Here is a 57,671-nt window from a genome sequence, read left to right on the forward strand (position 1 = left end):
AGGAATCGTAAGGCAAGTAATTAGAACAAGAGCATGGGAGGCCAATGTCCGGCCTTGGGTCTTTCCTTAAATTGAGCGTAAGGAAGGAAGTCCTTTAGGCTGTTGGTCATTGCAGGTTTTATCGCCTGATCCATCCTTCCATAAAGGACTTTTGTTTCTCCAGAGCCATCAAAAGGAATTTCAGAATTAATCTGATTTTGGGCAAGATAGGCAAGTCCATCCCCTAGAGCATTGGGAGACATCTTCTTGGCAGCGCCACGCCATTCATCCACCCAGTCTCCAAATTCTTCGTCAAATAATTCCATAAAGGCGTTGAGGAAAGGATCAACAGAAGACTTTGTCTGTGTGGCAATAAACATGAGGTTCTGCTGATTCCAGTTATTTTCTTCTGAACAGAAATTCGTGAATGGGGATAGCAAAAGCCAGTTTTGTTCCTTAGGCCTTTTATCGCTATTCTTCAAAAGAGCTAGAGCTCCAAGACCCCAGCCCACTACATGGGTGGCCGAGTCCATCCCCTCCAGTTCATAAAGATTGGACAGGTGTGAAATCATGTTTTCATAGGAAACAAAAGTGTGCTCTGCATCAGAGCTCACTTCCATTAGGTCGTCTTCCCAGAGGCTCAAATCGGACGCCCAATCCGGTAACCAAATCCACTTTTCGTACATAACTGTACCTCACACCCAATTGTAAATTCTTTTTTAAATATACAGCCTTTTTTCATAAAGTATCACTCGTCCTAAAAAAAACTCATTTGGTCTCATTTTTTTTCAAATCTACTTGACCGCCCCATAGTGTTTACATATTTTTTACTTATATGAAAAGTTTAAAACTCCTTCTTTGCAGTACCCTAATGATGGCTGGTGTAGCCTGTTCTGGCACATCAAACACTCAAAAGGACACCAATAAGGAAACTCGCCAAAAGGCAAAATCCGCATATAACGAATTGGAATATGGATCGCAAAAATCCGTAACGAAAAACAAGTCCGTATCCAAGGATTCGGGTGTAAAAAGCGTCACGTCTGCAGACAATTTCATCAAACCTGTTATCATGGTAATGCCGGCTCCTAGCGATGACGCCCGCGCCACCCAGGAAGGCATTATGGACTACCTCACCAAGAAAGGTTACGAAGTCAAGTCCATGGAAGGAAGCGCAGAGCTTAACAACCTGATTCAGATGCAGAATGACATCGTAGGTACAGAAGACGACCAGAGCTATTTGGCCTGTCTTTCCCTGGATGCAGACATCTATATTAAGTTTTCTGGCTTTTTGAATAACGACGGACAAGTGCTCGTTGAACTGAGTGCCTACGAGTCTTCTACGGCAAGACAGCTGGGCTCCCATAGCAGTTCCGTCAATAGCCACGGCCGAACTTCCCCGCTTGACATGAAGGCCAACCTGAAGACAGCAGCCAACAAGGCCATGAGTGGTCTTGAATCCAGGTTGATTTCCTACTGGCAGGACGATCTGAAGAACGGCGTCCAGTACAAGGTGGTCATGAATATCAAGGGCTCCTACGGAGATTCCCAGCTGGAAGATTTGCAGGAAAACGTGGTAAACAACTTAAAAGCAGCCTTCAACAAGGTGAAGGTCAACACAATGACTGCCCAGACCATAGATCTTGTGGTCTATGCAGACCCCGAAAAGGTGGATGACGCCCAGGCTGCATACAGCGAAATTCGTAAATTATTAAAAAGCATGGCGGAAACAAAGAAGATCAGCGTTTCCAAAAAGCTTATCATTATGGATATCAAGTAACCTATGAAACTTAGACTGTTGGCATTATGCGCTTTGATGGCTGTTCCGGTTTTCGCCGGACGCGTCATTACGTATACGGCAACATCAAATGTTTCTCAGGAAGAGGCAAACAATGCCGCCATCGCAGGCGTTGCAAAGCAAATATCCGTCCAGATTGAAGCTAACCAGGTAATGCACAAGAGTGAAACCGAGGTTAATGGTAAGAGTAATTTCAAACAGTCCTACAAGGCCCAGAACAAAGTTTCTAGCGATCTGAAGATCAAGGGCATTGAAGTATCTTCCGTAAAGACGGCAGATGGTTTCAAGGCTACCGCAAATCTAGACCTGGACATTTTCACAGCGGATTTACAGCTAAAAATAAAGACTCTCCAGCAGGAAGTTACAGCACTGGAAGAAGATGCCAAGAAGGCTCTGAATGCACGCAACTACGCCAATGCCATCAAGTCACTGGAAAAGGCACAACCTAAGGTTCTCCTGCACCAGAAGGCCCTGGACCAGCTAAGCCAGGTTTATCCCGTGAACGACAGTCACCGTCTCCACCAGAACTTAGCGGGAGTGGAAACCATGGTGGTAGACCGTCTCTCCAAGATCAAGATTGAAGGTCCTGCAGAACAATTTGAATTAACCAAGCCGGAAATGCCCGCATGGGAAGTATCCGTCTCCGATGAATTCGGCCCCCTCCCCAACTTTCCTCTAGTAGCAAGGCAAGGACGTCAAACGCTTTCCGAAAGGCGTACTCAGGACAAGGGAACGGCAACCTTCAACCTTCGCAACGTCAACTTTAGCAGCGGCCCCTACACGATCAATGTAGAAGCCAACCTGCCGCAAGCAATCCTGAGAGACGCAGGCATTCAGAACAGCATTGAAATTTCCTATACGGTCTCCCAGACAAAGTGTAACGTTCAACTGCAATGCAAATCTGAAGCGAACGTTTGCAATGCCATCGAAAACGGGCTTTCAAAGGTATCCGTATTCAATAGTTCTAACGCTGACGTCCCCAAAATCTCAGCAGAAACATCCGCACAGACGAAAAACACCCTAGGATCCTTGACTTCCTATAACATGGAAATCACCCTTAAAGGAAACAACATCCTCTTTAGCCGTTCCGTCAAAGGCGCTGGCAAGAATGATGTAGACGCACTGGTAAAGGCAATCAACAAGATCGACTTTAGCGGCATCAAAAAACAGATTGGATCATCCTGCAAGTAAGGAACGAGAATGAAGAAACTACTTGCAGTCTTATTCGCCCTAGTCGCATTCGTCCATGCAGAAATTTCTGTGGATGCCATCCCTTCCAAACCTGCGACTAGCTACGTTTACGACGAGAACAGGTTTCTAACCGCACAGGAAATTCAGAAATTTGACGAGTTATCCGACACGCTCTATAGTAAAGCAGGGGTTGCACTAGCCTGCGTCATTGTCAACGACATCGGAGACGCCTCCTATCGCGAATACGCAGCCAAGCTTGCAGACAAGTGGAACATCGGCGGCAAGTCCGATGAGGGCGTCCTTATTTTCGTAGCCTTCAAGCAGCAAAAACGTAGCGTTGAAGTCGGCTATAAGGCAGAAGACTACTTACCCGTCATCAAGGTGGAAAAGCTCCAGCAGAAAACCATCGTAAAGTCTTTTAGAACGCAAAACTACAGCGAAGGCATTCTTGAATTCGCCTACGACATATCCAAACTGATTTCCAAGGAAAAAGGATTTTCACTGGATCTAGACGAAAGTAACTTCAAGAAGAACGAAGGAAATGCAGCAAGCATGATTCTTTTCTTCCTCTTTGTATTCTTCGTCGTGATAGGTCTCAAGGCCAGCGGCAGAAAGAAGGGATGGATAGAATCTCTTGTGAGCGGTCTTTTCCATCGCAAGCCTAAGGAAGTCAAAGAAACAGCACCCCTTACCACCCTGGGCGGATTCGGAGGAAACTTCGGCGGCGCCCGTGGTTCTGGACTAGGTGGCGGCTTTGGCGGTGGTTTCGGCGGAAGCAGTTTTGGTAGCGGAAGCAGCTTTGGAAGCAACAGCTTCGGCAGTAAAAAATGGTAAGGAATTTTTGCATCGGATACAATTATGAGAAAACTACTTAGCGTTCAGGAAATCAAAAACTCTGATTGGCCCGGCATTTTGCAAAAATCCCTGGGCGACAACCTGGTGTCCGCATTTGTTCATGGTGACTGCCTTATGGAAGGGCACGACGCCATTAACAACCCCTGGACCGTAAGTTTTATCCTGAAGGATAATTCCGTCAACAGCCTTAAAAAATTGCAGGAATTACTCCCAAAGGCACAAAAGGAAAACATTGAATTTCTCTACTTCTTTACCCAGGACGAAATCAATGATTCCGAAGACGTATTCCCTCTGGAATTTCTCCATCTGGCAAACAGAAATCAAGCGATTGCCGGCAACGATCCCCTTAAGGATTATGCGCCGAACATTTCCTGCCTGCGTCTGGAATGCGAAAGAGAACTCCGTGGCCTTATGATTCATTTGCGCCAGGCATATATCCATCTTAAGGAAAACCGCAGTTCCGATGGATTCTTCATGCAGGCAACCAACACCATTCTCCCTATCATGTATGGTGTATTCTATCTGAAATTCAGGAATTATCCTGCAAGCCATGACGAAATTTTTAGAAGTTTCCCTGGTATCAGCATTCCAGAACGAAGCAAAAACGTTGACCAGTTCGTACAAAAAGTGGATGACTACATCAATGCAGTCACCCGTATTATTGACGAAGTGGATAAGCTAGACGTTTAATCTAGAGAATCCGTTTTTTCTTTTCCGGAAATTTCTCAACGGCCTTAACGGCGTAAACATAAAATTCATTTTCTGCAAGAATATCTCCGTCCTGCAATTCGCAGTCCAGACGGATATCTAGCTCAACACCATCACGAGCCACTCTCATAAAGTTCTTGTCTCCAAGTTCCTTATTTTCAAAAAGGACATCAATGACTTTCTTGTATGTTCCGTGATGAGTTGTTCCTAGAATTTCCGTGCAGAGCATTATTTATCCATTTACGTTGTTAATGTTTAGCGTTTCACGCGAGTAAAGCCACCATTGCCGCCACTTGCAGGATTCTTTCTGGAAGGAGGCGTAGAGGTGTTTGTAGAAGTAAAGGGGCCGTTATCGTCCCTAGAGGACTGTCGAGTAAAGGTTGCCGGCTTTTCCTGGCGGCGACTGTTCTGATCGTCGTGACGATTTTCCCAGCGGCGATCATCAGTTCGGTTACTTTCATATCGACGGTCTTCGGTACTGCGATCTTCAAATCTACGGTCCTCAAACCTTCGATCATCATTGCGGCGGTCGACAAATCGACGGTCATCAATCCTTCGGTCATTCAAGCGGTGATCTTCCAGACGACGATCTTCTTTACGACTATCACGAATCCTGGCACTGATGCCGCCTTCATCTCGGCGAGCCGGTGCAGAGGGATGTACACTGCGAACCGGTTCCATACGGCGAGGAGGCGGATTATATCGACGAGGATGACGAGGAATAGGTCTATGGTGATACCAGCGATAATCTCTCACGAAGATATTGTGATAATCCCATTCAAACCAGCAAGAACCCCAACCCCATTCTCCAAACCAAGATCCAAGCCAAGCGTGGTGATGGTAACGGATGGAAGGATAAGCGTCCGCATACACATAGAATACCACCCTAGGATCATACACCGGCACATAGACATATTCCGTACGAACCGGCTCAATGACTATGGTTGTACCCTTTTCCACCTTGACTTGATCGTTAGTCTTTAGCTGACCATAATCATAAGCCTTTGTACGCAAGCGCTGGACGGCATCCATCACTTCGTCTTTCTGAGCGGAAACAGCATCACCCAGCTGGTCGGACCAAGTTCTGTATTTTGCCATGATTCCAAGAACTGTCGGGAACGGAATCAAAGCCTGAACGCTAGGATCATAAGGCAAATTTGCCTTTTCCATTTCCTGAGCAAGCTGTTCGCCCTTCATATCCTTATGAGCCTGAGCCCAGTTATTTGCTCCCGGGATTTGTTCTCCGTATGTAGATGCGGTAAGTACATGCACCAGAAGCGGATCCGGATACAACGCAATTGTAGATACTAGCGTATCCAATTCGCTGGAAGAAAAATTACGGGCGGCATTTGCTGACGTTGGTAAAATCACCAAGCAAACCAGCAAGACACCCATCATTTTAGGGAAAAAAGCTTTGAGAACATTTTTCATCATACGACCTCCTATTTTAGTTAATGTACTCAATAGTTGGATTCCTAGACCAGTAAAAAGGATTCAATTTTGGGCAAATAAGTTCCGGAAAACAACGTGACATACAACACGTAAACACAAATTAACGTGTCTTTTGAACATCATTGGTATAATTTTCTAGTCACGGAGTGTTTTATGAATAAAGATTTTTCCAAGCCGAAAAACCTAGTTTCGGCGATTTTATTGGGTGCTCTCGGGATTGGGGCTCAGAACCTCAACTCAAAAAGCATAGACTTACCCATCATCCTTGTGGACACAAAGCAACAGTGTCTAGACATGAATGTCAAGGAAAAAATTCCTGCCACTATGAGAGTGCTAGACGGAAAGACCAACTCCTTAGCGGATAGTGCCAAGGGAACTCTCTACGACATTGGAATTAAAGTCAGAGGTCAGTCCTCCGCCACCTTCCCCAAGCCGGGCTATAGCGTGGAAGTACGCGACGAAGCAGGAGAAGGCATGGACGTGAAGATGCTGGGCCTCCCCCCTGCAGACGACTGGGTATTCCATGGTCCGTATGTGGACAAGACCATGATGAGAAATTCCCTAGCCCATTGGCTCTTTAGGCAAGCGGGCAGATACAGTCCCCGCACCATGCACTTTGATTTATACATCAATGACGTATACCGCGGCGTATATGTGCTCATCGAAAAAATCAAGCGAGGCAAGTACCGTGTAGATGTGGCTAAGCTCAAAGAAGACGAGACTACTGGCGACGACGTTACCGGAGGCTACATCTGGGCATTTGACAAGACTGGAACAAACTCTGGCGGCGGCGGCAACGGCAATATCGCAGACGAAGGCTTCAACACCTCCGATGGTTTAAATGTCATTCTTCACTATCCTAAAAAAGACAAGATTGCCAAGGAACAGGAAGACTACCTTAAGAACTATCTGAACGAACTTGAAGCCCTGTTCAAGAACGGAAAGAACGGAACCGGTTACGAAAAATATGTGAATGTAGAATCTGCAATCGACTACGTCCTCCATCAGGAAGTAACCAACAACGCAGACTCTTACTGGTGCAGCTTCTTCCTGCACAAGGATAAAGACAGCAAGGATGGTAAGGTAACCTTAGGTCCTCCCTGGGACTTCAATCTTGCTATGAGCAACGGTTCGTCCCCCGAAGGTCAGACCAACAATAACAACGGCGGCTGGGGCGGCGGTTTCGGCTTTGGCGGCGGTGGCGGAATGGGTAGCTCAGGAACCACTGGCTGGCAAATTGAAAATTCACAAAAGAGTGGCGGTGGCATGGGAAGTTCCCTGAAGGCCCCCAACTGGCTCATCCAGATGTGGAAAGACAACAACTACCAAAGCGAGCTGAAAAAGCGCTGGGCCGAACTGCGCAGTGGCGTGTGGCATACCAAGACCATGGATGTTTATTTGGACTCCATGAAGGTATATCTGAAGAATGCGGCCGACAGAAACTTTGAACGTTGGCCCAACTTGGGCAAAGCTAGCGGAACGTACGATAGCGATCCGCAGCCGATGAAATACTGCAACAAGTCAAATAGCGGATTCGGTTTTACCATGGGCGGCTACAACGCAACCACCTGGGACGGCGAAGTGGAACATCTCCGCAAGAAGATGAAAGAACGTATGGCCTGGATGGACGAGCAGCTCGGTTTTACCGAACCCGCCAATCCTATCGTCACAGAGCCGGTCATCCATATTCCTAATGTAGAGGAAAAGAAGGATTCTTCAGTAATTGCACCCCCAACAGAATTGGTGGATTACACTAGACTTTCCCCCACAAATTACTTTGTAGAAAACGGTTCATATCTGGAAATTCAAACAGATATGGGCGGAACATTCGCCATCATTGACTTGAACGGATCCGTCCTGTACAAGACAAAGATTAAGGCAGGAAGAACTTCTATGAAGGTTCCCGCAAAGGCAATGAACAAACACTGGATTGCCACCCTTAACGGCAAAATGTTAAGTCGGTAATTTCCAGTCAAGAGTCTCCTAAAAACCATACAAAAAGACCTCGTCTTACGACGAGGTCTTTTAACATCTAGCATTCGGCCGAGAGAACGCTCTGTCATCCAGCGAATTACTTCGCGGGATTGAAGCTGTCCTTCAGGCCAACAGTGCGGTTGAACACCAGCTTACCCGGCTTGGAATCGTCGGAATCCAGGCAGAAGTAACCCAGGCGCAGGAACTGGAAGCGGTCTTCCATCTTGGCGTCGGCCAGGCTGGGTTCCAGCTTAGCCAGCTTCACCACCATGGATTCAGGATTCAGGTAGTTGTGCCAGTCTTCACCTTCGGGAACATCGGAAGGATCTTCCAGTGTGAACAAATTATCGATGAGGCGGACCTCGGCGTCTACTGCGTGTGCAGCGCTTACCCAGTGGATAGTGCCCTTGACCTTACGACCATCGGGAGATTCGCCACCCTTGGACAGCGGGTCGTATTCGCAGTGGATCACAGTCACCTTGCCGTCGGCATCCTTTTCGACGCTCTTGCAGGTCACAAAGTATGCGCCCTTCAAGCGGACTTCGCCTTCCGGCTTTAGGCGGAAATACTTCTTGGGAGGTTCTTCCATGAAGTCTTCAGCTTCGATGTACAGCTCCTTGGAGAAGGGAACCTGACGAGTACCTGCATTGGGGTCGTTAGGATTGTTTTCCACTTCAACCATTTCAACCTTGCCGTCTTCCCAGTTGTCGATGACAACCTTCACCGGGTCAATAACGGCCATAGCACGCTTGGCGCTCTGGTTCAGTTCTTCGCGGATGCAGAAGTACAAGAGGTTCACGTCCACCATGGATTCAGCCTTGGAAACACCAATACGGCTGCAGAATTCACGGATGGAGCTGGGAGTAAAGCCACGACGACGGAAACCGCATACCGTGGGCATACGGGGGTCGTTCCAGCCAAGAACTGCCTTGGTTTCCACCAGTTCAAGAAGCTTACGCTTACTCATCATGGTGTAGGTCAAGTTCAGGCGAGAGAATTCAATCTGCTGGGGGCGGTTCTCCAGGCCAAGTTCAATAAGGAACCAATCGTACAGCGGACGATGGGCTTCAAATTCCAAGGTACAGATGGAGTGAGTAATGCCTTCGATCCAGTCGCTAATGGGATGAGCAAAGTCGTACATCGGGTAGATGCACCACTTGTCTCCAGTGCGGTGGTGAGTGCAGTGCTTGGTACGGTAGATCACCGGGTCGCGCATGTTCATGTTGGGGCTAGCCAGATCAACCTTGGCGCGGAGGCACTTTTCGCCATCAGCATACTTGCCGTCACGCATTTCGCGGAACAGCTTCATATTTTCTTCAACACTACGGTCGCGGTAAGGGCTGGGCTTGGAGGGTTTACCAGCATCATTGCCGCGATATTCCTGCATTTCGTCACGGGTCAGGTCTTCAACGTAGGCCTTGCCCATTTCGATCATCTTTTCTGCGAATGCATAAATCTGGTCGTAGTAGTCAGATGCAAAGAATTCTTCCTTCCATTCAAAGCCGAGCCACTTCACGTCTTCGCGGATAGAATCCACATATTCCACGTCTTCCTTAGTAGGATTGGTGTCATCGAAACGGAGGTTGGTGAAACCGCCGAACTTCTTTGCGGTACCGAAGTTCAGGCAGATGGACTTTGCATGACCAATGTGGATGTAACCGTTGGGTTCCGGAGGGAAACGGGTCAACACCTTGTTGCGCTTGCCGGTCTGCAAATCATTGACAATGATGTCTTGAATAAAATTCGAAGATTCAGGAATATCCATTTTTTAACCTTTTGGCTTTTTGCCTTAATTTTACGTGAAAAATGTAGAAAAAATTCCATTTTCAACGATAAAACATCTGCTGTTTAGGGGAAAAACATACGTTTCGTGACATGCCGCGCCCAATTACAGACAAACTCTCTCGATTTTAAGGAAAATTACGTTTTTTTGCGTAATTTTCACACGGAATGTACAACCAAGAAATGCGATTGAATGAAAATAATCTACATTATCTTTGGATAGATATAATATGAGGCTGACCTATGGAAAGCGCAAGAAAAACAATTAACCTGTTCTTGAAAGGCAAGTATAGCGGAAACGAATTAAAGGCTGAACTGTATAAGGCCGGTGTTGCCGCTATGGAAGAAGGCTGGACCTTTATGGACGCCAGCTTCCAGCTGGGCGGAAAAGCTCGCGATGACGGTATGGACGGAGACGAAGTGGAACAAACCCTTCGTCGAGCATTCTCCGCCGAAAAGAGATCAACCGAACGTAAGGAAGAAGCTCCTGCTCCAGCAGCGGCAGCACAACCAGCACCCGCTGCGGCACAACCCGTAGAAGGCGCGCCCACCATGGCCATGCCTATCATCTCCCCGCTTTCCGCCGGAATGATTTCCATGGAACAGATGCTGGCCCTGGGTCTGGATACCCAGTCCCTGGAACTGTTGCAGAACTTCAAGATTGATCCGGAAGCTCTTTCTATTCCATGGCCCGCAGCAGACTGGCGTAAGGATTTGGCAAAACTTCTGGAAGCAACCTTCGAGCAAGATGAAACCATCGAGTTCAAGATTTCCAACACCCCCAACAGCACCGAAGAGCTGGTGGAAAACATTGTTGGCCAGGACGACTCCATCAAGAAGATCATGAAGGGTCTGGATAGTCCTGAAGGTGCATTGCTCTGCATCAACGCCATTAAGGGCGGTCAGGATGCCACAGACGAAAGCTGGCATTACCGCTATGTGGTAGTGGACAACCCCAAGATGTCCTTGGCCAAGCAGTTGGCTTACTATAAGGCATTGAACCTCCCCTGCGCAGCTCTTGTAAATACTGGCGCAAACTCCGTGCAGGCCTGGATCAAGATTCTCGCCAACGACGAAGAAGAGTATAACGAACGCGTAGACTTTTTGTTCAAGACCTTGGACTCCCAGGGTTTCAAGGTGGACCCGTCCAACCGCAACCCCCACATGATGGTCCGTATGCCGGGCGTGCTCCGTGGTGGTAAGCAACAGTACCTCATCGGTCTGGAACAGGGCGCTAAGAACTTTAAGGAATGGCAGGAATGGGTTGAATACTCCCTAGATGGCAAGCCCCTGATTGAGCTGGCCAGCGATAGCGAAGAAGCACCCAAGAAGGACCAGACCATCGTGGAGAACATGCTTCGCGCTGGTGAATTCTTCCTGTTTACAGCACCTCCCAAAAGCGGTAAGTCTCTCGCCCTCATGGACCTGGGTCTTTCCATTTGCTACGGCGAAGACTGGTTCGGTAATTCCACCACCTCTAATGACGTTCTGTTTATCAACTTCGAACTGACGAAGTCCGTATTCCTAAACCGTCTACACCTGCTGGGTGCCAAGCGCGATCTGACGGCCAATACGCCGAAATTTGGTTTCCTGAATCTTCGAGGAACGGCACTGTCCCCCATCGAAACCGCACAGCTCATTGCAAAGCGAATCCAGGGTGCCAAGAAACTGGAAAACCACGACTATAAGGTGGTGGTCATCGACCCTATTTCCGCAGTGCTTCACAACCCCAAGTCTACCCGACTGAACGGCGCTCCCCACCAGATTTTGATGCAGATGATCGATACCATTATTGCCCTTACCGGCTGTGCTGTGGTATCCTGCTGCAACCTGGATGAGTATCCCTATCTGGAAGCTCGTGCAGACTCTGTCATGACTCTCACCCCTGTGGAAGGCAGCCTGAACATGTATCAGATTAACGGAAACTTCCGTGAATTCCCCAAGATGCTGGCCCGCGAATGCTCCTGGATTTACCCCAGGTTCTACGTCTAATTTTTAAAACAAACTAAGTACTATGTATAAGCCTAAGAAGAATTTTGCTCCGAGACGCCCCGCATCTGCACCCCAAAGAGATTTTCAAAGGGGAGCTCAGCGTGATTTTTCGAGAGAAAATCCCAGAGAGAAAGCCCCTGTAGAAAAAGTTCAGAAAGTGATTCCAACTTTCGAAGACATTAAGCAACAGCTTACTGCCTGGGCTGAAACAGAAAAGATTCCGGGCAAGATTCAAGCTTGGTTTACTGCGGAAGCAAGTGAAGAAAACTCCGACTGGAGAATTCTCAAGACCTACCGCGGCGAGCACGAAGTATTTACCATCGAAGCTCCTGCAGCAGACATGAAGGCTCCTGAAATCGTCGGCCGTATTATGGAACAGCTGAAGAAGGAACATCTCCATATCTTCAAGAAGGCTCTTCGCCAGATTTGGTTCCGTGCAGCAGGTGACGGACGTTTCGCTCTGCTGATTCAGATTAACTTGAAGGGCCGTAACTCCGCTCACGGATACAAGACTTTCGTGGACTTCCTGGAAAGGAATTGCCCCGAGGTCATTAGCTGTCACCATATTCAATGTATGCCCGACGGCTTATTCGACCCCGCAAGCGCAGTCGCCATGCGTGTGGAAACAAAGGCCGCATTTGGTAGCGATTTTCTCCCCATTGGAGATACCGGCATCCAGATGCATGTGATGGACTGGTCACCCCGCATTAAAGACGCCTGGTACGATCTTCCCAAGCGCATCGAAAGTGCAATTCATCCCCATCCGGAAGATTGCTTCTTTGAATTCTACTCCGGCTCCAGCTTTGTGAGTGCGGCTCTTTCTGGACTTTTCAAGAGAGTGGATTCCCTGGATTGTAGAGAATTCGCCATGATTTCTTCCAGACTGAACGCTCGTAATGCCATTAGCGAGAACATGAAATTCCACCGCGGCCATGTGGAAGCGGAATTTTTCAACAAGTTCTTCAACAAGCCGGAAAACGAAGGTCGATGGACATTCTATCTAAACCTGCCTACCGACGAAACTCTGGCTACAGGCGTAGAACAAGCCATTGCCTCGGCAAGACCGGAACGTATCTTGCTGCAGATCGGCAATCTTGAGGTTGCAGGAAAGGAAATCAAGCGATTCCGTAGTGAAGGATACATGCTCCGCAAGAGTATCCCCCTGTACTTGGAACCTGGCTCTGGCAAGTTTGAGGTTTTATTCCTGCTGGTTCCCGACCGTGCAGGCATTTTGGGACTCAATCCGGCGAATAAGGCCCGTTCTAGAAACGTCCAGCGTCCTCAGGAACGTGTTTCTACCGCAAAAACGGCTCAGAAAACGATTTTCAGGCAGGATGTCCCGACTTTTAAGCAAAGAAAAGGTTAAATTTCTCTATATCAGTCAACAACTTAGGGTTTACTATGCATTTTTTGAAGAGTGCTTCCATTTGCCTCGGCCTAACCGCCCTGATTGCTTCCGCCTACATTATTAAGGAAGGCGATACCCTTTGGGATTTGAGCGACGAATTCCTTAACGACCCCTTTGCCTGGCCTGACCTGTGGGAAAACAACCGCCACATTCAGGACCCCCACTGGATTTATCCGGGCGATTCTCTGTATATGGGCGACAGCATCCGCGAAGAAAATGTTTTAAGAGCAGATCCTGCCAGAAAGAAGTACCCCTGCGATGCAGCTGTATCAGATTCCAACCTGCCCAAAGGTATCAAGGCCGTTGGTTGCGACCAGGGTGATGGCAGAGACTCCGAATTTGAATCCATGCTGGGCGACCTTCGTTCCAAGGACAAGAAACCCAAGGCTCAAAAGGAAAAGGACTCCTATTTCTACATGCAGCGTCCGGCTCCCAAGATTTTCAACGGTTACTACCAGGTTCTCGCACCCGAAATTTACAGCATCGACTCCCTGCGTAAGGACAAGCGATTCTTCTCCATTCGTTCTGGAGAAAAACACGAACCTCTGATCCATATGCCCGAAAGCGAAATTGTAGTTGGTGTGGGCAAGAAGACTAATAAAAATCTGAAAAAGGGCGACCTGGTGGACATCTATGAAGCAAAGTCCATAAACGTCCCCACCGAAAAAGACAATAACTTCGAAAAGAAAGCATTGCTCCGCCTCTCCGGTGTTGCAAAGATTACTTCCATCGGCGACACCCTCTCACGAGCACAGGTGGTCCAGAGTTTCCGCGAAATCAAGATCAACCAGTCCAAGGCCAAGTTGAAGGAAGAACTGAACACGATCAATGTGAGCGGTTATGAACCTGAACAGAACGCCAAGGTGGACTCCATGGCAGCCATTAACTATGCCCTGGATCCTATGCTGATTATCGGTGCGTACTCTTACGTACTGATTAACCAGGGTTCCGCCAAGGGCTATAACACAGGTGACGCAGTGGCCGTTTGGGAAATTGACGCTTCCGACCCGTCCATTCCGCCTCGTCTCCTTGGCCGTGGCGTTATTGTTCGTGCAAACGAAAACGAAGCCGCAGTCCTGATTCGCGAAGCCTATTCCAACAGTCGTAGAATTGAAGTTGGCCACAAGGTTTCCGTGACCCATCAGGCAACCGTCGTCAAGTAAACCTAACGGTCAAGCGTGCAGGTTTCCAGAAACAATCTGCTATTCATCCTCTTATTTGCGGGGGGCATTATCTTGCCCACCGCAATTCTTTCGTTTCTCAGTTTTAGAAACATCCAGAACGAAAAGTTCCTTGCCCAGAAGGATTTCGATGAAAGCCGGATTTCCTTTCAGGAAGAAATCGAGGATGCCATTGTAAGCGAGCAGAAAAAAATTTTTCAGGAAATCAAGACTGCTTCATTATTCCTATACGAACAGCCCCAACACCTTCTTGACTTTGGCCACGAAACCGAATTCAAGTCCGTGGAAGGCATTGAAGCCATATTTCTCTTCAACAAGGGAAATCTGGTTTATCCGGATATTTCCTCCAAGAGATTCCACAAGCAGACAAACTTCGCCACATCCGTACCCACAACCATTGAGAAAGACTTATTCCTTGTGGAACAGGAGAACGGTACAGACCCACGATTGGAAAGAGCCTATCTCAACAGATTTTCCAGATTTTTCCGCCCCACCGCCTTCCTCTTTGAAAGCAGTGACGACCAGGTGCAAGCCCTCTTAGGTCTAATCCGATTCTATTACCGCTCGAAAAAATACGATGAAGCCTTGAATCTTTTGCATGTTCTTGAAAACAATCCTCATCAGCAGGGCTATCTAACTACGGACCTCACCCGTTCCGTAAACCTACTGCATTTTGACATTCTGGTAGAACAGAAAAAGCACCAGGAAGCACAGGATTACTGTCTTGCGATTTTGAAGGATTTTCTTGAAAACGAAGACGTCGATGACATCTCCTCCTCTAGGTTTTTCTTCGAATCCGCCTTTACTCAAATTCTTTCCTTTGAAAGCCTCACACAAGAAAAACGTGAGGCATTCTGGAACCTGCGAGAAAACTTCAATCGCCAGCTGGGATACATGGATATACTCTCCAGAAACAAGGGATTTTTCCAGGAAGTTCTGGAGGAACCCGTTTCCCCGAAGGATGGCATTCTCTTCCGCGGAAATGACGATATTATTCTGCTGAAAATCGCATACCCCTTCCTTTCCGGAGATCAACAAGTCCTTGCAAAACTGGACAAGGAAGCCTATAGAGCCCGCATAAGAACACGAGCAAGACTAGCAGCTAAGAGTTGGAAGAATATTCCCTTCGCTATTGTGGACAAGGACGACCGAAAGGTTCTTGGAACTATTCTAGACAGTGCCAATATTGTAAGCCAGGCAATCGTCAACGAACCTCTTGGCTGGGAAATGACGTTGTACGAAAAAGACACGAAGGCCATCCAGAAAGAAACCCGACACAGAATGTTCTTGATGTATGGGCTGATGCTTTTCGCCCTCATCACCGTGATTTTCGGTTCCGTATTCATGTTCCGATTCATCACCCAGGAACGCAAGCTTCTATCCATGAAGGCAAACTTTCTTTCCAGCGTATCACATGAATTGAAAACACCTCTTACGTCCATCAAGATGTTCTCTGAAATGATGGCGAGAGGACGCGTTCAAAAAGTGGAAAAGATTCAGGAATATTCTACACTAATTGGCAAGGAAGCGTCTCGTCTAGAAAACCTGATTGGCGCCATTCTGAACTACACCCGAATGGAACATGGATCAGACGCTTTCAAATGGGAAAAGATTGACTTTTCCATTTGCGCCCAAAAGGTATACGAAGCAGTTCAAAGCATCGGTACAGAAAAGGGCCTCAAGATGGAAGCCACATTCGAGCCCTGCTGTATGGTCATGGGAGATTACACGGCACTCTACAGTCTAGCACAGAACTTGATTGAAAATGCCATCAAGTATACCAACGAAGGCGACATTTCCGTAAAGACCTACAGCGAAGACAATCTAGTGGTCTTTTCAGTAACAGACTCCGGTGTTGGAATTGACACTTCAGAGCAAAAAAATATATTTAATGACTTCTATCGAGTAGGCGACGAAATGACCCGAAGCACCAAGGGTTCTGGCCTAGGCCTAGCCATCGTCAAGAGAGTAGCTGAAACACACCGTGCAACCATTTCTCTGGTCAGCAAGCTGGGAAAGGGTTCCACATTTACGGTACGTTTTAAGAAGGCGGAGTAGAATGCAGAACAAGATTCTAATTGTTGAAGATGAAGAAATTATCCGTTTGGGGTTGCAAGACAACTTCGAGTTGGAAAACTACATCGTGGAAACCGCTGCGGATGGTGACGAAGCCATCCAGAAGGTGGACGAATTCGAGCCTCACCTGATTCTTCTGGACTTGATGATTCCCAAGAAGAGCGGTTTCGAAGTATGCCGCTATATCAGGAATAAGCATCCGGAAACCCTCATCATCATGCTGACAGCAAAGACAGAAGAAGCCAGCAAGGTAGCCGGACTTGAAATCGGAGCAGATGACTACGTCACCAAGCCCTTCTCCATTCTGGAACTGTTAGCCCGCGTGAAAGCCTTCCTGAGAAGGCTTGACTTGCCCAAGACAAACGATGCCGACAATGGTCCTGGTGAAATTGACTTTTTGGACATTCACGTCGACTTCAAGAAGTATACCGCAACCAAGGGAGGCGTCTCTCTGGATTTGACAGCACGAGAATACCAGACTCTTAAGTACTTCTGGAATCATCGCGGCGAAGTAGTCATGCGAGAAGACATGCTCCGCGACATCTGGGGCTATTCCGACGACAGCATGCCCTCCACTCGCGTGGTGGACAATCATATTGTTGTACTCCGCAAGAAACTTTGTGATGAACAGTCCAAGATTATTCTTTCCGTTCGAGGAGCCGGTTACAAGTTCAATGTCTAGAATGATGAACATAGCAGCCTTACATACCAGCCAGTTCATGAAAGTTCTGGCTAGCGTTCTGCTATGTCTTGGAAGTGTTTTTGCAGGCAAGATGGATGCCTCCATCCAGGAAGCCCTCTACCTTTTTGAAATGAAGGGAGACTACGCCAACGCAACCAGCCTCCTTGAAAGAATTTCAAAGGAAGGCGATCAAAGCGACAAGGAACAAGCTTTCTTCTATCTCGGTAAAATCCAGGAACTTTCCAATAACCGGCAATCGGCAAACTTCTACTACAACCAGAGTCTTGTCAACACCCACAAGACCAATATGGCTTACTGGCTTGCGGAACGAGAAGCGATTACCAGCAACCAGTCCGAAAGACTTCTCCAAAAGCCCCTAATGCTCCCCAGCCCTATTAGGAAGGTTTTCGGACAGTCCCCCACATACCTTCAGCTCAAGAATGGATCTATCAAAAGAATCGGAGCAGAAGGCCTTGAAAACATTTCTACCGATATCAAGGCAAATGCCGAGATATACCAGATTACATCCCAAGGAATTTGGCACAGAGCCGATGCGGAAGACAGTCTCCGCTTTACCTCTTTCCACTCGGGAAAACAGAGCCGAAACTACGACATTTTTGACATTACAGGATTTTTTGAACAAGACAATCGCGTTATCGTACAAGGTTCACAAAGCCTTTCTCTCATTAACCAAAATGGAGCCAAAATTACTATTCCAGAAAAGTATAATAGCTGTTCCATTGAAGGTTACCACGGACCTACAAAAAGCTACGCACTTAACTGTCCCGACAATTCGCTTCATCTCATTTCTGCGGAAGCCGGAGTAGAGACCAAGACAATTTCTCAGTTTGATGCCATCTCCAAAGTTCTGGTAGAGAAGAAACTGATCTATCTTGTTTCGGGAAACAACTTCTATTGTTACGCCCCAAAGGGATCTAATACACCCCTCTGGAAGATTTCCGTAGGTACTGTAGAAGACATTATTACTTTCGAAAATAGCATAGCTATTTTGGAATCATCCGGTAGATTGAGTTTACTAGACAAGCGAAACGGATTCGTGAAGGCATCCGTCCTTACAGAAACTGCAATCATGAGCCCGCTTGCACAAGGAACCCTCGGTCTCTTCTCATCGGAAGGAACCATCGTTGCTGTGGATACCTTACTCCGTCCCATCTGGTTCTACAATTTTTTGAAATCCGTTGAAACAAAGCCCATCCATACGGAGGACGCCATCTACCTGAACTTTGGGGACACTAGGCTTCAATCCATCTCACCCCGCTATTATGGCAAGAAAGCTCTTCTTTCTACCCAAATCGCGAAGAAAGCCTCCCTGCTTATGGAAAACGAGCAGTGGGATTCCCTAGAAGTAACCTTGGACACCCTTTTCAAAGTGGAACCCGGTAATGCTGAAGGCTGGTTTCTGCGAGCCGTATATCTTGAGCACAAGGACGCTAGCGAAAAATCCATACAGCAGGCCTGGGCGGAAGCAGTCCGACTCTCCACCAGCAACCCAAGAACAGCACACGTCATTCTGGAACGATACAGCAAGGCTATTGGGGCTAAATTCGTAAGTCAGCTCCCGATTTCACCAAAGACAGTATATCCCCAATTCTTTGGCGGAAAGAAAAACCTCTATACGATCGATCCTGCTGCGGGACAAATATTCAATATCAATCCCGAAAACGGAGAGATTCGCTGGGCTAAAAACATCGGAAAGCTTGATTTCAATCCTGTAATTGGTCATGACGAAAACACCATCGCCATTGCCACCAAGTACAACATGTCCCTTTTCGAGCTGAACAAGACTTCTACCGCAACAAACATCCAGCTTCCTGGCAAGGCTTTTGATATTAAAGTCTTTGACGACGCCATCTATGTATCCACCTGGAACGGATTCCTCCTCAAGGTCAATCGATCCGAGAATAAACAAGCCTGGTCGCGCAAGGTGTTTTCAGGGACCTTCCTGATGACCAAGGAGAATGGTAAAATTTACTTGTGCAGCCAAGAAGGAAATCTCCAGATGGTGGACGAAATTTCAGGGCTTACCGATGAAGGATTCTCCAAGAAAATCACGGGAAACATTACCCATATGGATCAAGGAGATTCCACCCTTGTTTTCGCCACCAGCGCAAACAAGCTTCTCATCTATAACACCAAGCATCCCGAAGCAGCCCCTCTGCAGGTCTTGATGGACTCCCCAATATCATCCATGCAAATCGTCAACAACCATGGAGAAAAGAATATCCTAGTGAACCTGGCCAATCAGTCCATGTTACTTTATTCTGAATCAGGCGCTCCCATCTGGAAGTTCAATGGTAAGGGATCCGTATTTTCAAAACCCTTTGCCAAGGGAAATGAAATATGGCTCGATCAAGGATCCGAAATCATCTCCGTTGCTATGAAGGATGGGAAAATTACGAAACGCTACAGCACCCCTGGAGGCTCAGGAACCCCCTTCATTACGAACAACACCTTGTTCAGCGCCTCTCCAAAACGAATCCTCTACGGCTTTCCTCTCTAGAAGTCAAAAAAAGCACCGAAATTGGTGCTTTTTTCGAGTTGTAAAGAAAATTTGTATGGTTATTTTACAAGAAACTCACTAAATTTCCTCTAGGTACCCCAACTGGGATAGGATGATGAGCAAATTAACTGAATATCTGAATTTTCTTGCCAAATGTGTTGTCACTGCAAGTGTTGCAATGGCTTTTACTGCGTGTGAAGAAGAAAAGAAAGAAGTGGCAGAGGAAATCAATCCTGATTATCCTCGTCAGGAAACTCTTTACATTGGCGGCTTTGACTGGGCCCCACCCACCACATTTAATCCCCTGGACTACGACCCGAACTTTCCCATTGACGGAAACGTTCGCCTGATGTACGAATCCTTGCTGACTTACAACCAGCTTAATGGCGAATTGGAACCCATGCTGGCCGATAGCTATACCAGCAATGAAAATTCAATCACAGTTCATCTGGACCCCCGTGCAAAGTGGAACAACGGTACTCCTGTAACCGTCGAAGATGTTATTTACACATTCCACATAGACTCCCTATTGCCTACTCCCCGTCACGGCAACTGGTATTTCCTGAGTAAGATTACTGCAGACAAGCAGAATAACGTGACCTTCCACTTTAGCAAGAATAAGAATCCGCTCATCATTCTTAACGCTATTGCGGAAACCTCTATTTTGCCCAAGGCTGTATTCGAGCCCTTGATCCAGGGTGCCAAGTCCGGCAAGACTTATGACATGGCCAAGGTGATCGAATTCAAGAACGATTCTGTTCCTATGGTTTCAGGACCGTACAATATCAAGACTTATTCTCCGGACCAAATCGTTCTGGAACGTAACGACGATTATTGGGGCAACGTTCGTCACAACGGTCAGAAGCCCGCACCTCGATTCATCATTCATTCTCTGTACAACGGAAACAACCATTTCAACAGCGCTATGACGAAGGGCAACCTGGACATCTCGTCCGTCTTCTTGCCCCGCATTTGGGAAAAGTCTAGAGACAGTATCCGTGCCTGGAGCAGAAACGAGCCCTATCATCAGCCCGGCTCCATTACCACACTGTTCATCGAGCATCAGACCGCCCCCTTCAACGATGTAGCATTCCGCCGAGCATTGGCTCATTCCATCAACTTCGAGAAGATCAAGTCTCGTGCAATCTCCAATTACTCACCCGCCATGCAGCCTGGGTTCATCCTCCCCTTCGGGACGGAATCCAAGTACTTCGTCAAGGCAGATGCGGAGGCCTTCGGTTACAGCTATGATGTAGAAAAGGCAAAGGCAATCCTCTCCAAGGCAGGCTATAGTTGGGATGAAACCGGTAAACTTCTTGACAAGGACGGCAAGCTTCTCCGCACCATTACCATCGAATGCCCCCAGGGTTGGACTGACTGGGAAGACGCGATCAAGGTGGTGGTTGAATCCTTCCACGAAATCGGTGTGACTGCAGAAGAAAAATTTGTGGACTACAGCGCCTGGGATAAAGACCTCCGACAGGGAACCTTCGATCTAGCCATGAAAACCCAGACGGCAGAACTGTCCCCAGCCTCTCCCTGGAACCGATTTGATCAAATTATGTCTGGAGGAAACTGCAAGCCCATCGGTGAAGAGGCCTTCTCCAACCAGGGTCGCTACAAGAACGACGATGCAGATAAACTAATGGCCGTTATTCCAGCAATGACTAACGAAAAGGAATTGGCAGAAGCTTACCGCAAGCTGAACAAGATCTTTATGGAAACCATTCCTGTGTTGCCGGTCATGTACCGTCCTACCCAGTACTACCAGTTCTCCACCAAGCACTGGTCAAACTACCCCACCGAAGAAAATCCCTACGCACCTCCCCAGAACCTGGTGGTAGCGGCAGGCATCAAGGCCCTCTGGGAAATCAAACCAGCTAAGTAAGTAAAGCTAAATTTTCAGAAAAACGTCCCTTTGGGGCGTTTTTTTGTTCATTTAGCGTTAAATTATCTATTTTTACCCCGACATCTATTGATGGAGGTTTTCAATGGGAAAGTCCCGCTTTATTTTGCCCAATGCATTCACTAGCATGAATTTCTTGCTGGGTGTCTTCGCGATTTGCTGGGCAACAGGCGCTTTCAGTTCTTTCACCCAGGCAGACCCGATCCGCATGGGTTCCTACTTTATCGTTCTTTGCGTCCTGCTGGACAAGCTTGATGGCTTTGCCGCTCGACTGGTAAACGCCAGCTCCGAATTCGGCGCTCAGTTTGACAGCCTTGCCGACTTGATTGCATTCGGTCTTGCACCGGCATTTACCGTCTTCTTCTGCTACCGCGGTCTTGCACCCCAGTGGTTTGGCGAGAACGGTGTGCTGTTGATCGTCACCTTCTCTATTTACGTGCTCTGCGCCGCAATGCGCCTGGCTAAGTACAACGCTTGCGACTCAGACACTTATCATCATCACTTCTCTGGTCTTCCTTCTACCTTTGCAGGTGCAATCAACGCAATCCTGATTGTTTTCCTCAAGAGCCATGGTCTCTTCGAAAACACTGATAGCCCCCTGATTTTCCTCCCGCTGCTGGTGATGCTGGTTACCGGTCTCCTGATGGTCAGCCCTCTGTTCTTGCCCAAGCTCCAGCCCCGCAAGAGCCAGGCCCTGAACATTTTCCAGGCAGTGCTGATCGTGATCACTTACGTATCCGGCTTTATGTTCGTTTCTCCCAAGGTTCCGTTCATTACCGAATATCTCCTGCTCCTCATGGCTAGCTATCTGGGAATTGGCTTTACCATTGGTCTTGTAAACCGCAAGAAGATTATTGCGGAAGCTCTGGAAGAACAGAAGAAGTAAAACCAGGCATTACGCTAAATTTTAAATCCCGAGTAGTCACTCGGGATTTTTTTTCGTCGTCTCAGCGGGATTACGCTTGACGTAGGAAGTCGATGAAGGACGCTCCGTAGCGATCGAAGAGTGCTTCTAGAGACATTCTGGGCAGTTCCAGAGTGAGGCACTCGATCTTACGTTCCTTACACCAGGTGCCGAAGCTGCCCGGAGTGGGATAGCCTATATCGGGAATCCACGGGAGGTTGAAGGCCTCGCAAAGGCGCTCTACCAGCGGGGTGCGAGCAGGAGCGTCAACGCACCCGATGGGAGCGTGAATGGACAGGATGCTTTGAGGCTGGAGGGATTCTACCAGACGCAGCAGGGCTGCAACTTCGGGCTCGGAACCGGGGCGGCAACCTGCGGACAAAGCCGTATCTCGAGGAGCCTCCAGGACAGAGCGTGAAAGGACATTGCCCTCCTGCCAATTAGCGGTTGGGAAATTGCGGTTGAGGTCTACCCCATTGAAATTACCTCGAGTTCCAAGAGTCATGCCATCGGGATTGGCGCAGAGGATAAAGGCCACATCCTGAAACGGCTTATCAAAAGCACGTAAGCAACGGCTTAGCAGGAAGGTAGTCTCAGGTTCTTCCCCATGAATTCCAGCAAATACAAGCAGGCGACATTTCCCTATACAGGGAATATAACGTAATGCAGTTCCCTGCACCGATTCACCATACACTTCCAGTGGTAGGCGAAGGATTCCTCTTGTCTTTGTATCCAAATTCATAGCTAGATAAAGTAGGGATAAATAAAGTCTTTTGCCAGCTGATCTAAGTTATCCAGCAGGGCCGATTTGCAGGCGATATCCGTCTGTTCGTAGATTTTGCGGAGACCCTCTATGGAGAAGTTCTCCAGATATTTTCTAGACGTAGGCAAATGAGCGATATGCCATTTTTCCGGCTGGATTTTTCCGCGACCGGGAACAAACACCCGACTAAATCCAAAAGCCTTATCGGCATCCATCAGTTCTGTTAATCTCTGATGGAAGGGAGCAAACATGCCATCACATTCTGCGGGAGTCAGCTGGACTTCGTATCCTGCGGGGCAGGCGTTTCCATCCACCACATCCAAGTCCGTTCCCAGATGGTGGCGGCTAGCCCCAGGGAGCGCTGACCACGTCAAGATGGCATACATCAGCTGTTCTTCATCCTCTGGACGTTCCATAGGAATACCGGCAGCGTCCAGAAGTTTCAACTGGCCAGAAGCCTTTCGGTTCCAGATACTCAGCTGCTTTTCAAAATTGCGATAGGCAGACTCCAGCCTGAGAGAGAAACCGTCTTTTGCAAGAGATTCCTTTAGCTTGATATAGGCGGGAACCACCGCACGATCCACAACATATCCGTCAATACAGACAAATTCATCTGAATCAACAGAACGTAAACCAAAGCAGATTTCTGCATTCATCATTGGATGGTACCTCCCATCTTTTCAATCAAGTCCATCCACTGCTTTGTAGTGGCTTTTTTCTTTCGAGTGGTCAAGGAAACGGTCTTCTTCACGCCGTTCTTTTTAATACTAGCAGATACCGATAACGCCACCGAAAGAGGAGATGGATTGGCGTGAGTCCAGGCAATGGCAAGAGCATCGGAAGCATCCAAGGGCAAATCCCCCTGAGCAATTCCAAGTCTTGCAAAAATCATATTTGCCACCTGTTCCTTGGCGGCAGCACCATTACCCGTAACAGCCTGTTTTACCACCTTCGGAGGATACTCATTAAAAGTCATTCCCCGCTTACGGCAAGCCACCAGCACAGCACCACGAATATGTCCAAGAACAAGGGCGCTCTTGGCATTCTTGGCAAAGAACACCCCTTCCATACTTAACGCACTGGGATGATAGCGGTCCAGCAGTTTTTCCAGTTCCGTAATAATGTGGAGGAGACGGTCCTCGAGAATATGGTCTGCAGGGGCATGGATTACCCCATATTCAAGAACTTTCAAGTCATTTCCGTTCTTGTCTAAAAATGCATAGCCCGTAGTGATAGAACCGGGGTCAATTCCGAGGATGATCATACTTTGAAAATTAAAAAAAATCTAGATTTCAAAAGAGAAAAAACGAGGCTTATTATGCTTATCGATCAAGAACACGCTGGCATTATCATGCGGGCAAAAACCCACCCGCGTCAATTGGGAGTACCTCTTTCACGTTGGGGAAGAAACCTCATTGCTTGTTGTCCTTTCCACTCTCCCGAGGAAACGTCCCTATTCTTCTATGACGCCCTGGGATACTGGCGTTACCGTTGCTTGCAGTGCGGTAGCGAAGGCGACCTGGTTGAATTTGTAATGCGCAGCCGTTTCAACGGATTGGATGAAGCCGCCGCTCGTGTGGAGGCCCTGGATTTTTTGGGCACCCAGGACACAGAAAAGGACAACCTACCCGATGAACATCCCTGGATTAAGGAATTGGGTGGAGAAAAGACGAAGGTCCTAGAAAACTTCGTACGCTACTGCCACTGGGCTGCTTGCAAGAGCCCGTCCTCTGCAGAGTTCCTTGCCTCCCGTGGTTGGAGCATCGGCCAGGCACAGCTTTATGGTATCGGCTACTACAGCGGCGATCCGGAACCCTTTGTCAGCTACTGCATGATGTCCGGTATCGAACGCCACCAGATTAGTTTCTACCTAGACAATCTGGAAGCCTATCACGAACCGAGAATCACCATTCCCGCTCGTAATTCCAAGGGATTGATCCATTCCGTCTATGGACGTCTCATCGACGAAGCGGATGGTCCTAACACTTACATCTCCTACGCATCCGGTCCTGCAGATATTCCTTTCAATATGCAGCTTGAAAATACCAAGCCTCTCATTGTGGAAGGATTCTTCGACGCACTGACAGCAGACCTTTCCGGTATTCCCGGCGTAGTTTCCACGTTGTATCAGGAACTGACCTTAAGCCACCTTCTGAAGCTGAAGGCTTGCGGTGCAGAATCCGTCACGGTGGTTCTCCGTAGAGAACAGGATCGCCGCGAACAGGAATTTCGCATTCAGCGTTACTTGAAAATGGCCCAGGAACTGAACTTGAAGTTCAAGTCCATCGTGCTTCCTAAGGGCGAAACCGTGGACCAGGTGGTTCGCAAGAACGGCGCTGACCAGTTGATTTCCCTGGTAGAACAGACTGAAGTGGATACGGTCCATACCCACCGCCGTTCCATGCTTCTCCAGGATATTAAGGAAAACTTTGACACCGCCATGGGTTGTCCTCCGGATGTGAGCGTCGGCTATTCCCTGAGCACCTTCCCCAAGCTTACTCAGGAAATCGACGGCATCCAGTCCGGTTGCTTCTACGTGTCTTCCAAGCCCTTTGGTTTAAAGACCACCCTGCTTTCTAGCATGGCCCTGGATTTGATTCAGAGCAATCCCAAGCTGAAGTTGATTTACGTTGCACTGGAAACTCCCCGCCGCCAGATTTTTGATAGACTGGTGGCCATGATGATTGGGGAATCCGTACTCACCGTCCGTAAGCAAAGCGATGACGAAGGCGTGAACCAGAAGATTCTGGAAGCCACCCGCGAACTCATGGGCTATGTACGTACCAACCGTCTGGAAATTTGGGAAGACTCCCCCCTGTTCGACAACACCGAAATACTGAGCACACTGAAGGACGAAGTCAAGGAACATCCTAACCTGGTTGTCATGATTGACGGAATCGATCACCTGAAGGTGACGGACCATCCGGAATTAAGCGACATTTGCGAACGCCGCGCTGCGGTGATTCTGGATTTGTATAAGGCTCTGGATATTCCCTTCTTCCTGGGCGGCGAACTGATTGATTCCGAACAAGGTTTGATCGGTCCTCGCGCTTACCTCCGCGATTCTGACGCTATTTACTGGTTGGAATCTAAGGGTGGCAATTTGTTCTTGAATGTGGACTCCAAGCGTCTGGGCAGCAACAAACTGTATCAGGGTAACCTGACGATTGACCCGCTATCTAACAAGATGCAGGAAGATCGTTAATGCTAACCATCGTTGACTTTAACAACTTCTGGAGTCCTTCGGGAGGCGGCGTCCGTCGCTACCATCTCCAGAAGATGGACTTCTACAAAAGTCAGAAAGACGTACTATCCGTCTTCGTGATGGCCGATTCAAAGACCTACACGGAGAAGGTAAGCGATAGCCTGATTATCGAGCATGTGGAAGCATTCCGCTTTCCAGGCAATTGGGAATACCGCTTCATCTGGAAGCAGTCCCAAATTCGTCCAGTGCTTAAGAAGTACAAGCCCGATGTAATTGAAGTAGGCTCCCCCTACATTCTTCCCACGGTCGTGCGTATAGCTGCAAAGAAGATTGTCCCCCATGCAGCGATCCTCAGTTTCTGGCATGCAGACTTCCCCATCACTTACGTGGAACGTCCTGTAGCAAACAAGCTAGGCAAGGCGATTGGTGCATTCTGCAGAAAGGCGGCCTTCTGGTACGCTAAGCAAGAGTTTAAGCGTTACGACGGGATTCAGGTTTCCTGTAAGGAAGTCATGAATCGTCTGGATAAAAATGGTCTTCCCAAGTCCCACTGGATTCCTCTGGGTTGCGACATCCAGATGTTCAATCCTACAAAGCGAGACGAAGAACTGGTCCAGAAACTGAAGGATGGAAATCCTGACCGTCTGACCATATTCTTCCCCCACCGTTTCTGTGAGGAAAAAGGCATCGAGCTTTTGCTGGGGGCCTACCCCATCCTTGCGAAGAAATTGAACTGCGAGCCGGCTCTTGTTCTTGCGGGAACAGGACCTTGCCTCCCTCAGGTAAAAGCGGCTGTGGAAAAGAATTCCCATATGCAGTACGCAGGCTTTATTAAGTCCGCTGATGAAATGGCCCGTTATTATTCTAGCGTTGATCTGGGACTTGCCCTATCTGGATGGGAAACCTTTGGACTTTCCATTCTGGAAAGCATGGCCTGCGGAAACGCCCAGGTGGGTGCCGCTACAGGCGCCGCCGCTGAACACGTAACAGAATCAGGTGCAGGCACCCTTCTTAAAAAGCGCACCGCACAGAGTTTGGCAGACGCCATTATCGAACTTTACCACTCCGACTTGAAGCAAAAAAAATTGAACGCTCGTACTTACGCAGAAAAGTTCAGCTGGAACGATTGTTTCAAACGTCAGTTAGATCTTTACATACAAATTTCAAACAACAAGAGGAAAAAATGATTCGTCATATCGTATATTGGAAGTTGAAGGCAGAAGCAGAAGGCAATACCGCTAAGGTCAATGGTCAGAAGATGGTAGACGCATTCCACGCTCTGGAAGGCAAGATTCCCGGTCTCGTAAGCATTGAATCCGGTCTGAACTTCAACAAGACTGAACTGGGTAACGGCGACATCGAATTTGACATTGCTCTGGACACCACCTTCCGTACCAAGGAAGCTCTGGACGTTTACCAGAATCATCCGGAACACCAGGCAATCGTCTCCTTCGTAAAGAAGGTTGTGACCGAACGTCGCGCTGTGGATTTTGAATTCTAAGATTCACTTTTCCATAACCACTTTCAACCGCTAGATTTCCATGATCCCTAATCGCCTTATTTTCATCTGGCTGGGCCCCAAGTTTCCTTGGAGCGGAGGCCTTGCAATTCGTTCCGCATACAATGTCCAGAAACCGCAATCCATCTGGCTTGTTCACGAAGGTCTAAAGCAGGAAGGTGACGGTTGGGATCTGATCAAGGACATTCCCGGTCTGGAAGTAATCCCCGTGAACGATGGACATTTCGAAGGTTTAGGTGATGACGGCTTGTGCGGTAAGCTGTTCCATACCCTAACCGCCCCCGCAAGCCGCGCAAACCTTTTGCGTCTCGCCCTGTTGTTTAAATATGGCGGAGTCTATCTGGACACGGACATCATCATGACAAAGCCCTTCGGGGAAATGATGGAGCTAAGAGGCTTCGTTGGGACAGAGCCTGTTGCGCTTCCCGCAAGCCTTTTCAAGAGCATCAATCCCTTCCGTTGGGCGTTCTGCGGCATGCAGTTCGCCTTCCGCGAACTTTGCGCCAGAATGCCTGGTGGATATGGTCTCTTCCGTTCTTTCGAAGGCTTATTTACCGCAGCAGTAAACAACGCCGTTATTGGAGCAGAACCAGGCAACGAAACCATCGTGAAGGCCTTTGAATACATAAAGACCATGCCCGAGGAAGAACGCCTAAAACGTTTCCGTCTGGGCACCCGCCTCTTGCAGAATGTAACAGGCAACAAGAGCAGCGATTCTATGGAAGTTGTTCCCGCCCCCTACTTCTACCCCCTGGGTCCCGAAGTCAGCGCACATTGGTTCAAGAACAACACCCATAAGAAGGTTCAAAAGCTGGTATTACCCGAAACCCGAGTTGTTCATTGGTACAATTCCGTGGAAGGTCGTTTCTTAAAGACAAAGTTGTCCAAGGAATGGGTAGACAGCCACCCCAATACTGCATTCTCTGAACTTGCACGTATTGCTTTAGAACAAGCAAATTAATCGAACCACTGTTCAAATTTTTACTATATTTCAAGCGTATGGTTCAATTTAGTCAAACTTCATGGCAGGAATACTCTCTGGCAAATGTGCTGGAGACTCTTCGCTTTGCCCCCATGAGCTTGGCCGTAAGCAAGAATCCCATTATCCACTACACTCTTCCCAAGTCCCTGGACCAGGGTGAAATCGTGAAGTATACCGTGGTGGCTGGATTCAAGAAAATTTCCTGGACTGGTATCATTGCCGCATCCTCCGAGAACAAGGTCACTGTCCGTCTGGATAAGGGTCCTTTCCGCGGATTCAATGCAACCCACCTGTTCTCTTCCGAAGGCAATCTGACTAGCTGCAGTGATTCGTTCTCTTTCCAGGGCATCACCGGCATCGACGAAGACTCCTTCAGAAGCCTGATGGAACAGGCCGGCGTCGTTTACGCCATCGAAAGCAGAAAGGACGCTCGAAGCATCATTCTGGCTGTAGAATCCAAGAAGCAGACTCAGAGTTTCGAAGCATTGGACAACGCCGCTACCGCCGGTTAAATCATGTACAAAACCCTTGAACAGGCACTGCTGGACTTAGAAAAAGCAGGTATGCTGAAGCGTGTCCACCAGGAGGTGGACCCCAATCTGGAGATGGCAGAAATTGCCCGCCAGGTTTTTGAGGCAAATGGCCCTGCACTGCTGTTCGAAAAAATCAAGGGAAGTCCTTTCCGTGGGGCCTGCAACATTTTCGGCAGTGAAGAACGTCTCCAGTTTCTGTTCCGCAAGAGTATGAAAGGAACTCAGACTGCAGTTCTTTTCAAGTCCAACCCGGTAGAGTTTTTCAAGCATCCCAATCCTTTCAAGCTGCTGACCGCAGCCAAGGCGGGCATTTGCGCGCTCCCCCGCAGGAGCGGATCTATCAAGGATTTCCAGGAATGCAGCCTGAAGGATTTGCCCCAGTTGAAAAGCTGGCCTATGGATGGCGGCGCCTTTGTGACGCTTCCCCAGGTGGCAACACGGCCCGGCGAAAAGTCAAGCATCATGACCACCAACGTGGGCATGTACCGCATACAGATGTCTGGAAACGATTACCAGCAGGGAAAGGAATGCGGTCTCCATTACCAGATCAAGCGAGACATCGCAAGGCATCACCGCAAGGCCATCGAAGAAGGCCGTCCCCTGAAGGTGAGTGTCTTTATTGGCGGTCCTCCCTCCCATACAGTTGCAGCCGTAATGCCCATGCCCGAGAACCTCTCCGAGCTGGTATTTGCGGGAATGTTGGGCGGTCGCCGATTCAATTACTTTATCCATAATGGATATCTAGTCTCCAGCGATGCGGACTTCTGCATTCTAGGAGAAGTGGGCCCCAGTTTAAAACCGGAAGGTCCCTTCGGCGATCACATCGGTTATTATTCCGACAAGCACAACTTCCCCTACATGAGAATCGAGAAGGTTCTTTGCAAGAAGAACGCCATCTATCCTTTTACAGTTGTAGGAAGGCCCCCTCAGGAAGACACCCTCTTTGGAAGTTTTATCCATCAGGTCACAAAGCCTATGGTTCCTGCTTCCATTCCGGGATTGCACGCGGTTCACGCTGTAGATCCTGCGGGAGTTCATCCCCTCTGTCTTGCTCTTGCCAGTGAACGTTTCCTGCCCTACGCCAAGCCCGAAGATCGAGAACCAATGGAAATTCTCAAGACGGCAAACGCCCTGTTGGGATTTAATCAGGCGAGTCTCAGCAAGTACCTGATCATCGCGGCGAAGGAAGACGAAATGGAATCCGGCAGAAAAATTGACGTTAACGACGTGCCGGGATTTTTCGCTCACGTTCTGGAGCGCATGGACTTCAAGCGAGATTTACATTTCCAGACAGCCACCACCATCGATACGCTGGACTATTCCGGTAGCAGCCTAAATCATGGTTCCAAGCTGGTGATGGCCGCAGCGGGCATCAAACGTCGCGATCTCCGCTGCGACATGACGGATCTGCAATCCCTCACGCTGCCGGAGGAATTTACCGCAGGTGGAGATCTTCGCGCTTACATCCCTATGGCAGGCGTCCTTGTGATTGAAGGCCCCGCATTCAACGCAGAAAAACGCAAAGACCTTATGGAAAAACTTGCAGGCGCCATCGCCCAATGGAAATACCGGGACAACTATCCTCTGGTATCTCTCATTGATAGCAGGCCTGTTCTGGATGAATCCCTCAAGGGCGACAACTTGAATGATTTTCTCTGGCTAACCTTCACACGTTCCGATCCTGCCCAGGACATTTTTGGATGGAATGAACATGTGGAGAATAAGCACTGGAGCGCAGAAGCACCCATCATTATCGATGCACGTATAAAGCCGCACCACCAAAAGGCATTGACCATTCCCGAAGAAATCAAGACTCGCGCACGAGCTATTCTGAAGGAAGAGGGTATTTTAGGAGGATAAAATGTCTTTTAAAAAAAGGATGTCCCTGCTTGCTGTTGTGCTGGCAGCGCTATTTCTGACAGAACCAATTTCTGCACGAACCTGCGGAACCAACATCATCGGGCGACATCAGCAGGATTTACGAACTAAGCAAGCCAACCATCAGAAGCCAGCCGCAAGACGAAAAGCTTATTCCGGATGTGAAGCCTCCGCTTATTACGATACAGTTCTTACCCAGAAGACAGAACACTTCCAGATTTTCTACACACTGAACGGGCCTCACCAGACTACGCCTGCATATGTGGATACCGTCGCAAAGATTGCGGAATACGCGTACCAGTTTTATACAGCCCAAATGGGGATGTTGCCTCCCTTGGGAGATGAAGTATCCTTCCATTACCAACAGAACGTAGGGAAAGGGCTATACCCCATTGAAATCATTGACGTGGACCTCATGCGAGCAACGGACTTCTACTTGAACGGATCCTGCTTTGGTTGCTACGGCGTTACTATTTCTGAAGACTATTCCGACGGAACCACCACTCTCGTTGTAGAAAATGACTTTCGCTATGTACCGGAATATAAAAGCGAAAAAGACACAATAAAAGTCGACGGCAAGGATTGCATTTATGACATCGCCAGTCTAGAGTTCGCCAACGAAGCCCATAAGTATTCCTATGTAGACCAGTGGCAAAACGGCATCCGAGTGACTCTCGTCCACGAGCTCTATCATGCGGTACAGTTGCGCTATATCGATTTCAATGAATATTGGGATTTCTGGTTCGAAGCATCGGCTTCAGGCGTGGAGGAAGTTGCAGCCCCGGATATCGACGACTACTTTGCCTATCTTCCCACCATGTCCAAGTTAGAGAATACTCCTCTAGACGAAATGATCGAAGATTATGGAGCAGGAATCCTTTTCCTTTATCTCTATAATCATGTATCCCCCACTACAGACAAATTTATTTGGGAAGGAAAATCAAAAACACCAGACTATTCGTTCTGGCGGATTCTAAACAACTATGCCCAAAAGAATAAACTTTCCGCAGATAGTCTATTCCAGGATTTTTCTGTAAAGCTGTCCTTTGCAGGAAAACGCACGAACCTTCTGGATACAGCACAGTGGATTTCCTCCGACGAAAATCGCTGGCCAGAATTCAAGCACATCCATCACGATAATGCACTGGACGAATTTTCCCCTAGCATGAAGGAACATGCTTATCAGTTCCATAATGGGGGCAAGCCCGTCGTTACTGACTACCATGGCAAAGCAACCGCAATCGCCTATATGTCGGGTGAATCCCAGATTAAGTCCATCAAGACCACCAAAATGGCAGATTCCCTGTACACCGTCTGGAACAACAATCCCTCCATAGATTCTATCATCTGGGTATTTAGCAGGTACAACGACAGCACCGCAATCCCCGTCGAAATAGATGAAAGGCCCACACGAGCATACCCCTCCCCCTGGAGAGAAGGAAACCTTTGTTTTGCCTCTCTCCCTCAGAGCAAGAAATTCATCGAAATTAGAACGCGCCGTGGAGACCTGATCGTTAGGGAACCCTACAATTCCCAAACCCATTGTATCGACGAAAACCGCGTCAAAAAATTAATGGTCCCCGGAGTCTACCGTTTTAGAGCAGGTAGCAGCGGAAAGACCAAAGATTTTATCGTGATTTATTAGAATCTTAAAGCCAACTGAAAATGCTGTTGGCTTTTTCCAAAGACGGCAAAATGGAATTTGCCGCAGGCTTGTCCGAATTTTTTAGAAAGGACTTGCAGGCCTCTGCAAACAGGGCGTGGCCATTGGAATAATGGTCATCCAGGCGACGCTTGGCATAACCTTCTGCAGAATGATTGTGGATCATGAAAGCCCAGTCAGAAGACTGGAACAGCATCAGTTCACGTTCCATCTGCTTAATATAGCGATCCATCAGCTTGGAAGACTTCTGGGTAGGCAGCATACGATCCTTCACCGATTTCAGGTGCTGGATCATGGCTCTCAGGCGATAAGACTGAGGATAGTACTGGTCTGTCTCGCCGTTAATCCAGACAGAACCAAAGCCACCTTCGCCCCAGCTGGAGAACGCAGGTTCATGAGCTTCAGGATCTGCAGAAGAAGTCATGATTTCATCTGCACCCGCAAATTCAATCACGGAGGAGGATGCAGCACGTTCCAAGAGGGATTCCAGGAACAGGGGCCCTTCAAACCACCAGTGGCCAAAAAGTTCTGCATCGTAAGGGCAAAGCAGGCAAGCCTTGTTCCCTTCCATATTCACCAGCAATTCAGAAACGGTCGCTTCACGATTGACCACAAAGAGATGGGCATGATCGTTCGCCAGACGCATGGCGTTCCAAGGACGGTAAAGTTCCTTGTTTTCACTACCCGTAATGCGGTAATACTTAAAGCCGGAATCAATGGGAGTATCTCCAGAGAAGAAGTACTCGCCTAGATAATCCCTGGGACGTTCCTGGGAAATATCCTTAAAGAATTCACGATATTCAGGATGGCCCGGATAACCCGTGCGGCGGCTCCACACTTCCATGGAACTTTTCTGTTCACGACCCATGCAGAACAAGCCCTGCTTGGTACGCATAGGTGTAAAGACGCCGTATTTAGGAGTGGGATTTGCAAGCAATACGCCATGGGTTTCCAGGAAGAAGTACTGCAACCCAAATTCAGCCAAGTACTTATCAAGACCGGTGAAGTAACCACATTCCGGCAACCACACACCCTTGGGCTTACGTCCAAAGGCTCGTTCAAAACAACGAACCGTCACATCCAACTGCATTCGGATGGAATCGGGATCGCTCTGGTAAGCGGGCAAGAAAGGATGAGTTCCCACGCAAGTGAGAAGATTCAACTTCCCCGCTTTTTCAAGAGCAAGGAATTCGCCAAGAAGATCATGATTGATTCGGTTTTCCCAAGTATCAATCAAAGTCTTCTGACGGTCCAAATAAAATTTGGAAAGGGATTCCTGAGGTTTTCCCTCGTTTTGACGCACTTCCTTTTCAATCAGCTTCATCTGTTGCTTCAAGTGTTCCGTGAACTTATCCTGAAGGCGAGTATCAGAAAGCATTTCAATCAAGGGAGCAGAAACACTCAGGTTGTAGACACCCGGTACACCCTTTTCCAACAAGCGACGCATGGCCTGCACCAAAGGCAGGTATGTTTCAGCAATAGCCTCGAACAGCCAGTTTTCTTCAAAGAAACGGGCGTGCTCAGGATGATGCACAAACGGCAAATGAGCGTGTAGTAAGAAAAGGACTTTACCAGGAGCCATATAGCAATTAATAATTATGAATTATGAGTTAACAATAAAAAGTGTGTATTGACGCTGTCGAAAAAGCAATGAACAAAGAATAAAAACTATTCATTGTTCATTGTTAATTGTTCATTGTTAATTATTCATTGATTATTACTCAGTGCGCTTTACAACGATAGGAACGATTGTCGTGGGGAAATCGCCATCCTTATCAGTAGCAAAGACGGGGATAACCTTCGTTACATCCGGCAGATCTTCTTCAAAGCTGAAGGTGCCATCCGGATTCAGCGGGAAGTCTTCACCACGAACCTGGAGATGAGCGTCGGGACGAGTACCACCGTAAACGATGAGACGAGTCTTAACCCACAGGAAGAAATCCTTACCGTAGTTCACGGAATCCTTAGAGGATTCAATCACGTTGTTGCCCAAAGCCTGGAGAGCGGCGCTGGATAGAGCTCCAGAGAACATAGATTCGGAAGAACTACCGAAGCTACCACCCAGGCTGTTCAGCCAGGATTCTGCAGTCTGGCTGGTAAAGCCAGAACTCATGAAGTTGCCCAGGGTGTTACCACCAAGAGAAGCCTTTGCAAATGCGTCATCAGCAGCAGGAGCGGCGGCGTTCTTGTCAAACACTGCAACCGGAGCAGATTCAACGATGGGTTCGAAGTTCTTGCCCTGAACAGAGCCGAGAACAGCAACCACAGCCTGACCAGCGGTATTTTCTACATACCAGCTACGAGCATCTGCGGGGACTTCGATGTCACGGAACTTCTGCTTTTTCTTGTTGCGCTGAACAGTGAGGTCAGAAGCAATATCGAACAAGCGGAGCACCAGCTTCTTCTTGCCCTTCTTAGCCTGCTTAACACGGTTTTCGGAAACTTCCCAGAAGGCATGCATCCAGTTAGGATCCTTCTGCATGAGAACCAAGTATTCAGCGTCAAAGGACTGTGCGAGAGTAGCAACTTCTTCGGTCTTTGCCTTAGAAGCAACCTTGGCCACCGGCTTTTCTTCTGCCTTAACAGCCTTAGTAGCAGTCTTAGCGGAAGCCTTCTTTGCAGGAGCCTTGACCGCAGCGGTCTTCTTTGCTGCGACCTTCTTTTCAGCAGGTTCTGCAGTCTTTGCAGTTGCCTTTGCTGCTGCCTTAGGAGCAGCCTTTGCGGCAACCTTCTTTGCAGGAGCCTTAGCCACCTTCTCGGCCTTTTCCACCTTTTCAGCCTTAGCCTTTACTTCCTTAGCAGGCTTTTCTGCTACGGCGGGCTTTACGGCCTTTGTGGCGGCCTTAGTCGTTCCCTTAGCGACTGCGGCTACCTTTGTTTCTTTCTTTTCGGTTTCTTTCTTAGCTGCCATTTTCAGCCTCCTTAAAAAATCCTAATCCTATCTGCGGCTCTGACCCCAGGAACCAATTCCTGTAAGTCCGATACGGATCGCAAAGAATGCTTCATCCCATTCTTGATTGGTATCAGCAAATCTCATGCCACCCTGCAGTGCAACATCTATAGTCGTTCCTTTACGACCAAGAGGGAATCCTGCACCGATAGAGCCACCGACTTCGTAAACATCCTCAATATACCAATTCCTGTACCAGGCACCGGCACGATAGTTAATCTGCTTCCAGTATGAATCATAGAAAAGACCACTTCCATCACACTGGTAACCCAGAGAAGCCATAAAGTCACTCTGAGTCTTTGTAAAGCTTTCCATTTCCCAGCTACCGGCAATGTTCTGAACATCACTATCCCAGGCTCGCCAGCTCAAGTCCATCATCACGTTATGTTTCTTGTTGAAACGATAACTGATACCCGTTGCAAACATCGCAGGAATATCGATATAGCGGGTGCCGCGAGTCGTTTCCATGGAGTCCAGTTCACTGACACGCAGATCATACTTTAGATCGTTCTGCAAGGTATATCCAGTGGTGTAAGAGAAGTAATAAGAAGCGTTCTTTCCACGATACTGGAGAGCACCCGTGTAATACATGGGATGATCCTTGATTTCCCAAGTGCCACTTACATAGTCTGTAAGGGTATAATCAGCGGCACCCCACTTTTCATCGGATTCCAACTCTTCCAAGTTATTCTGCAAGGAAATACTGCGAGTATTGCTTCCCAGAACATAATGACCAGAAACGCCCAAGGAGAATGATCTCAGATAAGGAATGCGGATTGCGTAGGTGGGAACCAGTTCATAAACACTGCCTGCATATTCCACCTTCATCTGAGATTCACCATCAGATTCATCATCGATGGTGGAAGCATAGTGCTGCCACAAGGACAAGCCCATCGCACCAAAGTCACCCATAGGGAAAGACAAGTTGAAGGACGGCATGGAGATGTTCATGGTGGAGAAGCTCTCTCCATCATCAGATGCCAAATCCGTTTCCAGCAAGAAGTTCAAGTTGAATACGACTTTCTTGTCAAAAGCAAGACGTGCCGGATTCAGGACAGAAAGACCTTCTGCATCGCCTGTTTTTGCATTACCTGCAAAACCACGACCAGCAGCGGAGGCTGTGCCCCCCATGACATGCTCTTCACCAAGAGCATCCAGACCGATGGTAGAACCGAAGGACAAACCAGAAGCAATAGCAAGTGCGCTTAAAATCTTTTTCATCTCTAATCCTCCTTATCTCTCTTGGATGCAAGCCAGAGTTTGAGGGTCATGGGACTTTCCAATATAGAGGAGAAGTCATAGCGGGCGTAGTCGAAATAATCCAAACGCAGACGCACCGTATCACCATCGTCGTTAATATACGTTTCGTAGGTTGCATCCTTTTCCTGCAGGAACGGCCAACCCAAACGAACAATGAACTTAAGGCCACGACCATCCCGAGCTCGATTCAGGAAATCGCGAACACCGTAAGTCAGCTGAAGGGACAAGGAATCGCCTTCGTGGAAAATCAAATTCTGATGGCCGTCTTCGACAACCGTAACAGAATCTACACGGTAGAATTCCATACGGCGAATTTCAGAACCAGCGCTGTCGATGAACGAACCAGTCAAAACCTGGATAGGCAGTCCAAGTTCGCTGGAACCCTTGGAATCATCGCGAGGCATAGTCAACTGAGCAAGCATCACATACTGACGAACATCAAACTTTTCATCGGCACTTACCGGGAAATCATCCCCGTAAAAATCGGATAGTGCCTTTAAAATTTTTTCAGGAGGAATTTCCACCACCAGAGAGTCAAAAATACCGCCATGAATCACCAGACATTCCCTACAGTCTTCCTTGTTTTCAAGCAAGTTTGCCATACGGGCAGGAGACCTACTGGAGTAGTAAATAGAATCCTTCTCCATATCCCTACGCCAGAACTTCAAGAAAGGCGGGAAGTTCGTATCTTCACCGTAGAGTTGATAAGCCTTCGTAGCATTGGGCAAGGAAAGCTTCAGCTGGATACGAGCATACCTCTTCAGATTCATCAAATCATCATACAAGGCAGACGGCAAATCAATATAGAGCAGGGAATCTTTCTTTGCAGCCACATTAGCAAGAGAAATCTTGAAAGTGGTATCGGCAGTGGATGCAGTTTCCCAATCCGTCAAGGACTCATACCAAATGGAGTCCGTCACATCGCTCAGGCTGTCCGCAAACTTCTTTGAAGTAGACGTTTCAATAATCCAACTCAAAGTCACATCCACTTCTTCTTCATCGGTCAAGGCTTCTGCAGGAAATTCCTTATCCCTGTAAAGTCCCTTCAGCAGGGAAAGCTGCAAAAAAGCGCCCGAAGAATCAGAATTTTTCATCTTCTTTATGAAGTTGGTATCAGCCTTGATGGCGAAATCAAAAGCCAAATCATGCTTCAAGTTGGAAACGTTCCCCAGAATGCCGCGAGTATCAGCAGATCTAGGCAAAGTATCCATGAAAGCTTCCGCAGATGAAACCTTCAAATCACTGACGGTTACAGAATGAACCTTGTAGGTGGACGGGACGCCCTTGGAGTTTGCCCAGCTGTCCATACCAGTTTCACTAGATTCAAATAAACATGACGTAAGAAGGAACGTCAATACAAGCAAGAAGCCTAAATTTTTCTTTTTCACTCAGATCTCCGAGTCACTATGTAAAATTCCGGCTTTAATATAGAAAGTTTAAATCTACCAAATTACTTTAAAACACCTAATTTTCGCAATTTCGGACTCATATTTAGACTAGACTAATTTTCAGAATAAATCACCCCAGAAATGTGATAACCACTAAAAAACAACACCTATACCCGTCAAAATTCTACTAGCTACAATTAGTTTTTTTCTAAATTTCAGCCCGTAAAATTTTAGAGGATAATATGACTCAGTTCAATGCTCATTTTAGAAACATCAACGGCGACGATACCTACCCGGTAACCGACGTTATTTACCGTTCCAAAGTCGACAACAGCCTGCTGGAAGTGGAACACGACCGCAAGGCCCTGGCTGAACGCAGCCCCGAAGAATGGAAGAAGCTGTTTGCCGAACGCCGCATGAGCTTTGAACCGGCTGACCAGAGTGGTATCTGGAGCAAGCGCGAAATGGTTCTCCCCGACATGCCGGTGGAAGACATCGTTACCATGCGCGAAGGTTGGAGCCCCCTGTTTGACGCAGCTCCCATCGCCAAGGAACTGGGCATCAAGAGCCTGAAGGTGAAGCTTTGCGGCAACTCCCACACCGGTTCTTTCAAGGACCTGGGCATGACCGTTCTGGTGAGCCAGGTGAACCACATTATCAAGAAGAACATTCACCCGATTGACGCCGTTGCTTGCGCTTCTACCGGTGATACTTCTGCAGCTCTTTCCGCATACTGCGCCAAGGCAGGCATTCCTTCTATCGTGTTCCTGCCCGCCGGCAAGACCAGCGTTGCTCAGCTGATCCAGCCCATCTCTAACGGCAGCATCGTGCTGGCCCTGGACACCGACTTTGACGGTTGCATGAAGATCGTTCAGGAAGTCACCAAGGATAATCGCATTTATCTCGCCAACTCCATGAACAGCCTCCGCGTGGAAGGTCAGAAGACCATCTCTCCGGAAATCTGCCAGGAAATGGGTTGGAAGGTTCCCGACACCGTGATTATTCCGGGCGGCAACCTGGGTAACGTTTCTGCTCTGGCCAAGGGTTTCGAAGACTGCAAGGCCATGGGCCTCATCGACCGCATTCCTCGCATTATCGTGGCACAGGCCGAAAACGCAAACCCCTTCTACCAGGCTTACGAACGCGGCTTCGACCAGCTGGTTCCCATGCAGGCCAAGAAGACTCTGGCATCTGCAATCCAGATCGGCAACCCCGTCAGCTACCCCAAGGCAGTTCGCGCCATCCAGAAGACTAACGGCATGGTGGTTAGCGTTTCTGAAGAAGAACTGGCAAACGCAGCACACCGCGGCGACCGCATCGGTCTGTACTGCTGCCCCCACACTGGCGTGGCCCTCGGCGCTCTCGAAAAGCTCTGCGCTGCAGGCAAGATCGACAAGGACGAAAACGTTGTTGTGATCAGCACCGCTCACGGTCTGAAGTTCACCGAATTCAAGGTGGGCTACCACGAACAGAAGCTGGAAGGCATTTGCAGCAAGTACGCTAACCCCATCTTCAAGGCACCTGCCGAAATCGGTCCTGTCATGGATATTCTTAAGAAAGAGATGGCTGCAAGAAAGCGCTAATTAAACAGCCAACCAAAATTGAAGAAGCCTCGGGTCAATCCGAGGCTTTTTCTTATTTACCGTTATACTGAATGTGGAGATGTTCCGCAGCCTTTCCAGGGGACTCATACAGAACAACATAACGCTTGTCCAGCTTTGCACGGACCTTGTTCACAATCAACTTGCGATTTTCCTTAGAAATCCGTTCATCCTTCAACCTGAAATCCAGCGCCGCATTGCGATAATGCTTGGAGTTCCACTTATGACCAAAATGGTCGTTTCCGCTCGTGACCACCGGAACAAAGTCATTCCCTAGAACTTCCCAGTAAACCTTCACCACTTCTACTAGGGCAGTATCCATCTGCGGTTTAAGCCGCCGGACATTTACGTTCTGGTCTTTTAATTTCACCTGGGATAAAGCCTCCTGATGTAAAGGAGACTGGTTCACCATATCAAATTCTGTAAAGCGGGCTCCATTGTATTCAATGAAGCGTTTGACATCGCTAGAGAAAACCTTCATCTCCTTCGTAATAGAAGGAGCCTTCTCCCTAATGGTCTGGGCAATCTCCCCCACCGCTTCCACGCCCGTATCCAGCATCTTTTTGGCAGCAGGATCCATGGAAACTTCTTGACGCCAATTGGGAAAGGCGAAATAAATCACCCCTACAGTCAAAAGAATTCCAAGTAATACTGCGCAACCAAACTTCATAAGGATGCGTTAAATATAACTCAAATTAGAACGTCACCATCAAATTCATTCCACCACCAGCATGGGCATAATCAATGGTAGGAACGATACTGATATTAACCGCATTGGGATTTCCTGCAGCCCTACGACGGTTGTAGGCATTTTCCGCCTTCAAGTACTCATCTCGCTGCCGAGCATGAGCCCGATGATCGTTTAGGTAATAGATATTATACCCTAGAATCGGAAGACCAACAGCCAAAAGCGGGACTGAAATAATCGTACACATTACAGAAGAAAAGCCATCGACAACAGCTTCCATACCATTTGAACCTGTATTGGCATAATAAATTCCGATACCCAAATAAAAAGAGCCTGCAGCAGTAAGGAGCCCTCCGACTGTGATTCCAAAAACATTCTGGCCATAATGGGATTCAGACTCTTCCTTCAAAACTAGCTGATGGTAAATTTCAGTACTATCAACGCTCCAGTCCATCGGAGGAAGTTGAGCTAGTTGCTCATCCGTCAAAGTATCTTGAATCGAAGGATAAACGATCGCCGTATCGCTATTACCCCATATAGCATTCTGCTCTTGAGCAAAAACCAGCGAAACAAAAAGAAACGCGAACAAAAGAATACGCATATAAGCCTCCTATACGCCCCAAAATATATTCATTACAGAAAAACGATTCAAAAAAGAAAAGGTATTCTCGACTTCAGAGCCCCTGACCACAAAAAGAACGGGCCCCTCAAGAGGGACCCGTTCCTAAGAAGGAGAAAATATGAGCGATTTGTGGAACCTTGAACCTATCAGGAGGGGAGCAATGATAGTGTTGTTTGAGGATTTACCCTTCAATCGTTCACGTTGTGAAATATATCCTTTAAAAACAAAAGTGAAACTACCAAAAAACTTATTTTTAATTGCTTCTTTTTGTTATTTAGGAGTTATATCTACAAAAGTTTACTCTTCGTGGAAAATAATCTTACACTTCGGAACAAAACGGAAACCACCGCGACGATGACGTTCGATTTCGAAGAATTTCTTCACACCTTCGGTAGGTCTTTCCGGGTCATCAGAGCCATTGATATGGGCGATCACACGGTTTAAGCGGCTTTCGAAGTTGGGACGCAGCGGATCCATGCAAATAGACGGATCGCGCTTGAATTCACGGTTTTCGTATTCTTCACGACCAGTAGCGGAATATTCACGAAGCAAGTTTCTTAAAATTCGAGCAGGAACATTTCGCATCAAGTGTTTGTTGTTCACAGAAATAGAGTCATCGCTCTTGTAGTAAACAATATTCACAGAGTCGTTCATGGCTTCCAGGAGCTGGTTCTGAGCCTTCTGGATGGGTTCCCATGCATCGAATTCCTGTTTCACCACAGCACTCATGAGCTTGTTGAACGGTTCCGGTGCAACCACGTTGGCTTTGTAATCAAAGTAGACCACGCTAGCCGGTGCGCCGTAGTAGCAACCCTTATGGATAAGAACGGCACCCGTCTTTTCATCCACCACATCTTCCAGAGCCTTGATACAAGCCATCTTCTTTTCGGCTTCAACGTCCCATTCCACACCGAACTCGGACAGGCAGTCGCCGAAGGTAGAATAGCGACCCACCTGGCGGCTATTTACGTAGATGAAACCATCTTCACGCATTTCTGCATTCACGCGGTTTTCCAGAGCTTCGATAAAGGAGGTCTGAGCAGCGCGGAAGGAGATATGTTCGTAGGCCGGAGTATTCAGAAGAATCGGGCCCACCTGAACCAGGCCGATGAACCAACGCATGGGGTTGGTAACCAAAACACCCGGAGAATCAAAACGGAAAGTAAAGTATTCCTGGCGATTTTCGCCAACCAGTTCACGCTTCAGGAACTTGGGGTTGTTGAGAAGCGGATAACGCTTGGGGATAATGTCCAGGCAAAGCTGGCGAACATCCTCAGTTGCATAGAACTGGGAGATGTAGGGAAGGTAGGAGCGAAGCACGCTACGAGCAGGAATAGCTTCGAAAGCGGCACAGCGATCAATGATACGCTGAACAAAGGCATCCGGATTTTCGCCGCGATCATACAGCCAGTTCACCACGCAGTTCATCACAAGGCGGTGGGCACTTTCGTCTACGACGGAATCTTCAAAGTAGAGGTCGTTCAACAGCTTGATGTTGAATCGGGAGTCACGCTTTACCAAGGTAAGGATATCCTTAACAGGGTAAGAAATCAGCAATTCAATATGAGTTAACTGCAGAAAGAGATTTGATAACACTTTTAACACCTCAAATTATACCAATAGGTTTGATGAACAACCCAACCTTCCGGTTACAATAAAAGTAGCATTTTTTTCTTTTGGGTGTAAACAAATTGTCTATATTTTGCCCATGAAATCAGCAGAAATTCACGTTTTATCCGATGAAGTTATCAATAAAATAGCCGCAGGGGAAGTTATTGAACGCCCCTGTTCCGCTGTAAAAGAACTTATCGAAAACGCAATTGATGCTGGAGCCACCCGCATCCAAGTATCCATTGAACAGGGCGGCAAAAAGAAAATCCAGGTTACAGACAACGGAAAAGGCATGGGTGCCGCGGATTTAGACTTATGTTATCTGCGACATACAACGTCCAAGCTGTTCAATGCCGACGATTTATTTCACTTACAGACAAACGGATTCCGCGGGGAAGCCGTAGCATCCATCGCAGCAGTATCGAAGCTGACCATTACCAGCGCAACCGACGATGGAGAAAGCGGCCGCATCATCATCCACGGCGGAAACGTCATAGAAAAGCAGGATGTGCAAGCAAGTCGCGGAACCACCTTTCTGGTGGAAGACCTTTTTTACAACACGCCTGTTCGCAGGACCTTCCTGAGTAGCGAAACTGCAGAAGGCACTCGAATTTTTGATGTTATTCTAAAAACCGCAATTGCCCATCCTGAAATCCGTTTTGATTACAAAGTAAATGACAAGACCGTATTTACAGGCGTTCCCGGAGAATTGCGTAGCCGACTTGCAGAAGCCATCGGTTCCAAAATCGCCAAAGTGCTCCTACCTGTAGATTATACGGAAGCAGGAATTCATGTTTCCGGCTTTATCTCCCCCACAACAGAGACCAACGGCAAACGCAACCATCAATTTCTGTACATTCGAAACCGTCCCATCGAAAATAAGATGGTAAGCCGTGCGGTGACTCAGTCCTACGAACCTTACGGCGCTCAATGCAAGCCCGTTTCCGTCTTGTTCCTGGACATGCCCGATGTGGAATTTGACGTGAACGTCCATCCCGCAAAGCGAGAAGTTCGTTTCGCCAACGGCAACCTGATTTTTACGGTAGTTCTTCACGCCATTCGTGAAACTTTCCGCGCCGATCTGGAAGGAAACGCACCCTTCATTGACTTGAGCGATGAATTGGCCGGAGGGAACGAACCTCCCATAAATAATCCCGTAAATAATTTGAGCGATACACGTTCCGCAGGTGACTACAATCCATTTGTGTCACCAATGGCACCGGTCATGCCAAGTTTCTCCAAGGAAACTTCCGAAATACCAGTCCCCACACAAGAGTGGAATGGCGGAGCTCCTGTAATGTCCACTACCCCGTGGACTGCACCGAAGAAGCCGGTTTCTAGAAGGCCTGAAAACGATCTGGCTCAGGATTTATTCAGCCAGCCGGAAGCGGGAAAAATCATTTCTCTGGAAGGGGAACAGAAAGCGGCACCAGTTCAGGAACCAGCCTGGATTCCTCCGACATTTTTCCAGATTGCAAGAACCTACATTGCAGGGGAAGACGTTAATGGTCTCTTGATTATTGACCAGCACGCAGCTCATTCCCGAATTCTTTACGAGCAGGCTCTGGAGACGCTTCGGAATGGCAACGCCCTAGACAGTCAAGAATTGCTCTTCCCCGAAATGATGGAATTGACAAAGCTGGAAGCAGGCGTCCTTCATTCTGTTGAAGACCAGTTTAAGCGATTAGGCTTCTTCATCGAGCCTTTTGGCGGGGACACTTACCAAATCCGAGCTATCCCTAGCGCACTTCCCCTTTCTCGTGCGGTCAAGGCGGTCAAGGATTTCCTTGAAAGTATTGGTACTGACGGAAACGATGGTGGGGATATGGTCAAGGTCCAGGACATTATCGCCAAGGCATGGGCAAAGACCAACGCTTACCAGGCTGGTGATCAGCTGAAGCCCGAGGAAATGGCCACGCTGGTTGGCCAGCTCATGATTACAGAAGACCCCTTGAAATCTCCCTATGGTCACCCCACGCTGATGCGATTGACCCTAGAGGAACTGAGCAAGAAATTCAGACATTAACTGGTGGGAATCCTTCCCCACGTTCAGTTTAGCTTTAAGCTGATTTACATCGGAAACATCCAGCGGGCTCTTGACGTTTTCAAGAAGGGCATTAGCCACATTCCCGATGGATTTCCGCCCGCGATTCCAGAGGATGAATTCCGGATAGATTTCCTTCCCGAGAATTAAATTCGGGAGAGAGAACCAGTTGGTTTTCACCAGACGTTTACCGATGGCATAAGTAAGACAATCCGGACAGGTGCAGACCACGCAGCGGCTTCCGGAAAGAGCTAGCTCCAGGGTAGAGGTTCCCGGAGTGGTCAAGACCATCGTTGCCATTCTATAGCGATTAAATCTTTCAAGAGCCGACTTGGGGGAAAGTTCTACCCGAATCCAGGCGGGAACATTTCCTCGGAATTTGCGCTCCAGTTCCTTCTGGAAACGGTCCTGCAACGATTCTCTAGAAGCGAGAACAACCACATCGGGCAAATCCGTCAAGGAATATTCCCCGCTAATTTCATCGCGAAGGCGCTGGGCACAATCTAGAAACAGATTCATGTTCCTGTGAGCTTGACTAGCTCTACTACCAGGAAGCAGCAAAACGGATTTCTTTACAGGTACATTCTGAGGAGGGACGAATTTTTCTGCAACGTTTACCAAGGGATGTTGCATTCTGACCATATTGCAACCTGCGTCTCGGTAAGGTTTTTCCTCGAAGTCAAAGAACAAGGCAAGTCTGTTCTGCGGATTCGTAAGTTTTTTCACCCGCTTTGCTTTCCAAGCCCAAGCCTGTGGAGGAGCCACATACAATACTGGCTTATTTAGCCTGTTGGCCAAAATCGTAAGCTTCATATTGTAACCGGGATAGTCGATGGCAACAAGGCCCATGCACAAAGGATTCGCCAATGCCTCGGCCAAAACTTTATAGTTCTTTTTCAGCTTGAAATATTTAGGAAGGACGTCACCAAAGCCAGAAACGGGCAACACATCGTAATCCACCACAGGCTTAAGGCCCGCTGTAGCCATGCGACCACCACCAGCGCCCACAAGATCTAGACGGTCCTGGAGGATTTGATGGGCTGACGTCACAAGGGATTCGCCAAGGCAATCCCCGGAATCTTCACCTGCACAAAAAAGGATGTATGGTTTACCGCTTTTCACGGTTGGAGACCCAAACCTTAGTTGCGCCCAATTCATTTCGCAGGCTCTGAAGCAATTCAGGTGTGTACACCACCTTATTTTTCTTCAGGTTCAGCACATGAATAAAGCCGGAATCCGCTTCCACATGAAGCACCAGATTACAGCCCTTCTGCATTTCGTCGTAGGGGCTGTTCTCATTCAGAAGATTCTGCAGTTTCTCCATAAATTCATCATCAAAGGAATTGGAGAAAATGTTCATATGAATGAAGGAAACCATATCGGAACGGACTCGATCCAACTGGATTACTTCCATCACCACCAGCTGAACTTCATCGCTATCGCGCTTGTGCTCCAGCATGCCCTTTACAAGAACCTGGTCATCCTGAGAGATGGTATCGCGGAACTTTTCCCACACGTCCTTCTTGAAGAAGATTTCCAGTTCTCCCTGGAAGTCCTGAATGGAACCCACGCCGATGTTGTCACCGCGCTTGGTTTCCAGAGAACGAACCTTAGTGACCACGCCACCTACAATAATCGGGTCGCCACTATCGGCTCTGCCAGCCAGTTCTTCAATAGCAAGGCTGCAGGACGTAAAGCCCTGAAGTTCCGGGCGGAAAGCATCCAGAGGATGGCCCGACAGGAACAGGCCAAGGATGTCCTTTTCCTTACCCAGCATTTCCATGGTAGTCCATTCTTCCGCTTCTTCCAGCGTTTCTGCGTCGGAGTCCATGGCAGGAGCGGCACCGCCCATATCAAAGAGGGACATTTGGCCGCGGTCCTTATCCTCCTGGAAGCGGGCGGCCACAGTGAGAGCCTTATCCACGGAAGCCATCAAGGAAGCGCGACTTCCCGGGAATTCATCCAAGGCACCAGCCATGATCAAGCTTTCCACAAAGCGCTTATTCATGGGGGCGCGTTTTTCCTTCTGTTCACCCTGGTATTCAGCCACACGCTTGGTGAAATCAAAAAGATCCTTGAACTTTCCACGACGTTCACGTTCTGCAATAATGTCTTCCACAACCCCAAGGCCCACACCGCGGATACCCGCAAGACCAAAGAGAATCTTGTGATCCTTGGTAGCGGAGAACACACCCAGGGAGGCGTTAATGTTGGGAGAAAGAACAGGTATATTCAGGCGCTTACATTCCAGAATGATGGTCACGATATCTTCCGTCTTTCCCATCTTGGAAGTCATGGAAGCGGCCATATATTCAGGACCGTAGTGAGTCTTCAGGTAAGCGGTCTGGTAAGCAACGTATGCGTAAGCTGCAGCGTGACTCTTGTTAAATGCGTATCCGCAGAAGGGAAGCACCGCATCCCACACCTTCTTGATTAGGTCGTGAGAGTAGCCGCGAGCTTCACACTTGGCAAAGAATTCCGGAGTAAGCTTTTCCATCTTTTCCGGCATCTTCTTAGCCATAATACGACGAATGTTATCAGCACCACCCAGAGAATAACCACCCAGAATCTGAGCAAGTTTCATCACCTGTTCCTGATACACAATCACACCGTAAGTTTCACCCAGCACCTGTTCCAGGTCCGGATGGTAGCAGTCCACTTCTTCGGTACCCAGCTTACGGGCAATAAAGTGAGGAATCTGATCGATAGGGCCCGGACGGTACAGGGCGTTCATAGCGATCAAGTCCGTAATTCGAGACGGTTTCAGTTCGCGGAGGTACTTCTGCATACCCGGAGATTCGAACTGGAACACCGTGGTGGTCATGCCCTTACTTAAAAGTCCAAAGGTTTCCGCGTCATCCAGAGGAATGTGGGCCATATCCACATCAATCTGACGATTCTGCTTTACCATTCGAACCGTATCCTGAATGATGGACAAGTTGATAAGACCCAGGAAGTCCATCTTCAGAAGGCCAATGTCTTCTGCGTAATGCTTGTCGTACATCACCACCGGGGTATCTTCCGGAGCGGCACGGTACAAGGGAGCCAGATTGTAAATGGGAGTCGGCGTAATAACCACACCACAAGCATGAACGCCCGTCTGGCGGGGCAAATCTTCCAGAGTCAAGGCTGTATCCCAAAGAGTCTGATACATGGCTCGGGAATTAATCATTGCCTGCAAAGGTTCCGGGCTGTAACCATCTTCCAGGTTGTTACCCTTCTTATCCTTACCAGTCCAAGCCTGCTTCAAACTGAAGTTCAGCGTACGCTGGGGGAACAACTTAGTGATCATCTTGGCTTCGCCAGGAGGAATGCCAAGCACACGAGCCACGTCCGTAATGACCGCCTTGGATTTCAACATGCCGTAGGTAATGATCTGGCCCACGCATTCCTTGCCGTATTTTTGCGTCACATAATCAATCACACGACCGCGGTCTCTATCCGCAAAGTCAGTATCAATATCAGGCATGGACACACGTTCCGGATTCAGGAATCGTTCGAAAAGCAAGTCAAACTTGAGCGGGTCAATGTCCGTAATACCAATGATGTAGGTAACCAAAGAACCAGCAGCAGAACCACGTCCCGGTCCCACGGGAATACCATTGTTACGAGCCCAGTTAATGAAGTCCCACACAATGAGCAGATAACCCGCAACGTTCATATTACGGATACAGTTCAGCTCCTTGTACATGCGCTTGCCCACGTCGGTTTCATGTTCAGGGAACTTGAAATTTTCCTCGGGGAAGCGCCACTTCAGGAAGTCGTTACAAAGGTGGATGATATAGATATCGGAATCAGAACCCGGCTTACACCAGCGATGGACCGCCTTTTCCCAAGCCTTCTGGTCGTTTTCATCAAAGAGTTCGGGAGACGCCAGGCGGTCAATTTCAGCCTTGTCTTCATCGGTGAGGGCATCCGGTTCAATGCCTTTATCGGCACACATCTGGGCCTGAAGCTTTTTCTTCTTATCCTTGATGACGCCACCCAGTTCACGTTCTTTCACCACCGGGTATTCCGCATCATATTCAGCCTTCATGATGGCTTTAATCTTCTGGTATTCTTCACCTTCCAGGAAGTCCTTGGGAATGGCGAAACGAGGCCAGAATTCATCACCGATACCGGTTTTCACCGTATAGCTACAGCGTTCAGCAATCTTAACCGTATTTTCGATGGCTCCGGGAATATGACCAAACTTCGCCACCATTTCTTCTTCGGAACGGAAGTAAAAACCTTCGGAGGGGAAACGCTTATCCACGAAGCCATTTAAGGTTTCCTTCACGGCAATGCAGCGAAGAATCTTATGGGACTGGGCATCTGACTTCTTGATGTAATGAACATCTCCTACAGCAACGATTTCACGGCCCAATTCATTAGCCAACTGTACGTTAAAATCGTTCAGCAGATTCTGCTGAGGCACATCATTATCACAGACGGAAATATACAGATGATCGTGATCGAAAATCTTGTCCAGACGATCCATGTACTCACGAGCTACCGTATTTCTTCCGGCGGCCACACTTTGACCATATTTACTGAAGAAATCACCTGCAATGGCGATGATACCATCCTTAAACTGAGCCACGGTATCCAGAGGCACAGAAGGAATTTCAGCCCAGCGTTCTCCATCTTCGTAACGGTAACTGACAATACGGAGCAGGTTGTAATAGCCCACTTCATTTTCCACCAGAAGGGTCAATCGCTCGTAAGAGATCGGATCCTTGCTGGTAGCGCTGGGGGTGTCAATATAAACGTGACAGCCGTAAACAGTCTTCAGAGGCGGCAGGCCCTTTTCCTTGCGTTTCTTGTTGAGGCCCTGGCCGCGGGTCTGGAATTCAAGGATGCCAAACATAGCACCATGGTCAGTCAGCGCAATTGCAGGAGCATTGTTATCGGCAGCAGCCGCTAGAATGTCATCAAGACGGGCAGAAGCCTGCAATACAGAAAATTCGGAATGAGTCTGAAGGTGTACAAAAGCCATAGTTCAAATTTAAAAAATGAAAAAAAGATGATGGTCTATAGCTATATCACCACACCTTTTCAATTTGTCAAATTTTAGGATCTAGGGAATAGGGGCTAGGATCTAGTCGATTTATAGCGAGCAAGAACGACGGCACCCTGGGCAGCCTGGAAAAGCATGGGAATATACCCAATGAGAGCGGCAGCCAGTACGATATCCGCAGGGATTCCAAGCAGTCCCGTAAAGAGACTAACGTTCAGATTCTCACGTAACCCTATGCCATTTATGGAGATAGGCAACATGGTAATGGTAATGGTGATGGTCATGAACACCGTAATGGTGGCAAGATCCACAGGAACACCTACCGCCTGGAAATAAGAATAATGAATCAGGATGGAAGAAATCTGGAGCCAGATGGAATCTACTCCCGACATAAGGAACGCTTTCTTGTAGCCTCGATAGATGGAGAAGGCATCCTGAAGTTTCAGGAGGAATGGCACCCGACGGGTCAATGCCCCCGGCAACTTTAATTTATCCGAAAAGAGTCCTGCAACAATAATCAAGACGCTCAGGAGAGCCACTCCACATACAGCTCCTGTATAAACCGCTGGAATATCCAGACGCGTAATAACAAAAGGCAGCATGATAAAGAAGCAAATGAACATGGCTATCAATCCCATCACTCGGGAGATTGCCACTGCAGCTACAGAATTTGCGGTATTGCCAAACTTTTTTCCGAAGGCAATGGTCTTTACCGCGTCTCCCCCGAAACCGCTGGGAAGGAGATTGTTAAAGAAGTAACCTAAGGCGATATAGGCATAAAAAGTCTTGAAGGGAACCTTCTTGCCTTCGTCCAAAAGCAGGCCACGCCAACGGTTCGCTTGAATAGTCATGCTGAACACGGTGCAGAGCAAAATGACGCCCACCCAAGGGAGGGCTGTAGAGGTCCAGTGACTGCTGACTTCACCGAAGGGGACCTTATAGAAGATATAGCCCAAGCCGCCCAAACTGATGGCGACTTTCAGGAAAGTGGAAAGAAACTTTTTCACCCTGGCGTTCATCTTCTACCCTACTTTTCTGCGCAAAGGCTTTCTGCGATTTCGCGAATTTTCCTGGAGCAGTTTTCCCAAGAGAAACGGCTCACCCAGGCTTCAATTTCAGCGTCCTGAGTTCCCTTGCGATGGATGGACTGTTCCAAAGCATGGGCAATACTTTCCGGATTTTGCGGGTCGAAATAAGTGGCCAGCTGACCGCCCACTTCCGGCATGGAGGAAGTATTGGAGCAAGCCACCGGCGTGCCACAGGCAAACGCTTCCAGAATAGGCAGGCCAAAGCCTTCATAAAGAGAGGGCAGCACGAATAAATCCGCCAGATTGTAGAAGTTCACCAGGTCTTCCTGGCTGACCATTCCGGCGCGAATCAGCAAGTGTTCTATACCAAGTTCAGATTCGATGGTCTGAGTGGTTCGTCCATCAAATGCTTTTCCCACCATGACGATTCTGCAATCCTCACGGTCCTTCATCTGGGCAAAGCCTTTCAATAGCCCATTTAGATTCTTATGAGGAAGCAAATTCCCTACGTAGAGTATAATCTTCTTATCCCTAGGAATGCTGTACTTTTCATAAAGGTATTCTATCTCAGGCTTAGACTTCTTGACGAATTCCTTGCCAACGCCCAGGGGCGTTACGGTAATCTTGTCGGGATTTACCTTGTAGAAACGAAGCAAGTCTTTTTTGGTGCTTTCAGAAACTACGTTGATTCGATCCGCACGCTTGCAGACGAACCAGAAAATAAACTTGAAATACCAATGCACCAGCTTCATGGGAAGAAATTCCGGATACACCAAATGAGTCAAGTCATGAATGGTGGCCATCATTTTCCCGCGATAAAGCAAGGGAATATTGCAATGAGGCACATGCAACACATCGGGAGCGGATTTCTTCAGTTTCCTGTAAGGGAATTTCAGCTGTTCCTTGTAGCCGTAAATGCTACTGATGAAGGGTATCTGGGTCTGGAAACAATCCTTGTATTCCTCCAGTTCCTTCGGGTCACCTAAGGCGATGCTATAGCCCACATCCTTAAGCCAATGCTGGATGCAAGTTCCAATACCGGACTTGTGCACCATGCGGGCATCTATAGCAATTCTAGGTGTGGTTTTCATTAACTAAAAGATAAATTTTTTCAAAGTTTCTAACTTTACCTCGGTTTTAAAAAAAGGACAAAAAATGAAAGTCTCTTTAAGTTGGCTGAAGCGTCATGTGGATCTGCCTGAATCTGTGGCAGATATCGAAAAGGCATTGACTTCCATCGGTTTGGAAGTGGAAGGCATTGAAGAACCGGGTAAGGTATATGACAAGCTGGTGGTGGCAAAGGTCCTCACCTGCGAAAACCATCCGGATAGCGATCATCTCCACATCACTACAGTCGATAACGGTAAGGAAGTTGTCCAAGTGGTTTGCGGCGCACCTAACGTTGCTGCAGGCCAGACCGTCTGTCTCGCTCCCATCGGTGCAGAACTTCCCATGAGCGACGGCACCGTCCTCAAGATGAAGAAGTCCAAGATCCGCGGCGTGGAAAGCTTCGGTATGATTTGCGCCGAAGACGAAATCGGCCTTTCTGACGACCACGGTGGCATCATGGTTCTGGATGATTCCATTCCCGCCGGCACTCCTTTCGTAAGCCTGGGCCTGTACGATGTTTGCTTCGAACTGAACGTCACCCCCAACCGTCCGGACGCACTTTGCCATCGCGGTGTTGCCCGCGAACTGGCAGCCAAGTTTAACCGCCCCCTGAAGCCTCTCACCTACAACCTGGTGGAAGAAGCCGAGGCCGCAAGCACCGCCGCTACCGTCGAAGTTGTTCCCGGCTGCGGTTGCTCCCGCTACACTGCTCGCGTCATCAAGGGCGTAGAAGTCAAGCAGAGCCCCAGCTGGCTCGCCAAGCTTTTGCACACCGTTGGCATGAACTCCATCAACAACGTTGTGGACATCACCAACTTCATCCTCATGGACGTGGGTCAGCCTCTCCATAGCTTCGATATGGACCAGCTGAAGGGTTCCATGATCAAGGTTCGCCGCGCTGTGAAGGGCGAAAAGATCCAGACCATCGACCACACTGACCACGAACTGACCGAAGCCGAACTGGTTATCTGCGACGGCGACCGTCCCGTAGCTGTGGCTGGCACCATGGGTGGTGTAGAATCCGAAATTGTGGACTCCACCAAGAACGTTCTCTTGGAAAGCGCCTACTTCAACCCCACCATCGTTCGTAAGCAGGCCAAGCGCCTTGGCATCGGTTCTGATTCCAGCTACCGTTTCGAACGTGGCATCGACACCACTACCCAGGACGAATACAGCAAGTACGCTTGCGCCATGATCCAGGAAGTGGCTGGCGGCAAGGTTCTAAAGGGCTGCGTGGAATACACCGGCGAAGACCACCAGAAGGAATTGCTGAAGGTAGACCTCCGCGTTAGCCGCGTCGCAAAGATCATCGGCATGGAAGTTCCTGCCGAACAGATCAAGAGCCTCCTCACCGGCATCAACCTGAAGCTCTCTGCAGAGAATGGCGAAACCATGACCTTCGAAATTCCGGGCAACCGTCCGGACCTGGAACGTGAAGTGGACCTGATTGAAGAAGTGGCACGCCTCGTGGGCTTCGACAACATCCCCTACACCATGCCCAAGTTCACCATGCAGCCCAACGAACTCCCGGCTGTGGAAGTGATGAACCGCAAGATCCGCAGAACCCTTTCTGCTATGGGTCTCCATGAATGTTTGAACCTGCGCTTTACCAGCAAGGCTCGCACGGAAGCTCTCTTTGGCGCAGAATCTGATGACCGCCGTTCCAAGCCGGCAGCCCTCCTGAACCCCCTGTCCGAAGAACTGGGCGTTGTTCCCACCAGCCTTTTGCCCAACCTGCTGAAGAACGTTGCCGAAAACGAAAAGAACCGTCCGGGTTCCGTTCGCTTGTTCGAAGTAGCTAAGGGTCAGTTCAAGCGTGAACGTGCTGACGTCCGCGACAACGGCTTTGATGAATCCAACCTGATTGCCCTGGTGGTTGCTGGTGCATTTGATGCAAACCCGCTGAACGACAAGCCCGCACAGATTGACTTCACCGCCTTCAAGGGTTTGGTTCAGTCCTTCTTCAAGCGCTGCGGCGTTGTGGTTGAATTCCGCGTTCCCGAAAAGCTGGAAGCCTTTATGCATCCGGGCAAGCAGACCGAAATCGTCTGCGGCAAGACCGTTCTTGGCACCATGGGTGCTCTCCACCCGTCTGTAGCAAAGTCCTTTGACATCGGTTACGAAACCTACGTCATGGAAGCTGACCTGGACAAGATGATTGTGGCAAGCCAGAAGAAGATTATCTTCCAGGCATTCAGCCGTCAGGTTCCTTCTACCCGCGACATTTCCATTGAAGTGGCAAAGGGAATGACTCACGAAGAAATCGTTGCACGCATTAAGGGACTCAACCCCAAGAATCTTGCAAAGATCACTCTCAAGAGCATTTACGAAGGCGACAAGATCGAAGCCGGTAAGAAGAACATGGTTTACGGCCTTGTCTACCAGGCAATGGATCGCACCTTGACCGACGACGAAGTCAGCAAGGCACACAACAAGCTTCGCGACAAGCTGGTTGCAAACGGCGACATTGTATTGCGCTAATTGAGCCCGTCAAAACGGAAAAAGCCTCGCAGTTGAACTGCGAGGCTTTTTCATATCCAGTATTTGAAAAAACTATCCGATAAGAGCAGCCTTTACCTGCTGGACAAAGCTCATTTCCTCGGGAGAGATATTGGTTTCATTATCATCTTCCTTAGAAGCGGCAGCTACTCGGAGCATGGCTTCCAAAACCTTGCTCTTGAATTCAGCGGACTCATTCTTAAGAGCTGCAATGCAAGCGTCTGTACGAGCCTTGGCATTGGAGAAACCTCCATACACCATGTTAAAATCGTCCCAGTCCACATCCGGGGTCAGTTCGTCATGAATCTTGTCCAGTTCATCGCTTTCGGCTTCCGTTGCACTGGCTGATCCCGGCAAAAGCTTTTCGGTTTCCGTTTCATGGAAAAGGCAAGCCACCTGCCAAGAGAGAATCAAAAGAGCAAGATTTGGTTTCATGAATACCTCAGTTGTTTTAACGAAAGATATAAAAAAAAGCCCAACGAAATAATTCGTCGAGCTTTTTTCCTTTGAATCATCCTGAAAGAACGCTCTCCTATCCCCAGCATAGCGCTGATGACCGGAGGTTACTTATCTAACGAACGATCAGCGCGGTTAAAAGTGAATCACGCGGACCTTAACGACCTTGTCCAGCTGGGCAAGCTTGTCCTTGATGGAGTCGTCGATGGTGGATTCGATGTCGATCAGGTTGTAACCAATCTTGCCGTTGCTCTTGTTGGAGAAGGAAGCAATGTTGATGTTTTCTGCACCGAACACCTTGGTGATTTCAGCGATCATGTTGGGAACGTCCTGGTTGATCACCACAACGCGGGTCTTGATGCCCATGTGGGGCTTGTCGTTCAGAGCCGGGAAGTTCACGGAATTACGGACGCAACCGAATTCGATGTAGTCCTTCAGTTCTTCAACAGCCATCACTGCGCAGTTTTCTTCAGCTTCTTCGGTAGAAGCGCCCAGGTGCGGGAAGCACTGGATCTTGTCGTGCTGGATCTGCTTTGCATCCGGGAAGTCGCTGAGGTAACCCTGGAGAGTACCGTTGTCCAGCATTTCGTAAATCGGGTCCATTTCAACCAGACCGTTACGAGCGAAGTTAAGGATATGAGTACCCTTGAAGTTAGCCAAGTTCTTGCGGTTCAGGAGGTTTTCAGTAACACCCTTGATGAACGGAACGTGAACGGTGAGGAAGTCGGAGTTTGCGATCACGGTGTCGAGATCAGCAATTTCAACCTTGTTGGAAAGTTCGTGCATGTTGAGAGCGTTAGGATACGGTTCGTAAGCGATAACGCGCATGTTCTTCCAACGAGCATAGTTAGCAACCAGAACGCCGATCTTGCCAAGGCCGATAACGCCGAGAGTCTTGCCAGCCAGTTCGGAACCAGCAAACTTCTTCTTGCCGCTTTCAACAGTCTTAGCCATATCCGGATCGTTGATGTCCAGAGCCTTGACCCAGTTTGCAGCCTGACCAACGTTACGAACAGCCATACCGAGAACGGTCATGACCAGTTCTGCAACAGCGTTAGCATTGGCACCCGGAGTATTGAACACGCAAACACCCTTAGCGGAAGCCTTGTCGATGGTGATGTTGTTCACACCAGCGCCTGCACGAGCTACAGCCAGAAGGCCATCGAAGTTGTCAGTATCCACCTGAGCGGAACGGACCAGGATTGCATCCGGATTTTCGATGGTATCAGAAACCTGATAGTATGCTCCAAACAGGCTAAGGCCCTTCTTGGAGATGTTGTTCATAGTCTTAATAGTTGCCATGATTTATTCCTTTATTTGAGTTTTATTTCCAAAATCTTTTTGTTCCGCACAAAGCCTACGGTTCTACCCAGCGACCACGATCCTTGATGAGAGCAACCAATTCTTCGATAGCGTCTTCTTCAGGGATGTTCTTCTTAACAGCGGTCTTGCCTTCGAACAGGGTAATGCGGCCAGGGCCACCACCCACATAACCAAAGTCTGCATCAGCCATTTCGCCCGGACCATTCACGATACAGCCCATAATGCCGATGGACAAATCCTTCAGGTGACCAAAGCGAGCCTTGATTTTACCCATCACTTCCTGGATGTTGTACAAAGTACGGCCGCAGCTGGGGCAGCTGATGAAGTTGGTCTTACTGCGACGGCAGTAGGCAGCCTGGAGAATATCGAAAGCCAGTTCCACAGATTCCTTGGGGCTCTTGTAACCTTCGATGCAGACAGCATCACCAATACCATCGGTCACCAAACTACCGATATCAGCGGAAACGCGGAGCATGTCCTTTTCGGTGCTACCGATGTTGGCATAAAGCAAAATGGGATCCTTACGACCTGCAGCCTCCAAAGCAGAAGCCATAGCACGAACGCCAGCCACCATATTCTCACCGGTATAGCAGAAGATGGATCCTTCCGGGACGGAAATGGGGTTAGCAGCAAAGCCCGCAATATCCATGGCGTCATCGAAAGCAACCACAGGCTTATCGCCAAGGCTTGCCACTGCAAATTCAGGACCGCGGCTCGCACCTTCAATGCTTGCGGCACTTGCGCGAACGCCAACCATCACCGGACGTGCACCGCCAATTTCTACACCATTCAAGACAACGGGAGTGGTTTCACGACGTTCATAGTGATACGGGTCCTTTTCAAGAACGGGCACTGCATAGCTTACAGGAGCAGAAGGCAGAGCACAGGCCTTGATCAATTCATGAGCCACAGGAACTTCGGCCACAGGATCTTCGGTCAAGGAAACGCGAATCGTATCAGCAAGGCCATCCAGAAGGAGAGCACCAATACCAGCAGCGGACTTCATACGTCCATCCGCACCGGCACCAGCTTCCGTCACACCAACGTGGAACGGATAGGGCTTAAAGCCTTCCTGCTTAATGCGGGCTGCAAGCATACGATAGGCTGCAATTGCCACACGAGGATTGCTGGACTTAAGGCTGA

At 48.5% G+C, this 57,671-nt stretch carries 45 protein-coding genes (2 of these 45 cut by a window edge); 24 read left to right on the top strand and 21 right to left on the bottom strand.

What is annotated here, in order from left to right:
- Positions 1-24, top strand: the end of a protein-coding gene (gene lnt, locus BUB59_RS04700; protein WP_234979937.1) for an apolipoprotein N-acyltransferase. It extends 1,860 nt beyond the left edge of the window; only the last 24 of its 1,884 coding nucleotides appear in the window; the start codon falls outside the window, past its left edge; it ends in the stop codon at positions 22-24.
- Here the strand turns inward: lnt and BUB59_RS04705 are convergent.
- Entirely contained in the window at positions 21-665 is a 645-nt protein-coding gene (locus BUB59_RS04705; protein ID WP_073226272.1) for an alpha/beta hydrolase, read from the bottom strand. The two genes, lnt and BUB59_RS04705, sit on opposite strands and share 4 nt — an antisense overlap.
- A 149-nt stretch (positions 666-814) precedes the next feature.
- Between BUB59_RS04705 and BUB59_RS04710 the strand changes: the two genes are divergently transcribed.
- The 4 genes from BUB59_RS04710 to BUB59_RS04725 are packed head-to-tail and all read left to right on the top strand — an operon-like array spanning position 815 to position 4,510.
- Complete coding sequence (locus BUB59_RS04710) at positions 815-1,756, top strand: hypothetical protein (RefSeq protein WP_143160226.1); 942 nt, start codon at positions 815-817, stop codon at positions 1,754-1,756.
- Between the two features lie 3 nt (positions 1,757-1,759).
- A complete protein-coding gene (locus BUB59_RS04715; RefSeq protein ID WP_073226277.1) occupies positions 1,760-2,965 on the top strand; it encodes a hypothetical protein in 1,206 nt (401 codons plus the stop codon).
- 9 nt (positions 2,966-2,974) lie between these two features.
- A complete protein-coding gene (locus tag BUB59_RS04720; RefSeq protein ID WP_073226280.1) occupies positions 2,975-3,799 on the top strand; it encodes a TPM domain-containing protein in 825 nt (274 codons plus the stop codon).
- 24 nt (positions 3,800-3,823) lie between these two features.
- The gene (locus tag BUB59_RS04725) at positions 3,824-4,510 is read left to right on the top strand and encodes a hypothetical protein (RefSeq protein WP_073226283.1); all 687 of its coding nucleotides are present in this window, start codon (positions 3,824-3,826) and stop codon (positions 4,508-4,510) included.
- 1 nt (position 4,511) lies between these two features.
- Here BUB59_RS04725 and BUB59_RS04730 read toward each other — a convergent pair whose 3' ends face one another.
- Together BUB59_RS04730 and BUB59_RS04735 are read right to left on the bottom strand one after the other, a co-directional pair.
- Complete coding sequence (locus BUB59_RS04730; RefSeq protein ID WP_073226285.1) at positions 4,512-4,757, bottom strand: hypothetical protein; 246 nt, start codon at positions 4,755-4,757, stop codon at positions 4,512-4,514.
- A gap of 26 nt (positions 4,758-4,783) precedes the next feature.
- The gene (locus BUB59_RS04735; RefSeq protein ID WP_073226288.1) at positions 4,784-5,962 is read right to left on the bottom strand and encodes a DUF3300 domain-containing protein; all 1,179 of its coding nucleotides are present in this window, start codon (positions 5,960-5,962) and stop codon (positions 4,784-4,786) included.
- Positions 5,963-6,133: 171 nt separating this feature from the next.
- Here BUB59_RS04735 and BUB59_RS04740 point away from each other — a divergent pair, with 171 nt between their 5' ends.
- Complete coding sequence (locus tag BUB59_RS04740) at positions 6,134-7,945, top strand: CotH kinase family protein (protein WP_083540173.1); 1,812 nt, start codon at positions 6,134-6,136, stop codon at positions 7,943-7,945.
- Between the two features lie 106 nt (positions 7,946-8,051).
- Here BUB59_RS04740 and BUB59_RS04745 read toward each other — a convergent pair whose 3' ends face one another.
- Positions 8,052-9,719, bottom strand: a complete 1,668-nt coding sequence (locus tag BUB59_RS04745; RefSeq protein ID WP_073226291.1) for a glutamine--tRNA ligase/YqeY domain fusion protein — start codon at positions 9,717-9,719, stop codon at positions 8,052-8,054.
- Between the two features lie 260 nt (positions 9,720-9,979).
- On the opposite strand from BUB59_RS04745, the gene BUB59_RS04750 reads away from it, so the two are divergent.
- The 8 genes from BUB59_RS04750 (at position 9,980) to BUB59_RS04785 (ending at position 22,388) form a co-directional block, all read left to right on the top strand.
- Positions 9,980-11,728, top strand: a complete 1,749-nt coding sequence (locus tag BUB59_RS04750; RefSeq protein WP_073226294.1) for an AAA family ATPase — start codon at positions 9,980-9,982, stop codon at positions 11,726-11,728.
- A 157-nt stretch (positions 11,729-11,885) separates the two neighbouring features.
- Positions 11,886-13,094 carry a hypothetical protein gene (locus BUB59_RS04755; protein ID WP_073226298.1) on the top strand — a complete coding sequence of 403 codons (1,209 nt, stop codon included), beginning with the start codon at positions 11,886-11,888 and terminating at the stop codon, positions 13,092-13,094.
- A 35-nt stretch (positions 13,095-13,129) separates the two neighbouring features.
- Positions 13,130-14,299 carry a LysM peptidoglycan-binding domain-containing protein gene (locus BUB59_RS04760; protein WP_073226300.1) on the top strand — a complete coding sequence of 390 codons (1,170 nt, stop codon included), beginning with the start codon at positions 13,130-13,132 and terminating at the stop codon, positions 14,297-14,299.
- Positions 14,300-14,371: 72 nt separating this feature from the next.
- A complete protein-coding gene (locus BUB59_RS04765) occupies positions 14,372-16,375 on the top strand; it encodes a sensor histidine kinase (RefSeq protein WP_234979938.1) in 2,004 nt (667 codons plus the stop codon).
- A 1-nt stretch (position 16,376) separates the two neighbouring features.
- Complete coding sequence (locus tag BUB59_RS04770) at positions 16,377-17,075, top strand: response regulator transcription factor (RefSeq protein WP_073226307.1); 699 nt, start codon at positions 16,377-16,379, stop codon at positions 17,073-17,075.
- Position 17,076: 1 nt separating this feature from the next.
- Positions 17,077-19,596, top strand: a complete 2,520-nt coding sequence (locus tag BUB59_RS04775) for a PQQ-binding-like beta-propeller repeat protein (protein WP_083540174.1) — start codon at positions 17,077-17,079, stop codon at positions 19,594-19,596.
- Positions 19,597-19,708: 112 nt separating this feature from the next.
- Complete coding sequence (locus BUB59_RS04780; protein ID WP_234979939.1) at positions 19,709-21,484, top strand: ABC transporter substrate-binding protein; 1,776 nt, start codon at positions 19,709-19,711, stop codon at positions 21,482-21,484.
- Positions 21,485-21,587: 103 nt separating this feature from the next.
- Entirely contained in the window at positions 21,588-22,388 is an 801-nt protein-coding gene (locus BUB59_RS04785) for a CDP-alcohol phosphatidyltransferase family protein (RefSeq protein ID WP_073226310.1), read from the top strand.
- A 70-nt stretch (positions 22,389-22,458) separates the two neighbouring features.
- Here BUB59_RS04785 and mpaA read toward each other — a convergent pair whose 3' ends face one another.
- Genes mpaA through ruvC form a run of 3 tightly spaced genes read right to left on the bottom strand, consistent with a single transcriptional unit; the run spans position 22,459 to position 24,433 of the window.
- Positions 22,459-23,148: a murein tripeptide amidase MpaA gene (gene mpaA, locus BUB59_RS04790; RefSeq protein WP_073226313.1), complete on the bottom strand. Its 690-nt coding sequence runs from the start codon at positions 23,146-23,148 to the stop codon at positions 22,459-22,461.
- Positions 23,149-23,150: 2 nt separating this feature from the next.
- Positions 23,151-23,828 carry a M15 family metallopeptidase gene (locus BUB59_RS04795; RefSeq protein ID WP_073226315.1) on the bottom strand — a complete coding sequence of 226 codons (678 nt, stop codon included), beginning with the start codon at positions 23,826-23,828 and terminating at the stop codon, positions 23,151-23,153.
- The gene (gene ruvC / locus BUB59_RS04800; protein WP_073226318.1) at positions 23,825-24,433 is read right to left on the bottom strand and encodes a crossover junction endodeoxyribonuclease RuvC; all 609 of its coding nucleotides are present in this window, start codon (positions 24,431-24,433) and stop codon (positions 23,825-23,827) included. The genes BUB59_RS04795 and ruvC overlap by 4 nt, the downstream gene beginning before the upstream one ends.
- Positions 24,434-24,487: 54 nt before the next feature.
- Between ruvC and BUB59_RS04805 the strand changes: the two genes are divergently transcribed.
- From BUB59_RS04805 to BUB59_RS04835, 7 genes are read left to right on the top strand one after another with little or no spacing between them, the layout of a single operon-like run.
- On the top strand, positions 24,488-26,374 hold the full coding sequence (locus BUB59_RS04805; protein WP_073226321.1) for a CHC2 zinc finger domain-containing protein: 1,887 nt from the start codon (positions 24,488-24,490) through the stop codon (positions 26,372-26,374).
- A complete protein-coding gene (locus BUB59_RS04810) occupies positions 26,374-27,561 on the top strand; it encodes a glycosyltransferase (RefSeq protein WP_073226324.1) in 1,188 nt (395 codons plus the stop codon). The genes BUB59_RS04805 and BUB59_RS04810 overlap by 1 nt, the downstream gene beginning before the upstream one ends.
- Positions 27,558-27,875, top strand: a complete 318-nt coding sequence (locus BUB59_RS04815) for a Dabb family protein (RefSeq protein ID WP_073226327.1) — start codon at positions 27,558-27,560, stop codon at positions 27,873-27,875. The genes BUB59_RS04810 and BUB59_RS04815 overlap by 4 nt, the downstream gene beginning before the upstream one ends.
- Positions 27,876-27,915: 40 nt before the next feature.
- A complete protein-coding gene (locus BUB59_RS04820; RefSeq protein WP_073226330.1) occupies positions 27,916-28,854 on the top strand; it encodes a glycosyltransferase in 939 nt (312 codons plus the stop codon).
- A gap of 38 nt (positions 28,855-28,892) precedes the next feature.
- Positions 28,893-29,387 carry an SRPBCC family protein gene (locus BUB59_RS04825; protein ID WP_143160228.1) on the top strand — a complete coding sequence of 165 codons (495 nt, stop codon included), beginning with the start codon at positions 28,893-28,895 and terminating at the stop codon, positions 29,385-29,387.
- A gap of 3 nt (positions 29,388-29,390) precedes the next feature.
- Entirely contained in the window at positions 29,391-31,268 is a 1,878-nt protein-coding gene (locus BUB59_RS04830; RefSeq protein ID WP_073226335.1) for a UbiD family decarboxylase, read from the top strand.
- Position 31,269: 1 nt separating this feature from the next.
- Positions 31,270-32,931: a hypothetical protein gene (locus tag BUB59_RS04835; protein WP_143160229.1), complete on the top strand. Its 1,662-nt coding sequence runs from the start codon at positions 31,270-31,272 to the stop codon at positions 32,929-32,931.
- A gap of 4 nt (positions 32,932-32,935) precedes the next feature.
- Here the strand turns inward: BUB59_RS04835 and BUB59_RS04840 are convergent, their stop codons facing one another.
- The 4 genes from BUB59_RS04840 to BUB59_RS04855 all read right to left on the bottom strand — a co-directional run bounded on the left by BUB59_RS04840 (position 32,936) and on the right by BUB59_RS04855 (position 38,547).
- A complete protein-coding gene (locus BUB59_RS04840; protein ID WP_073226340.1) occupies positions 32,936-34,531 on the bottom strand; it encodes a glycoside hydrolase family 57 protein in 1,596 nt (531 codons plus the stop codon).
- Positions 34,532-34,666: 135 nt separating this feature from the next.
- Positions 34,667-35,860: a DUF4912 domain-containing protein gene (locus BUB59_RS04845; protein WP_073226343.1), complete on the bottom strand. Its 1,194-nt coding sequence runs from the start codon at positions 35,858-35,860 to the stop codon at positions 34,667-34,669.
- Positions 35,861-35,887: 27 nt separating this feature from the next.
- Complete coding sequence (locus BUB59_RS04850; RefSeq protein WP_073226346.1) at positions 35,888-37,120, bottom strand: hypothetical protein; 1,233 nt, start codon at positions 37,118-37,120, stop codon at positions 35,888-35,890.
- Positions 37,121-37,122: 2 nt separating this feature from the next.
- Complete coding sequence (locus BUB59_RS04855; RefSeq protein ID WP_073226348.1) at positions 37,123-38,547, bottom strand: hypothetical protein; 1,425 nt, start codon at positions 38,545-38,547, stop codon at positions 37,123-37,125.
- A 242-nt stretch (positions 38,548-38,789) separates the two neighbouring features.
- Here BUB59_RS04855 and thrC point away from each other — a divergent pair, with 242 nt between their 5' ends.
- On the top strand, positions 38,790-40,130 hold the full coding sequence (gene thrC / locus BUB59_RS04860; protein ID WP_073226351.1) for a threonine synthase: 1,341 nt from the start codon (positions 38,790-38,792) through the stop codon (positions 40,128-40,130).
- Between the two features lie 52 nt (positions 40,131-40,182).
- Here thrC and BUB59_RS04865 read toward each other — a convergent pair whose 3' ends face one another.
- From BUB59_RS04865 to BUB59_RS04875, 3 genes are all read right to left on the bottom strand, one after another.
- On the bottom strand, positions 40,183-40,818 hold the full coding sequence (locus tag BUB59_RS04865; protein ID WP_143160230.1) for a hypothetical protein: 636 nt from the start codon (positions 40,816-40,818) through the stop codon (positions 40,183-40,185).
- 25 nt (positions 40,819-40,843) lie between these two features.
- A complete protein-coding gene (locus BUB59_RS04870; protein ID WP_073226356.1) occupies positions 40,844-41,437 on the bottom strand; it encodes a hypothetical protein in 594 nt (197 codons plus the stop codon).
- Positions 41,438-41,755: 318 nt separating this feature from the next.
- Positions 41,756-43,015: a hypothetical protein gene (locus BUB59_RS04875; RefSeq protein ID WP_234979941.1), complete on the bottom strand. Its 1,260-nt coding sequence runs from the start codon at positions 43,013-43,015 to the stop codon at positions 41,756-41,758.
- A 151-nt stretch (positions 43,016-43,166) separates the two neighbouring features.
- On the opposite strand from BUB59_RS04875, the gene mutL reads away from it, so the two are divergent.
- The gene (gene mutL / locus BUB59_RS04880) at positions 43,167-45,095 is read left to right on the top strand and encodes a DNA mismatch repair endonuclease MutL (protein ID WP_073226361.1); all 1,929 of its coding nucleotides are present in this window, start codon (positions 43,167-43,169) and stop codon (positions 45,093-45,095) included.
- Here mutL and BUB59_RS04885 read toward each other — a convergent pair.
- The 4 genes from BUB59_RS04885 to BUB59_RS04900 all read right to left on the bottom strand — a co-directional run bounded on the left by BUB59_RS04885 (position 45,063) and on the right by BUB59_RS04900 (position 52,231).
- On the bottom strand, positions 45,063-46,235 hold the full coding sequence (locus BUB59_RS04885) for a glycosyltransferase family protein (RefSeq protein WP_159433328.1): 1,173 nt from the start codon (positions 46,233-46,235) through the stop codon (positions 45,063-45,065). The two genes, mutL and BUB59_RS04885, sit on opposite strands and share 33 nt — an antisense overlap.
- Positions 46,222-50,091 (bottom strand): DNA polymerase III subunit alpha, encoded by a 3,870-nt coding sequence (gene dnaE, locus BUB59_RS04890; protein WP_073226366.1) that lies wholly within the window; start codon positions 50,089-50,091, stop codon positions 46,222-46,224. The genes BUB59_RS04885 and dnaE overlap by 14 nt, the downstream gene beginning before the upstream one ends.
- A 95-nt stretch (positions 50,092-50,186) precedes the next feature.
- Positions 50,187-51,119 (bottom strand): lysylphosphatidylglycerol synthase transmembrane domain-containing protein, encoded by a 933-nt coding sequence (locus BUB59_RS04895; RefSeq protein ID WP_234979942.1) that lies wholly within the window; start codon positions 51,117-51,119, stop codon positions 50,187-50,189.
- Positions 51,120-51,139: 20 nt separating this feature from the next.
- A complete protein-coding gene (locus BUB59_RS04900) occupies positions 51,140-52,231 on the bottom strand; it encodes a glycosyltransferase family 4 protein (RefSeq protein WP_083540176.1) in 1,092 nt (363 codons plus the stop codon).
- Between the two features lie 64 nt (positions 52,232-52,295).
- Here BUB59_RS04900 and pheT point away from each other — a divergent pair, with 64 nt between their 5' ends.
- Positions 52,296-54,731: a phenylalanine--tRNA ligase subunit beta gene (pheT, locus tag BUB59_RS04905; protein ID WP_073226375.1), complete on the top strand. Its 2,436-nt coding sequence runs from the start codon at positions 52,296-52,298 to the stop codon at positions 54,729-54,731.
- A gap of 72 nt (positions 54,732-54,803) precedes the next feature.
- On the opposite strand, the gene BUB59_RS04910 is transcribed toward pheT, so the two are convergent.
- The 3 genes from BUB59_RS04910 to ispG form a co-directional block, all read right to left on the bottom strand.
- Complete coding sequence (locus tag BUB59_RS04910) at positions 54,804-55,184, bottom strand: hypothetical protein (protein WP_073226377.1); 381 nt, start codon at positions 55,182-55,184, stop codon at positions 54,804-54,806.
- Positions 55,185-55,340: 156 nt separating this feature from the next.
- Entirely contained in the window at positions 55,341-56,507 is a 1,167-nt protein-coding gene (locus BUB59_RS04915; RefSeq protein WP_073226380.1) for a phosphoglycerate dehydrogenase, read from the bottom strand.
- A gap of 55 nt (positions 56,508-56,562) precedes the next feature.
- Positions 56,563-57,671: the 3' portion of a (E)-4-hydroxy-3-methylbut-2-enyl-diphosphate synthase gene (gene ispG / locus BUB59_RS04920; RefSeq protein ID WP_073226383.1), read on the bottom strand. The gene runs 631 nt beyond the window's last position; 1,109 of the gene's 1,740 nt are visible here — the last part of the coding sequence; the start codon falls outside the window, past its right edge; its stop codon occupies positions 56,563-56,565.

Origin of the sequence: Fibrobacter sp. UWEL, from assembly GCF_900142535.1 — a bacterium.
GTDB lineage: Bacteria > Fibrobacterota > Fibrobacteria > Fibrobacterales > Fibrobacteraceae > Fibrobacter.

Coding starts and splice junctions, on each gene's coding strand:
- BUB59_RS04705 (WP_073226272.1), bottom strand. CDS start 665: ATGTACGAAAAGTGGATTTGGTTACCGGATTGGGCGTCCGATTTGAGC.
- BUB59_RS04730 (WP_073226285.1), bottom strand. CDS start 4,757: ATGCTCTGCACGGAAATTCTAGGAACAACTCATCACGGAACATACAAG.
- mpaA (WP_073226313.1), bottom strand. CDS start 23,148: ATGAATTTGGATACAAAGACAAGAGGAATCCTTCGCCTACCACTGGAA.
- BUB59_RS04845 (WP_073226343.1), bottom strand. CDS start 35,860: ATGGCAGCTAAGAAAGAAACCGAAAAGAAAGAAACAAAGGTAGCCGCA.
- BUB59_RS04830 (WP_073226335.1), top strand. CDS start 29,391: ATGTACAAAACCCTTGAACAGGCACTGCTGGACTTAGAAAAAGCAGGT.
- pheT (WP_073226375.1), top strand. CDS start 52,296: ATGAAAGTCTCTTTAAGTTGGCTGAAGCGTCATGTGGATCTGCCTGAA.
- BUB59_RS04810 (WP_073226324.1), top strand. CDS start 26,374: ATGCTAACCATCGTTGACTTTAACAACTTCTGGAGTCCTTCGGGAGGC.
- BUB59_RS04775 (WP_083540174.1), top strand. CDS start 17,077: ATGATGAACATAGCAGCCTTACATACCAGCCAGTTCATGAAAGTTCTG.
- BUB59_RS04780 (WP_234979939.1), top strand. CDS start 19,709: ATGATGAGCAAATTAACTGAATATCTGAATTTTCTTGCCAAATGTGTT.
- BUB59_RS04865 (WP_143160230.1), bottom strand. CDS start 40,818: ATGAAGTTTGGTTGCGCAGTATTACTTGGAATTCTTTTGACTGTAGGG.
- BUB59_RS04720 (WP_073226280.1), top strand. CDS start 2,975: ATGAAGAAACTACTTGCAGTCTTATTCGCCCTAGTCGCATTCGTCCAT.
- BUB59_RS04840 (WP_073226340.1), bottom strand. CDS start 34,531: ATGGCTCCTGGTAAAGTCCTTTTCTTACTACACGCTCATTTGCCGTTT.
- BUB59_RS04750 (WP_073226294.1), top strand. CDS start 9,980: ATGGAAAGCGCAAGAAAAACAATTAACCTGTTCTTGAAAGGCAAGTAT.
- BUB59_RS04760 (WP_073226300.1), top strand. CDS start 13,130: ATGCATTTTTTGAAGAGTGCTTCCATTTGCCTCGGCCTAACCGCCCTG.
- BUB59_RS04735 (WP_073226288.1), bottom strand. CDS start 5,962: ATGATGAAAAATGTTCTCAAAGCTTTTTTCCCTAAAATGATGGGTGTC.
- BUB59_RS04825 (WP_143160228.1), top strand. CDS start 28,893: ATGGTTCAATTTAGTCAAACTTCATGGCAGGAATACTCTCTGGCAAAT.
- BUB59_RS04715 (WP_073226277.1), top strand. CDS start 1,760: ATGAAACTTAGACTGTTGGCATTATGCGCTTTGATGGCTGTTCCGGTT.
- ruvC (WP_073226318.1), bottom strand. CDS start 24,433: ATGATCATCCTCGGAATTGACCCCGGTTCTATCACTACGGGCTATGCA.
- thrC (WP_073226351.1), top strand. CDS start 38,790: ATGACTCAGTTCAATGCTCATTTTAGAAACATCAACGGCGACGATACC.
- BUB59_RS04835 (WP_143160229.1), top strand. CDS start 31,270: ATGTCTTTTAAAAAAAGGATGTCCCTGCTTGCTGTTGTGCTGGCAGCG.
- BUB59_RS04815 (WP_073226327.1), top strand. CDS start 27,558: ATGATTCGTCATATCGTATATTGGAAGTTGAAGGCAGAAGCAGAAGGC.
- BUB59_RS04870 (WP_073226356.1), bottom strand. CDS start 41,437: ATGCGTATTCTTTTGTTCGCGTTTCTTTTTGTTTCGCTGGTTTTTGCT.
- BUB59_RS04915 (WP_073226380.1), bottom strand. CDS start 56,507: ATGGCAACTATTAAGACTATGAACAACATCTCCAAGAAGGGCCTTAGC.
- BUB59_RS04805 (WP_073226321.1), top strand. CDS start 24,488: ATGCTTATCGATCAAGAACACGCTGGCATTATCATGCGGGCAAAAACC.
- BUB59_RS04770 (WP_073226307.1), top strand. CDS start 16,377: ATGCAGAACAAGATTCTAATTGTTGAAGATGAAGAAATTATCCGTTTG.
- BUB59_RS04795 (WP_073226315.1), bottom strand. CDS start 23,828: ATGATGAATGCAGAAATCTGCTTTGGTTTACGTTCTGTTGATTCAGAT.
- BUB59_RS04740 (WP_083540173.1), top strand. CDS start 6,134: ATGAATAAAGATTTTTCCAAGCCGAAAAACCTAGTTTCGGCGATTTTA.
- dnaE (WP_073226366.1), bottom strand. CDS start 50,091: ATGGCTTTTGTACACCTTCAGACTCATTCCGAATTTTCTGTATTGCAG.
- BUB59_RS04820 (WP_073226330.1), top strand. CDS start 27,916: ATGATCCCTAATCGCCTTATTTTCATCTGGCTGGGCCCCAAGTTTCCT.
- BUB59_RS04745 (WP_073226291.1), bottom strand. CDS start 9,719: ATGGATATTCCTGAATCTTCGAATTTTATTCAAGACATCATTGTCAAT.
- BUB59_RS04900 (WP_083540176.1), bottom strand. CDS start 52,231: ATGAAAACCACACCTAGAATTGCTATAGATGCCCGCATGGTGCACAAG.
- BUB59_RS04725 (WP_073226283.1), top strand. CDS start 3,824: ATGAGAAAACTACTTAGCGTTCAGGAAATCAAAAACTCTGATTGGCCC.
- mutL (WP_073226361.1), top strand. CDS start 43,167: ATGAAATCAGCAGAAATTCACGTTTTATCCGATGAAGTTATCAATAAA.
- BUB59_RS04785 (WP_073226310.1), top strand. CDS start 21,588: ATGGGAAAGTCCCGCTTTATTTTGCCCAATGCATTCACTAGCATGAAT.
- BUB59_RS04910 (WP_073226377.1), bottom strand. CDS start 55,184: ATGAAACCAAATCTTGCTCTTTTGATTCTCTCTTGGCAGGTGGCTTGC.
- BUB59_RS04850 (WP_073226346.1), bottom strand. CDS start 37,120: ATGAAAAAGATTTTAAGCGCACTTGCTATTGCTTCTGGTTTGTCCTTC.
- BUB59_RS04710 (WP_143160226.1), top strand. CDS start 815: ATGAAAAGTTTAAAACTCCTTCTTTGCAGTACCCTAATGATGGCTGGT.